We start from the raw sequence: 55,943 nt of genomic DNA on the forward strand, positions 1-55,943 counted from the left end.
CGCTCGACTTGCATGTATTAGGCACGCCGCCAGCGTTCGTCCTGAGCCAGGATCAAACTCTCCATAAAAGTAGTTTGATTGGCTAAATAGTTTAAGGTTTTTCATCTGCCAATCCAGATGAAAAACTAGAATTGACTACAGGCTATTTTGTTTAGTTTTCAAGGTTCAAATGATGTCGCCTCAAAAAAGCGACCTTTATAGAATAACAATTTCTCAATTGTATGTCAACAACTTTTTTGTTGTTTTGAGAAGTTGATTTCTTTGTATGTTCGCGTAGCTTTCCTTAACGCGACGTATAATAATTTATCATGAATTAATCAGATTGACAAGTGCTTTTTTCAAAAAGATTAAATTCAATTTTGCGTGTCGTTGACGCTATCTTTTTAGCGCGACAAGAAATAATATAACACGGTTCAAAAATTAACGTCAATACTTTTTTCAAAAACCACTATAAATAATATGTTAAGTCTATGCATAGCGTTCCTTATTGTTATCATTTTTTATTTAATAAATACATTCAAATGCAAAATAGTAACTTGTTATCATTAATTAACCGTGTTGATCAATTCAAAACCAACACGGTTAATGGTCTACTTCAAAATATATTGTCTATGGAATATACTATCTCCTTTTGTTTCAACTAATTCTGTATCTACAATTTTTCTCTCTACTAAGTAGTCTAATAATATGGATAGATCTAATGTATATGCTTGTGTTTCAGGATGAACCTTAAGTTCTCCAAATGACCAAGGCTCTTCTTTTTCCTTCATTATGTTTAATAAATGTTCTGCTCCTTGTTCCGCTCGAGAGTGGATAGCGAAATCACTTGCTAAGAGCATTAATGATATTTTCTTCTCAAGTGGTTCTTCACTTTCCATTAGTTCTTCATATAATTTGTAAACTTCGGGGTCTATCTTCTTCACTTGATTCCATACTGTTATTTCTGGGTGAAATCCTTTTTCTAATACTGTAACCCTCGCTAAGTAATGTAAGGATCTTACCATTAAACTATTAGCATCCATATAATGTTTACTTGCATATAGATCTTTGCATTCTCGATAAGCTCTAATTAGTTTAGCGAATTCGACTACCTTTTTTAGTTTTCTAGTTTTTTCAGGGAATTGACGCAATGTTTCCTTTAGGTTTGCCATATATTCATTACGATCGAAAACAATCTTACCATTTATGGCCCAGTCAATCACTTTTCTGTAGCCACTTTTATCAATCCACTCATTTAGTAATTGTTCGTCCACAATATGCATAGCAGCTGTCTTTTGCTCAAACTCGTAATGTTTCACATACCAGTCTTCATCTGCATCACGAACAACAATCAATAATATAACATCGAAGTTATCAGTGACTGGACTTTGGTCGTGTAACTTTTCGTATAATAAAACACCTAATGTGTTTGGCTGGCTAGCTCTCTCTTGATATATAGGACGCAATAGATTCTCCATGACATAAATCCTCCCTCGACCATTTCCTCAAATAATTACATTCTACAAATATTCATGATTTTCCTTTTTTCTTCACATACACTAAAATAAATTTGTGCTATACTTCTATCAGACGTTAATCGTACAAAGGTTTCAGACAAGATACCTTTATACATTAATCAAAGCTTTAAGGAATGACAAGGGAGGTGCCCTTAAAATGAAGTTAAAATATAGTAACAAGATTAATAAAATTAGAACGGTAGCATTGGCTTTAGTTTTTGCTGGTATGATCATTATGTATATCGGTCTACTTTTTAAAAACTATGAGTGGGTCATGGTGCTATTTATGTTCTTAGGATTAATAGCTATTATCTTAAGTACGGTGATTTACTTTTGGATTGGAATGTTATCCACCCGGGCAGTACAAGTCGTTTGTCCTGAATGCGAACGGCCGACTAAAGTTTTAGGCAGGGTCGATGCTTGTATGTTTTGTAAACAACCTCTAACTCTTGACCCTAATTTAGAGGGTGAGGAGTTTGATGAGAAGTATAACTCGAAGAAATATTGGAAAGAGCAAGAGAAAAATAGTAATTAGTATGAAGGAGCTATCTTTATTAATAATAGGTAGCTCCTTTTCTTACTACATAAATGAAAAACCACCCCTGCTTCGGAGTGGTCTAATTGAATTAGTGATTGATATGTGATTTGTGCTGGCAGTCTTCGCATTTTCCATAGACTTCCATGCGATGATGACTGACTTCAAAGCCTGTTACTTGCTCCGCTAATTGCTCCACTTCATCAAGTGAAGGGTAGTGGAAGTCCACAATCTTACCACATGATTCGCAAATAACATGATAGTGTTCCGTCGTATTACAATCGAAACGGCTAGATGAATCACCATATGTTAATTCTCTAACTAAACCGATTTCTTGAAATACGCGTAAGTTATTATAAACAGTAGCAACACTCATGTTTGGAAATTTACCTTCAAGTGCTTTATAAATATCATCTGCTGTAGGATGAGTCATCGATTGCATGAGATACTCAAGCACTGCATGACGTTGGGGCGTGATACGTACACCCGAGCTTTTTAGCTGAGATAAGGCTTCTTGTAATCTTTGTTCAGACACCGTCATGCACCTCTCTTTCAACTATAAAATTATTAAATAAGAATTCTTATAAATAGTTTAATTCGTATTCAGCCCTTTTGTCAATTTATATGGTAAAAATGAAGAACTTATACATCGGTATTTAATGGTAACTCTTCTCCACCTAACCCTTTATTCACATAGCGAGCTGCTACAAATAAGAAGTCTGATAGTCGATTGAGATATTGTAATACAAGATCATTTTCCACATCTTCAATGGCAACAGCCATACGTTCAGCACGTCGTACAATTGTACGTGCAACATGTAGGGATGCTGCTGCAGGGTGCCCTGAAGGTAAAATAAAGTTTTTTAACTCATCCAAATCTTGATCCCATTGATCTATTTGTTGTTCTAAAAAGTCGATATGTTCCTGTTTAAGCTTCCACATGACTTCTTTGCCACTAGGCGTTGCGAGTTCAGCCCCTACATGGAACAGTACGGTTTGCACTTTATGTAAGGCTTCAACAACTTGATCTTTCCCTTCCCAACTTTCATTGACTAAATGACTACGAGCCATCCCTACCATTGAGTTGGCTTCATCACAAGTACCATAAGCTTCAACACGAATATCGTTTTTGGGAACACGTTTTCCATAAATTAATGACGTCGTCCCTTTATCACCAGAACGTGTATAAATTCTCATTCTAGTACCCCCTTTTTGGATCGATCACATTAACACTTGGTTCTTCTCCATTTAAAAACTGTTTTAAATTCTTTTCAAAAATATCTAATGCACGTGGCATGTAGCCAGAAGTAACAGCAGAGTTATGTGGGGTTAATGTGACATTCTCCATATCCCATAACGGGCTCTCTTCTGGTAATGGCTCTGTTTCAAAGACATCTAGAATCGCATGACGGATTTCGTTATCTCTTAACGCTTCAATCATTTGTTCTTCATCTACTGTCGTTCCGCGACCCATGTTTAAGAATATCGCATCTTCTTTCATTGTTTTAAAATGATCAGCTTTAAACATTTTTTCTGTATCGGGTGTAGCTGGTAAGACATTAATGACAAAATCCGCTTCTGGTAACTTGTTTAATAGCTCTTCATTTTTATAACATTCATCAAAATGGTCTTTCTTAGCGCCGGTTCTTGAAACCCCGATTGTTTTCATATCGAATGCTTTAGCTTTACGGGCTGTTTCTTGTCCGATTGCGCCTGTACCGACAACAATCATCGTCTTTCCGCTGATTTCTTCGATTTTGACGCGTTTATCATAAACGTGCTTGCGTTGGTTTTCTAAGAATGTTGGTAAATTACGATAAACTTGTAGCAGCATGCCAATAACGTACTCGGACATTTGTATTTTATGAATGCCTCGTGCGTTTGTGACGAGGATATTTTTCTCAATGATTTTCTCAAATGGCATTTCGTCGAGACCTGCCGAAACGACCATGATCCATTTAAGGTTTTTCGCTTGTTCAATATGATCATTGGTTAAGTCTTCACCGAACGTGACGATCACATCGGCTTCAGGTATGTAAGTTTCTGCTTCTGTGATTGGGTATTTGAAGTTGAAAGTCGCCTCTGGGAACTTTTCCATTAGACCTTCTCTTAAGTACGTTTTCATTCGTGCTGTGACGAGTATATTCATGATTGAGACACCTCTTTTATTAATGGTTAGAATTAGTTATTTATGAAGAAAGTAAGCTTGAGTTAATCATAACAAATGTGAAGAGCGAAGGTGGCGACTCCTGTGGGAACAGCACGAGCTGAAAATCCCCTAAAACGAATAAAATGAGTTTTAGGAAGTTGAAGCCGTGCCCATGGAAAGCGTCTACCGAAAGCGATTCACATTTAATTTAATACATAATGGTTTAAAAACTGACCATAGCTTTTTTACTATGGCCAGTCGTGAATTAGCTTAAGTTTTCTTTAATATAGTTTAATGCTTCCTCAACGTGTTCTTTTACACGGACTTTACGCCACTCTTTAACTAGTTGTCCATCTTTATCAATGATAAAAGTCGAACGTTCAATGCCATAATATTCTTTACCGAAGTTTTTCTTTAGCTTCCATACATCATAATCTTCAGCGACTTTGTGATCTTCGTCTGCTAGAAGTAAAAACGGTAGATCATGTTTATTGATGAATTTCTCATGACGATCAACTGGATCAGGACTGACGCCAAGAATGACTGCATCTAATTCCTCGAAACTTTTATGATGATCTCTGAAATCACATGCTTCTGTCGTGCAACCTGGTGTCATATCTTTTGGATAAAAATAAAGGACTACGTGTTTACCTTTAAAGTCTGACAAGCTTACGTTTTCTCCGTTACTTGCAGGTAAAGTGAAATCTGGTGCTTGTTTTCCTACTTCTATTGTCATGACCATTCCTCCTTAAATCTTCTTTATTTTAGATTAACGAAGAATGGCTCAGTTGACAAATTATTTTATCAATTTATATAGGAACGCAGCTGGTAGTAAATAGCCGACAGCAGCCTCTATAAGTGATACAAACCTTGCAACACCAATAGGATAAATATCACCGTATCCAACTGTCATCAGTGTCACACCACTAAAATAAAAAGACCTTAAGAATCGATCCAACGCACTGCCGTATTGTAACGACATGTCCGATAAAACGGTAAAGCCTATTTCAGACATCAAAAAATATATAATTGCAAATCCGACCATTAATATGAAATAAATAACTAAGAATGCGATAAATAATTCACTCGAAAACGAATTACGCATGTTCCGATTGCTTTTTAGAAAAATAAATATGCTCACAATGACGATAACCACGACAAATAAGATTTCTAAATACCCCATCCACACCACCCTTTAAACTCGTCTCTTTAATTGTTATGTAGAAATTGTCCTTCACATGTAAAAAAGAGTGAGTGGATATGATAAAATAAGTCTTGGACTAATTAGTAATGGAGGATTTTTCATGAATAGACATACATCAGAAGAACTTTATAGTGAAGCTCAAGAATATATTGTTGGTGGGGTAAACTCACCGTCACGCGCTTTCAAAGGTGTTGGTGGTGGAACGCCAGTATTTATGGAACAAGCAAAAGGCGCCTACTTTTGGGACGTCGATGGCAACAAATATATCGACTACTTAGGTGCTTATGGCCCAATTATTACTGGACATGCTCACCCTCATATAACGGAAGCGATTACGACGGCTGCTAAAAACGGGGTGTTGTATGGCACACCTACTAAACTAGAAAATAAATTTGCGAAGATGCTCAAGAGTGCGATTCCATCTCTTGAAAAGGTGCGTTTTGTAAACTCTGGTACAGAAGCTGTGATGACAACGATTCGTGTAGCTCGTGCTTATACAAACCGTACGAAAATCATTAAATTTGCCGGTTGTTATCACGGGCACTCTGATTTAGTACTAGTGGCTGCAGGATCAGGTCCTTCAACGTTAGGCACGCCTGATTCAGCTGGGGTCCCTAAAAGCATTGCTCAAGAAGTCATTACGATTCCATTTAACGATGCAGACGCTTTAGAGGTAGCGTTAGAGAAGTATGGTCAGGATGTCGCGGCCGTTTTAGTTGAACCGATTGTAGGTAACTTCGGAATTGTTGAGCCAAAACCAGGGTTTTTAGAAAAAGTTAAAGAACTCACTCACCAGAATGATAGCTTACTTATTTTCGATGAAGTGATCACGGCATTCCGATTCCACTATGGTAGTGCTCAAGAGCTTACAGGTGTGACAGCAGATATGACTGCAATGGGTAAAATCATCGGCGGTGGGCTACCAATCGGAGCTTATGGTGGCCGTGTCGACATTATGGAACAAGTCGCCCCACTAGGTCCTGCTTATCAAGCTGGAACGATGGCTGGAAACCCCGCATCGATGGCAGCTGGAATTGCCTGCTTAGAAGTTTTACAAGAAGATGGCGTGTATGACGAGATGGATCGTCTAGGTGCGAAGTTAGAAGAAGGCATTTTAGAGCGCGCTGAGAAGCATGGCGTCCAGATTACGATTAACCGATTGAAAGGCGCACTTACGGTCTACTTTACAAATGAAGAGATCTCGAATTATGAACAAGCAGAAAATACGGATGGCCAGAAGTTTGCTAAGTTCTTTAAATTAATGCTAGACCAAGGCATCAACCTAGCACCATCTAAATACGAAGCTTGGTTCTTAACCACAGCACATACGGATCAGGATATTGATGATACATTGGAAGCTGTAGATCAAGCATTTGAACAGATGAACTAAAGACTTTTCGCTAAATTGGCGTGAGGTCTCGCCAAAGTGAGGCATTTTTTCGCCAAAGTGAAGCGCGTTCTCGCCAAATTAAGGCAAGATATCGCCAAAGTGAATTCATTAGTAAAAAGGTCAGCTGACCTAGGTTAGCTGACCTTTTTTCTTATTTCACGTGCATTGTGGTCAATTTCATGTGCATTTATCATCGGTTCATGCGCACTCCACCGGGTTTCAAAGACACTTGTCTTGATTTCACATGCACTTGACTTCATTTCAAGTGCACTTCCCACAGCTTTGCGTGCACTCCTCCCGAATTCGTAAGCACTTCGCATTCTACTAATCTCATCAAAAAATTTCAAAAAAGTAGTTGTAATTTTCAAAATATTTGTGTAGAATGTAATTAATTCAGATTTAATGGATTACCCCTTATCAAGGAATTCATGTTATGAAACTCCCTTCCTTTCTGGTTTTTCCAGGTCAAGCCTGTGCTCGGTGCATAGGCTTATTTTTTTGTTCACAAATCATCCATAATATGTTTTTCTAATTACACATAAAGGTATTAGTATAAAAGAGTATGTTCAATTGAAAGAAGGTTTTATATGAAACTCGGAGCTAGAGCATTTAAAACAGGGCTTGCTACTGCCATTGCACTATATGTCGCAAGTGCCTTTGGATTAAAAGCTGGGGTGTTTGCTGCAGCGATTGCAGCTGTCTCCTCCATCCAGCCATCGATTTACCGATCTGTTCAAACGATTATTGAACAGATTCAAGCTAATATCATTGGTTCAACATTAGCTGTTATTCTAGTATTATCAGTTGGCAATGAACCGTTTGTAATTGGGTTCGCTATTATTCTTGTAATCGGTATATGTATGCTTTTCAAAATGAAAGAAGACACAACTTTCATCGCCATTATTGCTGTTATAGCCATTATGGAATCAACTAGCACACCATTTTTAGAGCAAGCGGGCGTAAGGTTCTCAGCTATTTTTATTGGAATTATTGCAGCATTCCTTGTAAACATGGCGTTTTTACCACCAAAATATGAAACACGCCTGTTCGAACAGATTAATAGCACAACAAATGACATATTGCAGTGGATTCGTGTAACCACTCGTCACATTTCGGACCAACCAGCTTTAAAACGTGAAATTCAAAGACTACAAGAAGATATTACGAGATTAGATCAAACATATATGTTGTTCTCTGAAGAACGCACATACACACGAAGAAAAGGGTTTGTTAGAGCAAGGAAACTCGTTCTATTTAGACAATTAATCACGACAACCAAAAAGGCATTTACCGTTTTACAAAACCTGCACAGGATGGATTACGAGATTGAACATTTCAATTCAGATATTAATAAAAGAATCATCGATGAAGTTGACAAAACCCTGCACACGCATGAAAAATTAGTGTTAATGTACTTAGGACGTATACGAAAAAAAGAAACTGATCCACTTGAGAAAATATCTGAACCTGATATTCCCGCTCTTGTTGATCAACTTATGGAAACATACGACGATGAAGAAAGTGACCGAATGACGTTCTTACCATTGGCTTCAAATTTGTTGGATTACCACAATGAGTTAATTCACTTGAAGAAGCTGTTAGTGAGTTATCAAAATAAAGAGTAAAGGAGCTTGGCGCACCCCAAGCTCCTTTTAATTATTTGTCTAGTATTGAGAAAAATCTTCTAGTAAAATCTCGATATTGTCTAGTAAAACTTAAATTTTGTCTAGTAAATTCTCGAAAACGAATTAATCATCCACAGCCTAACCATTCACACAAAAACCGCTGGATTCCCAGCGGTTCTTGTCATCGTATTTCTTCTGTATCTAACTCTTGTACTTGGAAAAGGTCGTAGTAGTAACCTTTGACCTTCATTAATTCTTCATGTGTGCCTTGTTCCATTACCATTCCGTTATTCATTAGAATGATACGGTCAGCGTGGGTAATTGTCGATAGTCTGTGTGCGACGATAAAAGTTGTTCGGTTGTGCGCGAGTTTTTCTAATGCTTCTTGAATTAAGTGTTCACTTTCTAAATCAAGTGCTGAAGTTGCTTCATCAAAGATCAAGATAGGTGGATTTTTCAGGAACACACGTGCAATCGCGATTCGCTGCTTTTGACCTCCGGATAGTTTAACACCTCGTTCTCCGACTTCAGTTTCATAGCCGTTTGGTAATTCCATGATGAAGTCATGTGCATTGGCTGCCTTAGCCGCTTCAACTACTTCTTCATCAGTGGCATCAGGATTACCTATTTTAATATTCATTGCAACTGACTCACTAAATAGGATGTTATCCTGTAAAACCATTCCGATGTTATTACGTAGGGAACGTGCTTTAAAGTCTCGTATGTCAGTACCATCAAGCTTAACTCTACCTTTCGTTACATCGTAAAAGCGAGGAATCAAGCTAACAAGTGTCGACTTCCCTCCCCCACTCATTCCGACAAGGGCAACTGTTTCACCTTTTTTAATACTTAGGTCAATGTCCTTTAAAACCTCTTCTTCCTCATCGTCGTATTTAAACGACACGTTCTCGAAGCTGACATCACCATGAACGGACTTTAGGGGTTTCGCACTTGGCTTGTCGGTTATATCATACTCTTCGTCCATGAACTCAAACACACGATCCATCGAAGCGTGAGATTGCGTAAGCTGTGTCATGGAGTTAATTAGACGACGTAACGGTTGATAGACACGGTCCATATAACCAATAAACGCAACGAGAGTTCCTAATGTGACGTTACCACCGATAACAAAGTAACCACCGAGTGCAACCACTAATAATGGTGCTAAGTCGGTAATCGTATGGGTCACAGCATAAGACTTAGCATTCCAATTAGTAAATTTTAATGCCCGATCAAGATAATGATAATTTCGTTTATCAAATTGTGTTTGCTCATGGTCCTCTAACGCAAAACCACGTGTCACAGGTACACCTTGCACGCGTTCATGCAAGTGACCTTGCACCTCAGCTAATGCTTGTGAACGTTTACGCGTCAACTGACGCAACCTAGAGTAAAAGTATTTAACTGAAAAACCATAGATGGGAAATAATGCTACAGCAACTATTGTTAGCATCGGATCCATGTACCACATAATGCCAACTGCAATAATTATTGTCACCATATCTAACCAAATGTTCATCAGCCCGGTTACGACAAAAGTCTTAGTTTGTTCGACATCATGTATCACCCGGGAAATAATTTCGCCAGATTTCGTCTTTGAATAGAACTTTAAGCTCAGTTTTTGTATATGATCAAATAAACGATCACGTATGTCGTATAAGATCTTACTACTCACTTCCTGAGCTAAATATTGACGATAATACTCGATGGGTGGTCTTAGTATTAAGAAAACAAAGAATGCGATCCCCATTACCCATAACAATCTATTTATTTGTTCATCAAAGGTTAAGTCTGTATCTACAATGTCGTCAATCACATAACGATACAATAATGGTAGTGAAAGTGGAATTGAGAACTTTAATATACCAATAATAATCGTTAAAACAATTTTCCACTTATAAGGTTTTACGAATTGTAAATACCGTTTAATGCTGTCCAAAAAATTCACCTCTCATCATACAGAAGAAAACTCGCCACGTGGCGAGCTTTAACACACAATTTTAATTAGGAAACGTTAGGTAATGCTCGTACCATTTGTCGACAAATTCTGGGGAAAATGGCCCCTTGCGTTGTTGGACCCAACGTTCCAGCGTATGTAATTGTTTATATAATATTTTTGATAATACATCAGGGTAGTTCATTTGCTTACGATGTTGTTCAAATTCATCTTCATCTAAAATAATGTAACTCATATCTGGGAACACTTTGATGTCTAAATCATAATCAATATATTTTAAAGCCTCATCATCAATCACAAATGGCGAACTAATATTACAGTAATAATAGATCCCGTCATTTCTAATCATACAAATGACATTGAACCAATAATTACTCGTAAAATATGTAATAGCCGGCTCTCTCGTACGCCAAAAGCGACCATCGCTTTCTTTTACAAGAACTCGGTCATTTGCTCCAATTAATAAATTTGATTGACTTTTTAGAACCATGGTTTCTTCCCAAATACGATGAATGTTGCCGTCATGTTTGTAACTTTGTATTTCAATCCTTTCTCCGATTTTTGGGACCATTATGAATACTCCTAACCACTTCTTTAGTAAATGTAATTGTAACATAACAGGATTGTAAGTTTCTATGAATAAGCTAATACAGCCTTCTTTCTCTATTAAAGAAGCACCCCTTAATAGGAGTGCTTCAGATGTTAATGCTTAACGTTATTGGTTTTGCTGGTTTTGTTGATTCTGTTGATTCTTCTTTTGTTGAGACTGTTGATTACGGCGTTTTACTTCCTGAGCGTTAGTCTCAGAAGCAAACTCAGTACCATACTGACCTTGTTCAGCTGCTTGGTTTTGCTGTTTTACTTTTTCAACGTTAGAACCTGCTGCTGATGCATTTGGCTGTTGTTGGTTTTTCTTTTTAGCCATCAATATCACCTCCGCACTGATTAATGTAACCAATACGGAATTTTTTATCCTAAATTGGATCGAAAAATATTGTCCATCATTTTGTACTGTACATTTGGAAAAGGAAAATCTTTTAACTCTTCAGCTGTAACAAATTGTCCACTCTTTATTTCTCCACTTTTAATATGTGCGAACACTATTTCAATTTCCCAGATGACATGTGAAAAAACGTGTTTGACTGTTTCACCTTTTGAATTCACCTTAATTTCAGCACCATTATATTCTTTGAACCATTCCTCAATAGATGGTTCTTCTTTCGGCATTAAAGGAAATTCCCACAAATTCGCAAGCAACCCTTCTTCTGGTCGCTTTTGAATTAAAAATTCCCCTTGATTATTTTGTATCACTAGCCCGTAAAATTCTGTCGTCGTTTGTTTCTTTTTCTTTGATTTAATAGGTAAATCTGTTTGGTTTCCATATTCATAAGCAAGACAATGTTCCCTAACCGGACATTCACCACATTTCGGTTTTTGAGGTGTACAAATTAGAGCACCTAACTCCATTAATCCTTGGTTAAACGATGATGGATCATCGTGTGAGATGACTTCTCTTACAACATCATCAAAAATTTTCTTTGTCTTAGGTTTAGCGATATCTTCTTCTATATGTAACACTCTAGACATGACCCGCATAACATTCCCGTCTACGGCTGGTTCTGGTGTGTCAAAAGCAATACTTAAAATAGCACCTAAAGTATATGGCCCAATACCTTTTAGCTTCTTTAGTTCATTTCGCTCACTTGGAACTTGCCCACCATATTCAGCTACAACTTCCTTAACAGCAGTATGAAGATTTCTAGCACGGGAATAATAACCTAAACCTTCCCATGACTTTAAAACCTCTTGTTCATCAGCATTTGCCAAGTCATAAACGGTCGGAAATCGTTCCATAAAACGGTTGAAATAGGGAATCACCGTATCTACTTGAGTTTGTTGTAGCATGATTTCAGATACCCAAACTCGATAAGGATCTTGATTGACACGCCATGGTAAATCTCTTTTGATTTTTGAATACCATGTAATTAGGTCAGCCTGAAACGAATGAACATCGAATAAAACGGGTATAGAAAAAGTAGTTGTATTTTTCACCTAAACACCTACTCTCAATAGATTATAAAAGGAGGAGCATATCTTGGATACTGCAACCCATATTACGATGGGCGTGGCAGTGGGTGGACTCGCCACCATTGACCCTGCTGTACAACAAGACCCTCAATTATTTCAAGCTGTCTTAATCGGGGCCATTGTTGGGTCTCATGCTCCGGATTTCGATACAATATTTAAAATTAAAGATAACGCAACTTATATTAGACACCACAGAGGGGCATCTCATTCTCCAATTGCTGTTTTACTTTGGAGTTTTTTAGTTTCTGGTGCAATGTTTCTGTTTTATCCTGAAGTGAGTTACTTACATTTATGGTTATGGGTTCTGTTCTCCGTATTTTTACATGTCTTTGTTGATATATTTAACGCTTACGGAACACAAGCCTTAAAACCATTCGTCAATAAATGGATTGCTGTTGGGTTCATCAATACGTTCGATCCGCTAATTTTTATATTATATATAGCAGGTATTCTAGCTTGGTTACTTGGCGCAGACCCACGTTACACATTCGGCATCGTATTCTTTGTCGTTTTCTTATATTATATAAAACGTTACATGGACAAACGAGAAATCGTTAAATTAATGCAAGACTATTTTGATGATGTTGAAAATGTTATCACTCAGCCAACGATACGTCATAACATTTGGCGAGTTGCCATTGTAACAAAAGACAAATTCTATGTTGCAAGGTCTGAAAATGGCCATGTAGAAATTAAAGACCAGTTTGACCGAAAACCTTTACCGGACACCACCGAAATGAATGCGGCCTTACAGGATAAAAACGTTAAAGCATTTATTAATTTTTCACCCGTCTATAGATATGAAATCGACCGGTTCGATGATTATACAGAAATCCGGTTTATCGACCTTCGTTATCGTGCTAAAGACCGTTACCCATTTGTCGCAGTCGTGACATTGGATAAATTTTACAACATCATCACCTCTTATACAGGTTGGGTTTATTCAGAAGACAAATTACAAAAAAAATTAGAGCCTTTAACCTAGAAGGCTCTTATTTCACTTGATTCGTCAGTAGCGCAATTGGCAGGGCTTCTTCTTCATTAAGAACCTGGCCTTGTTGTGACTTACGGGTACCCCATGCAAAGACGCCGTTCATATAATCAATATGAAACTGCTCGCCGGGTGCACCATCTATATCGTAAACTTGACCCCTTCTAAAATCTCTTGGATTCATTGTATAAGATTTAGCCATAACAATTTTTCTCTGGTGGACAGCGTACTCATTTACCATGCCCATTTGCTCAGCTTTACGAGCTTTCTCAGTCAATTCTGCGATCTCTTTACGTAATTCTTCTACTGTATAGTCACTATAACGACGTTGCATAATGTGACCCCTTTCTATACTTATGACTTTCATAAGTATATCAAAGTCATTTACAATAGAAAACGCACTCGCATCAACTAGACTAAACATTATGGAGGTAAATTTATGAAACATGTCTTAATCACCGGAGCTGGGACTGGTCTGGGTCAGTCACTAGCCAAACAATATGCAAATAACGGTCACCACATTCTATTAGTCGGCCGCAGACAGGAAAAGTTAGATGACACAAAAGCATTAATAGAACAGGCTGGTGGCTCTGCCGAAACGCACACATGTGATGTTACCAAGTGGGATGAACTTGAATCATTAGCTAAGCAAATTCAACAAGTTGATGTGTTAATTAATAACGCTGGAATCGGCTTCTTCGGAGCATTCGAAGATTTAGAGAAAGACCAAATCGATACAATGTTGAATGTAAATGCGGCTGGACTCATCTATACTACCAAACACTTTATGCCCCATATTCTTATCAGTAAAGGACGGATTCTAAATATTATTTCAACTGCTGGTTTACGTGGAAAGGTCCATGAAGCTGGTTACTGTGCTAGCAAATTTGCTCAGCGCGGATTTACCGAAAGCCTTCAGAAAGAATTTGAAGACAAAGGTATTAGCGTGACTGGAGTTTATATGGGTGGAATGAACACACCATTCTGGGATGAGAGTGATTATGTATCAGATCCTTCAATTTTACCGTCACCTGATCAAATTGCAGAACAGATCGTTGAGCAAGATGACGGAAGAAATGAAATTGTGATTGAAAAATAATCTTGCTAAGACAAAAGGAAAATAGTTTATATAGAAAAAATTTAGCGTAGTCAAAATGCGTAGACTCCTGCAGGAACAGCACGAGCTGAAAATCACCCCAAACGATCAAAAGAGAGTTTGGGGAAGTTGAAGCCGTGCCTGCGGAAAGCGAAGCATTTTGACGAAGAAAAAACGATGCCGAATGTTAGATGTAATTAAACACCTAATATTTGGCTTTTTCTAGTTTGAGAAATATATAATATTGACCCTATTCTCTACCCTTCTTCCTCTTTTTCTTCTAAAAATTGATTAATTAAATCCATCGAAAAACCTTTTTGGTATAATGAACCCATAACTTTTTGTTTTAATTGAAAACCTTCATGTTTACGTGCATGCTTTGACCAAATTTTTTCGCCTTGATAGCGTAAGGCATCCATTTCTTCATCATCATCGACTGATAAATCAACTTCTTGAGACGCTATTTCAATCGCACCTTGTGTAAATCCTTTTTGCATAAGTGATTGTTTAAGTTGCATGAGTTGTTGTTGAAAAGATTTCTTTCGTGAAGTAGAGCTTAACTTTTTCTCTAATGCTTTAACGATCTTTTCTACTTCCTTTTCGACCGTATACTCAGCCATTGCTTCTTCGATATAAACTTCAGGTATTTTCTTAAGAATTAATTCTTGCTTTATTTTGTTTGGACCTTTGCTAGAGGTATTCATCTTTGTGCGTACGTATGCCTGACTAAACTGAAGGTCGTCGACTAATTTTTCTTCTTCAAGTTTATGTATAACTGTTTCAATCGCTTCAGGTGTTGCTTCTTTCCCTTTTAAATAGTCTGCAATTTCAGATTTAGCACGCATACGATAGCTTAAATAATTAATGGTAAGGGTATAGTATTGGTAAATAGCATCTTGCTTTTGTATTTCAGTCACTTCTTCTTCGGTTAATTCTAAACCTTTCCTTAGATGATGCCGAATAAGGAGGTCTTCGTGAACACCAAAGGCAAATACATCGTGACCATTCTTATCTATAAAAATGTTATAACGCTGCTTGTTTTTCTTCTGAGTCGAGACTTTACTAATCTTCATCATTAAAACTCCTATTTCAGTGAATATGTATTGTTTTTATTATAGTATAGATATAAGGGGGACTGCTACTTGAGAATTTTAATTGCAGGTGGAACTGGATTTATTGGAAGTCGGTTAACGGATTTTTTTCAAAAACAAGGTCATGAAATTTACATTCTAACTCGAGATCCACAAAAACATGACTACAAAGAACGGGTCTCGTATATAGAATGGCTTAATCCTCATAGTCAACCTGAGACTGAATTAGAGAATATTGATGTGTGTATTAATTTAGCTGGAACGTCACTAAATAGTGGCCGTTGGACCGATGCTAAAAAACAGCAGATCCTTGAAAGTCGTATGATTACCACCCGAGAATTCATACGTATTATGAATGCCTTACCTGAGACACCTAAAGTCCACATCAACGCTTCTGCTATAGGGTATTACGGAACATCACAGGATGCAACGTTTACTGAAGAGACAATGATCTCTGGTCATGACTTTCTTGCAGAAGTATGTTCAGTTTGGGAACAAGAAGCACAGGAAGCTGAATCCATCGGTGTTCGAACAGTCTTCACTCGCTTTGGTATTATTCTCGATAAACATGAAGGCGCCCTTCCGCAAATTGCTTTACCATACAAATTAATGGCTGGTGGACCATTAGGCAATGGTGAACAATGGATGTCGTGGATTCACATTGATGACGTAATCGGCGCGATTGACCACATCATTCACCATGAAGACATCAGTGGACCTGTAAATCTAACAGCTCCTACACCCCAACGGAATAAAGATTTTGGTAAAACATTAAGCCAAGTCTTAGTAAAACCTCATTGGCTAAAAGCACCTTCGTTCGCGTTAAGAACCATTTTAGGTGAAATGAGTATATTAGTTCTGAAAGGTCAGTACGTCTATCCTCAAAAATTAGAGTCAACTGGATACCAATTTAAGTATCCAACATTACATGAAGCCTTAGAAAAAATTTACACATAAAATTATGCAAAAAACTATTTCCAAATCAAATAAAATGTTGTATGATTTGGATAGAATTAAGGGAAGGCAAATGGTGCGCCACTGCTTGTTTCAAGCAGTTCTAGTGGGTTCGATTCCCACCCCGAATTTTTGTGAGCAATTGATAAAAATTCGAGGGTGGTCGTTACCCAAGGTGTGCCAACATTGAACGACAACACCCTCAGCCAAGGAGGGTGTTTTTTATGTTAAAAAGAAGAGATTTACACGATGCCCCAATACTATTTCCATTACTAAGCGACCATGCAGTTAAACCATATGTGCGTGAAAAGGCTGAGACGATTGAAGAGTATTATTTCTTTTTAAACAAGATGACTAACCAAGAAGAAAATGGTGAGCTCATCTCAAGAACTATCCTAGACGAATGGGATGTACCAATCGGGGCGATCACGCTATACGATATCCAAGAGCAAAAAGGTTTTCTTGCTACATGGCTTGGCAAACCATATTTCGGCAAGGGGTATAATCAATATGCAAAAGACCTGTTTTTGCGTGAGCTTTTTTTGGAAAAAAATATTGAGGTTGTGTTTTTAAAAGTCAATCGACTTAACGAACGTTCATTAAACGCTATGAAGAAAATCGAATACGCTGTTCAAGCCAATGAACATTATCCTGCTATCTATGAACAAATTAATCAAGGTCCCAAAGAGTATGAACTATTTGCAATCTATAAAGATGCATTCATTTTCCACCTACACGAGCAGGAACAAGTATCGTACGACGAACTAGAAGCATAAATAACTCAACAGCTATGATTTTAGCTGTTGAGTTATTTTTTGCCCTTCACGTTCTTTTGAAGAACATTATTAATAATGTTACGAAACGTACCCAGTATAACCAACAATTTCCGAATAATTAGTGTTACGATTATTCCACAAATCTACTAAATTAGGGTGCGAGTAAAGTATGTCTAGTAAAATTGCGACTAATATTCGGTACTTTCGCGAACAAAAGGGTTGGACCCAATTACAATTAGCCAATAGGCTGAATGTGTCCAGGTCTAATATCACTAAGTGGGAGAATGAGTCCACGATTCCGGACTTAAATACCTTAATTAAAATTAGTGACATTTTCTCTATTTCATTGGACCAATTAGTAGGAAAAAGCCTTTCTGATGAATTTCTATTAAAAGAGTTTCAGAGAGTTTATTCATTGGACCATGAGACAAATGATGATCAGCAAGAACTAATTGTCGCGATTGATATGCTTAAGAAAAATAAAGCTTTACTCCATGATTTGAATAGATTATCGGAATTACCCGTTCGCAAACAAAAATCTGCCATTCAGATGTTTAATCAATTGATAAATGAATATGAGAGAATTTAAAAGATCCTAACATTAAACAGAAGTCGGACTTATTCAATAAGTTCGGCTTTTTACTTTTAATTATGAAACTCCCAATCTATAAATATCGTATAATGAATGTATAAATATTAACGAGGTGGTCATAATGGAGATTAACCAAGAGATTATTCTATTAATTTTACCCTTAATCATTTTGCAATTAATTTTACTAGTCATAGCCATAATTGATTTAGTACGTCACGAAACAAATGGTCCAAAGTGGGTATGGGCATTAGTTATTATTTTCATTAATATCATTGGACCGATCATTTACTTTATTTTTGGAAGGAGGCCATAAATGTGGCATTGTTACAAGCCCATCATTTAACCAAAAAGTACAAAGATCACCACGTTATTCAGGACGTTTCATTCACGCTTGAGCATGGTCGATGTGTCGCTTTATTAGGTCCTAATGGCTCTGGTAAAACAACGACATTACGTATGTTGGCAGGGTTCATTAAACCAACGGAAGGTGAAATTCAGTTTAGCGATGAGAGTTTATCAAAAGATTTCCGACAACACGTAGGATATCTACCACAGTTTCCAGTGTTTCATGAATGGATGACAGGAAAAGAGTTTCTAGTATACTCAGGTCAACTAGCACACCTTTCTAAGAAAGAAGCGCGCAATCGTGCAGATGAATTGCTAGAATTAGTTAACCTAAAAGAAGTTCGTAAACTAAGCATCTCAAAATATTCAGGTGGCATGAAGCAACGTTTAGGCATTGCACAAGCACTAATCCATTCACCAAAACTGATCATACTTGACGAACCAGCATCGGCATTAGATCCGATAGGCCGACGAGAAGTTCTGAATTTAATGCGAGAGTTAAAAAAGGATGCTACCATACTATTCTCAACGCATATACTTAATGACGCTGAAGAGGTTAGTGACGAAATTCTACTCTTAAATAATGGTAATGTTATAGAACAAGGTAGCATGCATGAAATCGAATCCGTACAAAATACAGTTACGTTAAAACTATCATTTTCCGATGAACCAAAATTTATAGAAGAACGTTTAAAAGAAATCGAATCTGTCTTTAAGGTTCACAGAGTTCAAGAGGATTTCTTACTAACGGTTCACGATCTACAAACAGCTCGAAAGCAATTATTAGAGGTCGTTCATAATGAAAACTGGCAGTTAACTAAATTTGAAGTGGCCAAAACATCACTTGAAGATTTATTTATGAAGGCGGTGAAAAAATAATGCAATGGTCCGTCATATTTAAAAAAGAATTACTAGAAAATTGGCGTAACCTAAAATGGATTTGGGTACCAATCGTTTTTATTTTATTTGCAATAATGGATCCCCTCACAACATATTATCTACCTAAAATAATGGATGCGGCTGGTGGCATGCCAGATGGTGCAATCATTGATATTCCAATGCCTAATTCAGTTGAAGCCATGATGATGAGTTTTGGCGAGTTAGGACTATTAGGCGTTTTGCTTACTGTAGTCATCGTGATGAGCACGATTTCAGGCGAAATCAAAAGTGGCGTTTACGAAATGATTTTATCAAAACCCGTTAAATTCACGAATTATGTATCAGCAAAATTCTTTTCTATGATGTTACTCGTATTTGTATCTTTGGCATTGTCAATTATTGCTGCATGGTATTACGTGATGATTTTATTTGGAACGATTAATTTCAATCAATTATTAATGAGTATCTTATTCATTACTATATATTTCGCTTTAATCGTCTCAATCGTTATTATGGTCAATACTTGGACGCAGTCTCCAGGGTTAGTCGCTTTTATTTCACTCGCGATTATTATTACATTTAATGTTTTAACTAATATTTATGGGCACATATTTACATGGAGTCCTGCACTGATCTCTGATTATATTGGTCAATATTTAGCGTCTGGAAGCTTGACCAACGATATGTGGTATACGGCTCTAACAGCGTTAATTCTAACTATTATTTGTTTGCAATTTGCGATTGTGACCTTAAGGAGTAAAGTACTACACTAATCACAGGGATGTTCAATCATCCCTGTTTTTTTATGATCAATTTTACTTATTAGGTATTTTTGTTTATTATATAAATTGTCTGATTATTGTGTTTTTTGAAAGAAAGTAGGCTAGATGATGGGATTTAACATGGAAATGATTCTAGGATTGTTTGTCATTCCAATAGGCATTATTTTATTAGGTTTACTAGCATTTCTACACACTAAAAAGGAGAGTGAATAATTATGGAAGCGCATCCATTAACAGTATCAATACTGGTTATTTATCTTGGTCTTTTAATTTTTATTGGTATTATTTCAAAAAATAAAAGCTCTGGCGGACTAACGAACTACTTCCTTGCAGGGCGAAGTTTAAATAAATTCACTGTTGCTTTAAGTGCCGTTAGTTCTGGTAGAAGCTCTTGGCTAATCTTAGAGTAACCGGTACAGCGTTTGCGACTGGTTTAAATGCCGTTTGGGCGATTGCAGGGTACATAACAGTAGAAGTCTTCATGTTCTTCTATGCTGCCCGCAGATTTCGAATTTATAGTGAAAAGACAAACAGTTTAACGGTTCCGGATATTTTAGAAAGTCGTTATCAAGATCGTTTTCGTTTATTAAGAATCACGAGTTCATTTATTATTATTTTCTTTATGGTTGCTTACGTCGCAAGTCAAGTCGTTGGTGGCGGTACAGCGTTCTCTTCAAGTTTAGGTATCTCATCCACAAACGGGATGTGGCTAACAGCTGCGATTATTCTTTTATACACAGTGTTAGGTGGATTCCATGCTGTAAGTAAAACTGATGTACTTCAGGCATTATTTATGTTCTTCTCGTTAATTATTTTACCGATTGTTGCGATTATTCAATTAGGCGGAATCGGACCTATATTAGATGCGATGTATGCAGAGGGTGCTGGTTTCACAAGCATTTGGACATTTGGGTTTGGTGCAATTGTCGGTTTACTAGGAATTGGGTTTGGTAGTCCTGGTAACCTCATATTTTAGTACGTTATATGTCATTGAAAAATGTAAAAGAAATGCGCCAAGCAGCTATGATTGGTACAGTTTGGAACGTCATCATGGGTTGGGGTGCTGTATGGGTAGGTCGGGTCAATAATTTCAAAAAAGTACCCCATTAATTCTTTGACTGTAACAACATTCGGGTTAAATTCCGTTTTAACACATTCAGCGTAGCCATCATACTCGCCATCCAATCTGTGACTTGTACCATTTGCTCTTCCTGCTTCTGTAGTGATGACTCCAGGTAAAGTTTTGATAAAAGCTTGTACTCCCCATAAACAGCCACCAGCAAAATATATGACTTCCATATTGACTCTCCTCTTAAATATTTCTCACTATAACTCTCTCATAACTTTAGATATATAAAAAGTAGTTCAGTGTCATGGGTTGCTCCCCCCCAAAACTGAACTACTAATCAAAATCACTCAAAGCTTTTAGAGTAAACATTAAATTCCATCTGAAAGTTTACTGATTCCTCTCGATTCTGAAAATCAAAACTGCTTATATGAACTAATCGATCATCGGTCTCTAAAAACTCTATAAATCTATTTAAGTTCGTTAGTGAACTACTGCTACCATTGATTTGCATCGTGAGTTGCTCAAGTTCTTCTCCATTAACTTCAACAGTTTCTCTTTCTAAATATTTATAGCTTTGAACAACTGTATTTGTAAGTTCAGATGCTTCGTTTATTAATTGAATGACTCCCTCTTCTTCCATTGACTCTGGAATCTTTTGTTTGATTCCTGACACTGGTAGTTCCTCATCTTCTTGTTCTTTAATTCGCTCTTTTAATAGTTCCTGCTTTTTTTCTGTAAATTGTATAGCTTCTTTTGCATTAGTGAGTTGTTGATTAAGTGGTATGAACACAAAAACAAAGGCCACAGCTGCTAATAATATGATTATTAGCGACCATATATATACCAATCGTTTTCTACTGGTATTCAACTTCATCATTCTATACCTCCTTCATCTTGCTCTTGGAGGTGAATCGTATAATTCGTGACAAACCGATCTTCATTTTCATCAAAGTTAATAGTATGTATAACCACCTCATGGAATAAGCTCATGTCTTGTAAGGATTGATAAAAACGTACCGCTTGTTCATTCTTAGCAGTCGTTACGGTCAGTGTAATTTGACTATCATTAAACTTAGACGCATTCAGCTCGCCATCTCGCGGTAGTTCATTCATGATTTCTGTCATATAGCCAGAAGAATTGGTTGCCAACTGTTGAGATAGTTCATCGATTAATTGAGCCTGCTTCGCCTCTTCGCCACCTTCTAGTTCGCTTTCCAAAGAGTGGTTAATACTCATTTGTTGCATTAACTCTCGATCAAGTTCCTCTAAATCTTGGGCCTGCATCGAATAAATAATTCCACCAGCACCAGAAAGCAATAGAGTAAGTATAATGATGATAGATGCAAACGAAAAATTACTCAGTGGTTTTTTCTCTTTTTCAGGTAAAAGGTTAATGTCTACTAACATTTAGCTTCCATCCTTCATTGCTAAGCCATATACGTTATGAAACTTTCGCTCAATATTCAATCCTTTTGGTCCACTTAATTCATTATCTGTCATGCTCATAATTTCAGTTTCTGTTCGTTCTTTCATTTTTTCAACAATCTCACTTAAATAAGGATGATCTCCAACGACAATAGTTTTATTAAACGATTCATTTCCATCGTTCATCGAGTATTGGTAAAAACGCTCCACTCTCTCAATCTCCGTTCGAATCTCTTCAAACTCCATCATCACATCTTCTTTATTAAAATCATCTTGAGTCATCGTAGGACCAAATTGTTGTTGGTCTTCTTCAGTTGATAATTGAAACTGTTGCAAAAAAATCGGAACATGTTTTTCAAAAGCACAGAAGACAACGGTTTGAGCATTATATTGAACTAAAAGAACATGGTCATCTGTTTCAACTAAATCATTTTGATAAAAGATTCTGTAGTGATTTAATGGAGAAATATCGACTGCGACAATCTTCATTTTTTCATCTTCCAAGCATTTGATAAAAGGATTAACATGCGTCTCACAAGTCGATATAATACTGACCTCATGTTGGTCTTCTCCCTCTTTTAACAGAGCAGTTTCAAAAATTGGTTTTTGAAACGGTAAATGAATGGTATCTCCAAGTTGGAAAAAGATATAACGATTAATGTCTTCTATCTTTACCGAAGATGGAATTGATTGCTTACGAACGATGACAAGTGAATCAGGCATCGTTAACCTGACTTGTTTTCGTTTTAAACTCCACTTTTTCACACAAGTGCGAATCACACTTCTAAATTGTTCCTCATCCTGAATCGTTCCACCTTCAACGACTCCATTGGGCAGAAAATGCTCACCAAATCTCAGAATCTGTGATGGTCGCTTTGGACTCACTTCTGTAAACCTAATCACATAATCTTTTATTTCAATATTAACGATGTTTTTACTCATAGACTGTCATCCTTATAAAAGAACATTTAAATACCAATTAATTAACGTTTCATGATAAAAATAAGCAATGATTGCTCCCGCTGCTATAAACGGTCCGAATGCAAATGGGACGCCCCTTTTTACCTTGCCAAACATCATCAGAATGACACCTATAATGGCGCCTAATAATGATGCAAAGAATAACGTCATCAAGGTACCTTCTAAACCGAGCACTAAACCGATAACACCAAATAGTTTAATGTCGCCTCCACCCATTCCGCCTTTACTTAATAACGCAATTAAAAATAACAACACAAAACCAACGATGGCTCCAAGGAACGCATCATACCAAGGGTCAGTTGGAATAATTATTCTTAGGGGTACTAAAATTGATAGAAAAAATAACAATATTCGGTTAGGAATGAGTTGGTAATGAACATCTGTAATCGTGATGATCACTAGTAAACTAACAAACACCCATGCAACGATGAGTTCTAACTGAAACCCTATATGATAGAAAGATAGTAGAAATAAAATCGCTGTCAGTGCTTCAAAAAAAGGATATAAAGGAGAAATGCGACTCTCACACCGTCGACATTTCCCCTTTTGAAACAAATATGAAAACACAGGCACCAATTCGTAAGCCCGTAATCGTTTCTCACACCACGGGCAGTGAGACGGTGGACTTACGATTGATTCCTTTAATGGTACCCTCAACCCTACGACATTATAAAAAGAGCCGAGGATGAGGGCTAATATTGTGATGTAAAGGTATATAAATAACATAGCGTGTCATTCCATACTAAAATTAAGATTTTTATTATTAATCTATTTTATTATTGTCTTTATCAACATTCGCTTCACTAATATCCGTAACTGTAGCACCTTCTAATACAATCTCGACATCACCATCAGTTATAGTCCCTGATAAATTTATTCCATTATCACTCTCACCAAACCTTGGCCCATCACTCCAAGTAACCCCTTTATTATCATAATAGTCTTCTAAATTACTATCTTCACCTGGCAACTCATCATTCGTCACCTTGTACAACTCCGCAGCTTCAATCGCATTAATAGCCGATGACTTTAGACTATTATACTTAGAATCTTCTATCACCCCAGCAATCGCAGGTACCGCGATCAAAGCGATGATCCCTAAAATAATGATAACGGCTAGTAATTCAACTAGTGTTACACCTTTTTCCTTTTTCAATAATTGACGTGCTGTTTTTAACATGACACTCTCTCCCTTTAAGAATTATTTAGATTTGGTTATATAGATCAAACATTGGAACAACAATGGCTAACACGATTGCTCCAACGATGATGGACATCATAATAATCAATAGTGGTTCTAGTAATGTTTTAAGTTGATCGGCTGATGTGTCTACATCTTCTTCGTAGAAGTTTGCAATCTGGCTCAACATTTCTTCAAGTGACCCTGTCTTCTCCCCGACTGACAACATTTGTGTCACTAAGAATGGAAACGCCCAGTGGTCTTTCATTGGCTTTGAAAATGTGCCACCTTTTTTCAATGATTGCTTAGACTGTTCTAAAACGTGTCGTACAACTCTATTTTTAATCGTTTGTTTGGTCAGATCAATTGAATCAATAATGGGAACCGCATTTTTAAGTAGTGAATTTAATGTTCGTCCCATTGTAGCTAGGTTCGATTTCAGTATTAATTGCCCTATGACTGGCATTTTTAAAAACAATGAATCTAATTTAAATCTAGCATTATCTTTTTTCAATAGAATAATAGCACCAAGCAACCCACCTATTAAAATGAGTAAAATTATCAACCAATGATCAATGAGCGTGTTACTCAACGTTAAGACGACTTTTGTAATCAAAGGTAAATCGGCACCAAGCTGATCGAACATCGAAACAAATTGTGGTACGACGTACATTAAGAGAAACGTTACAACAGCTAAGGCCACAACCATAACCGTAACAGGATAAGCCAGACTTGATTTAACCTTTTGAATGGTTTTGTGCTGTTTCTGATAATAAACAGCTAACTCATCTAGTGTTTCTTCTAATGAACCACTGACTTCGGCACTGTGCACCACGTTAACTAAGATGGTTGGAAACACATGTGGGTGTTTGTCCATGGCCTTAGCTAACGACTTCCCTTGTCTTAAGTCGATTTCTATGTAGTAAAGGGCTTTGCTTAATACTTTGTTTTTCGTTTGTTCTCGTAATATTTTAATCGTATCAACAACGGTTAAGCCTGCTTCTAATAGTGCTGAGAATTGCTGGAGGAAAACGACTAAATCACGATTTTTAACTGGTTTACCTAAGTAAATATCTTTCGTCCAGATCGTCGTTTTAATTTCTTCTATTTGATTAACTTTATAGCCATCATCTTTAAGAATCTTCTTGGCTTGGTCTTCATTATAAGCCTCTATACGACCTTTTTTCTCCTGGCCATAGAAATCATACGCAACATATTTAAAAGCGGCCATTATCTTTTACCTCCACTACTCTGCTGCAACCCTTAGTACCTCTTCTGTTGTCGTTAACCCTTGTGCGACTTTGCGTAACCCGTCTTCAAATAGATAAGTGAACCCTTTTTCTCGAGCTATCTTTTGAATATCAATCGAAGTTTGATTATTTAAGATGGCTGCTTGGATGTCTTCATCAATGGTGAGGACTTCATGAATCGCAGTTCGTCCTCTATAGCCCGTTTGGTTACATGTTGGACAACCTTTACCTCGTTTAACTTGTTTAATATCGACTCCATATTTCGAAAAAATCTCTTGCTCTCTTTTAGTCGGTTCCTCAGCCGTAATACAGTCTTTACAAATCGTTCGAACAAGCCTTTGTGCGACAACGCCATTCAGTGACGTTCCTACTAAAAATCGTTCCACACCAATATTGATCAAACGGTCAATTGCACCAATTGAGTCATTTGTGTGCAAGGTACTTAACACTAAGTGACCTGTAATAGAGGCTCGTACCGCCATGTTGGCTGTGTCTTCATCACGAATCTCACCGACCATGATGATATCAGGGTCTTGTCTTAGCATGGACCTTAAGCCTGAAGCAAACGTTAAGTCCACTTTTGGATTAACTTGAATTTGGTTAATCCCGTTTAACTGATACTCAACCGGGTCTTCAATCGTAATGATATTAACATCTTCTTGGTTTAAACGAGTGAGTGCCCCATACATGGTAGAAGTTTTACCAGAACCAGTTGGCCCTGTTAACAAAACAATGCCATGTGGCTTTTCAATCATTTTTATAAAATCATCTAGGTGTTTTTCTTCAAAACCTAATGTAGCTAAATCGTTTGAAACCGCTTGGACATCTAAAACACGGATCACAACTTTTTCACCAAAAATCGTTGGCAGTGTGCTCACACGCATATCAATTTCTCGGCCTTCGACTTTTCGCTTGATTCGCCCGTCCTGTGGTATTTTCTGCTCGGTGATGTCTAGCCCTGCGATGATTTTAATACGAGTAATCAATGAAGACTGAATGTTTTTTGATAGAGTTTGTTCTGTTCGTAGAGAACCGTCTACTCGCAAACGGATTACAACATGGTGTTCGTGAGGATCTAAGTGAATGTCACTCGCTTTTTCAACAACAGCTTGTTGAATCACTTGATTAAGTAGTTTAACAACGGGTGAAGATTCTTCTTCAAGTGTTAAATCTTGTGAGGTTTCAGGCTCATGTTCTAGGTCAAATTGTTCTGCTAAATCTTCTTTTTCGTAATGTCTTAAGATCTGTTGCCTGATTTCATCTTTAGTCGCAATCGCTGGTTCGATGATAAAACCAGTCGATAGCCTTAAATCATTAAACACAAAATAATCTAATGGATCAGAAACCGCTACAACGAGCTTATTCTGTTCCTTTTTTAATGGTAAAACTAAATTTTCTCTTGCATAGTCTTTCGAAACTAAGTTTAATAGAGTTTTATCAATGTTGTAATTATGTAATCTCACATGGGGAATGCCCAATTGTTGTTGCAACACCTCCATAAGCTGCATTTCAGTAATGTCGCCAGATTCAATTAGTTTGTCGCCTAATTTTTGACCTGGTAGCTTTGTTTCTAAAGCATTATTTAATTGATCTTGTGTTATTAAGCCTTGCTGGGTTAGGATTTCTCCCAGTCTTAGCTTTACTTTTTTCGCCAAGTAGATCTTCCTTTCGTCACGAAAAGACATACATAATCTACTATAATTATGATACATTAGTAGTATAAAATACATTATACTATTTTACTAGAAAAAAATCGAGGAATGTTGAGCATGTTATCCCCATTATCGAACGAAAAAGGTATGACGTTAATCGAATTACTGGGTTCCCTTGTCATTCTATCAATTGTGTTGATAGGCTTCTTCTCTGTGTTCACTCAATCGGCCAAGATGCAAAACACAAATGAAGAACAGATGGTTGCGACGAACTTAGCACGAACAGCCTTGGATGACGTGCGTGAAATGGGTACAGAGGCATTCACCTTAGATACCTATGAACAGTTTAATATGGACGGCTATCCTCAAGTCCCATCTGTCACTCAGTCAGGAAACTTTCACACCCATCCTAATTATTCATTAACACTACAACTCTCTGAAGAATCGAATAGTTCACTTTGGTTAGCTAAAATTATCATTTTTTCTGATGAGAAAGCTTTAACGGAAACTTATACTTATATTGAGGTGGATTCAGAATGACTGAAGAACGTGGGATTACATTAGTTGAGTTACTTGCGACACTTGTTTTAACCTTTATTGTTGGCTCCGTCGTGTTCTCTGTTACGATGTCCGCCATAAATAACTATCAACAATCAGAAGTTCAATCTCAAGTACAATCTGACCTGAATCGGTTTGTGGCACACCTAACAGACATACACCAAACACATCAACAATACTCCATTACTCGAGAAGATGCGTCTACATATATCATCCAACTACCAGATGATCAACAATACACGTTTAATGGTCACGCTGAGAATTATGACTTATACATCGGAAAATCAATTCGTAATCGCGGAAGTTTATTATCCGACACGCGAATAAACATTGGAGAGACCGTTGACGTGAACAATATAGAGAGAGTGAAATTATTCATTGAAGTAACGTCTCCATCCAATAAACGTTTTAAGCCGATGACAGTTTCGACTTCCATTTCACAAATCATCGGATCAAAGGATCGTGATTAAGATGAAAAACAATTTTAATAACGAACGTGGTGCTGCTTTAATTATGGTGTTATTAACCATCGCTTTAATCATGCTGTTTTCTACCGTGATGATGAATAGTATTTTATCAAATGCCAAACAAAATGACGTCATGGATCACCATAATAGGGCGACACACATTGCCGAAATGGGTGCGACGTATGTGAAAGAACAATTCAAGATATTTTTGGAAGAAACTGATGTAAGGTTAAATGAAGATGGTATTAGCACAATGGTGGCTGACACTCAAACCAAAATCGAGCAAGTTGAAATTGACCCTGATCACCCTGACCGTTATTTTGAATTAGATTCTGATTTCACTTACGAAAATACGAGTGAAGGGTCAAAAGTGTCAGTTAATATCATTGGTCATGATGATGAATTTAGTGAAGACATAACGTTAACGTTTAACTTGAAAAAGGGCGAGGTACCTATAGATGATTGGGAATCTGATAGCGAAACACCCCCTTCCCCACCTAGTGACCCTGACTACTATTATGATGAAGATGTTTCTTGGAAAAATAGTTGTCCTATTGATGGCGATAGCACATACGTTATAAAAGGGAACTTCGATACGAAGAACTGTTCAGATGGTGAAATTGAAGACTTATTCCTTGATGGACAACTGACTGTAAAAAGCAGCGACCTAACCGTTAACGGCACGGCTGTTTTAAATGGTGTAGACATTACCACACTGTCAAAACTAATAATCAAAGGAAACGCTTATATTAACTCTGTATTGACAAGTGAAAATAACCCAAACAGTCAATTTTTAGCTTGCGGTCATGCTCGATTTAAAGAAACAGTCGACTATAAAGGGAATTTTGGTGTCAGAGGATATGTTATTGCAGACAAAGAAATGATCTTTAGTAATAATCCTGTCGTGTTTGGAAACGACGCTATATTAAAAGGTGGCCTGATGCTAGATGGTACAGACCTGGAGGTTGATGGAGATTTGACGATTCACTCGGATAGGACGATCGATCATTTACATACTGGATTAGGAGGCGACATATTCGCATCAGGGGACATCACCGTTCATACACCTGACCAAGACAGTCCTTTTAAGAATCCTGATATTCAATCCTTTCACCCTGGCGCTGATGTCACTGCCACGTTCCCTGATTGTCATGATGCCCCGCCATTAGAGCAAACATCCGAGCCCGTAGTAGAAATTGAAGATGGCAGTTATTAGATTTAGTTATATTAAATCAAGGAAATCAAGAGGTCGGAACAAAAGAAAAATAGCTGATAAGAAAACGAAAATTGAGTGTTACTAGCGTAGTCAAAATGCTGAGACTCCTGGTCGGCTAAAAACGGCCACGTCCTGCGCCTGCGATTACTCGGCGCAAACTTAGGCAAAGAAGTAATGCAAGTAGCATTTGTGGCCAACGCCGACACTAGACCGTCCGGGTCGACGCAGAACAGCACGAGCTAAGGGGCCACAGGATGTGGGTCAGTTCGGCGTTGCAACATGGATGTTGCGAACTTAGCCGAACATCCTTAATAAACAAACGTTAGTGAGTTTGGGGAAGTTGAAGCCGTGTCTGCGGTAAGCGAAACATTTTGACTTAGCAAAAAAATAAAGAAGAATATTAGGAGTGATATTCTTCATAATATTCTTCATAATATTCTTCTTTTTCTAGGTTAACAAATGTATTGTCCCAACCTCTTTCTCTTTAATCTTCTATACTTCTCCATAACGTTAGAGCCGCATAGCTTCTATATGGCGACCACTCTTTGGCTTTTTTCTCAACGACATCTTTAGTTGGCTTTTTGTCCATTTGCCACATTTTCTTGAGTGCGTTTTGGATCCCAATATCAGCTGCTGGGAACAAGTCATCTCTTCCTAGCGCAAATAAAAGCCAGTTTTGCACCGTCCATGGGCCTATGCCTCTAACTTTTCCAAGCTTTTTCATAATCTCTTCAGTAGGTAGCTTAGATATTTCATGTAAATCAAGTTCTCCATCAACCATTTGGCGCGAAGTATCAATCACATATTCAGCTTTGCGTTGGCTGAATTGTAATTCTCTTAAATCTTCATAATCTAATTTAGCTACTGTCTCAGGTTCAGGATAAAACCAAGATCCATCTACTTCTTTTCCGTATTTTTGAACAAAACGAGTGGATAATGTAAAAGCAAACTTCATGTTTAGCTGTTGATGGATAATGACTTTCATCAATGAATCATATAAGTTAAAGTCTCTTACGATTGGTGTTCCTTGATACTGGTTAAATAACATAGATAAATCCGTTTGTTGGAAAAATTGATGAACATCATCTAAGTCCTTATCCCATTGAAAAATATTACGGATATGTTCAAAAATTATATCTTGATCTATATCATGATCAGACATCACAGCAAAGACCGGTTTTTCAGTCGTACCTTCAGCTTTAACGCGTACCACTACTTTATTGTTATCTAAACGAACTGGCACGTCAACCCAACGTTCTTTATGATTTGTTCGAATGAGTGGGTCCATGCTTAGACGTCTTAACGAATAGTCGAAATCATATATGCCTTGTGCGTGATAATACTCTTTCCACATAGTTAACTTCCCCTTTTCTTCTACACTAATAACAGTGTACATCTATCTCATTTTATGGCAAAACATTTTGATTGATGAAGTCAAAATTAAACGGCTTACACTAGAAGCCGCTTAATAAATAGGAACGTGCCTCTCCCATAACAAATCTTCGAGAGACCCGAACTCATATCCTCTTTTTCTAAGTTCATCAATTAAGTGACTTAGGGCATCTGCATTATCTTGCGAGACGGTGTGTAGTAAAATAATCGCACCTGGATGAACCTGTTCCATCACTTCATTAAAAGCATGTTTCCACCCATTTTTGCGATCACTGTACCAGTCCACAAATGCCACTGTCCAAAATACATTAACATAGCCGAGCTCGTCAGTTACGGCAAGTGACTTTTCATTGAATTTGCCCTCTGCAGGTCTAAAAAATTGAACTGTGTCTTGTCCTGTGTACTTTTTAATTTTATCATCTAAGTCTTTAAGGTCTTTTTTCATTTGAGCCTCAGACGCTTTTGTATAATCTAAGTGTTTATTTGAATGGTTTCCAATAATGTGCCCTTCCTTTACCATTCGTTTAACTAAGTTCTGCTCATCATCAACATAATGTCCTGTTAAAAAGAACGTCGCAGGAACCTTTTTCTCCTTTAAGATGTCAAGTACTGTTGATGTGTACCCCTCTTCATAACCATTATCAAAGGTTAAGTACACCTTCTTCTGATTAGGGTCGCCCATGTATATGCCATTATATTTTTCAATTAATGGTGCGTAAAAGCCTAAATCAGGTGGTTGTTCATTATATTGTTTTTTATAACCATATCCATAAGTCTCTTCAACTGGTGTGGCTGCTGTTGTAAGCGAGCTACACAACAAGCTGACTAAGACTAGCAAGATTACCTTTTTCATGTCGTCATCCTCCATGCATTTTTTTATATTTTGCGTTGGATACAAAAAATAATACCTAAAGAGTTTAAGGAGGACGATTTTAGGTAATGGTTTAGTAAACGCAATAGATAAAATAAAAACCCTAGTCGAGGCAGGTGAACAAATTGATCCGTACAATTTTAATGATCATTGGTTTAATCGTCGTGATTGGATTTATTCTGTCATTAATATAAGGTAAGTAAAAAAGGCTTTTGCGCACTTGTCGCAAAAGCCTTTTTATTATAATACTAACGATGCTACCCAACCGAAGATAAAGAGTGGAATGTTAAAGTGTAAGAATGTCGGGACAACGGTGTCCCAAATGTGATTGTGCTTACCATCAACATTTAGACCAGCAGTTGGACCTAATGTACTGTCTGACGCTGGGCTCCCGGCATCACCTAGTGCACCTGCTGTACCAATTAATGCTGCTATTGCCAATGGTGAGAATCCAGCTTGAGTTGCGATTGGCACGAATAATACAGCTAAAATCGGAATTGTACCGAAAGACGTTCCAATACCCATTGTAATGATCAAACCAATGACTAAAAGAATAAAGGCTATTAAAGCTTTTTGCCCTTCTAACATTCCTGATGATGCATCCACTAATGCTTCTGCTGAACCTGTTTCTTGTAAAATTCCACCGTAACCAGAAGCAGCTAACATAATAAAGGCGATCATCCCCATCATGCCAATACCTTTAGACATGATTTCTTCACTCTGCTTATATGGTACGGCAACTAAGATAAACATTAATAGTAAACCAGTTAAAGCACCTAAGACCATTTCTCCAGTTTCAATCTGAACGACTACTGCAACGACAATAGCGATCAGAGTCATAAGGTGTTTCTTTTCAAACTTAAATGCTTCATCATCTACATCTTCAAATTCAGTTGGCTGTCCCTCGGGTTCAATTTGACTATAATCACGTTTTTTACGGTACGTAATGAAAATTGCAACTAATAAACCTACAACCATCCCAAGTCCTGGAATAATCATGGAAGAAGCAATTTCACCTACAGACAATTCAACTCCACTATTTGCCATACTATCTTGAATCGTTTGATGGAAGATTAACCCAAAACCAACAGGTAACATAACATAAGGTGCTTTTAAACCAAATGTTAATGACGTGGCTACTGCACGACGGTCCAATTGCATTTTATCGAATAAAGCAATTAATGGTGGAATTAAAATTGGGATAAACGCAATGTGAACAGGTACTAAGTTTTGTGAGAATGATGCAATGATCGCAATCGCAATTAGCATTACACCACGCTTCCCTTTCACCGCTTTTCTTAAAAATTGTACGATCCCCTTTGTAATTCCTGTGTATGAGATAGCAGCTGCAAAGCCACCTAATAATATATAACTTATGGCAGTATTAGCATTACCACCCATGTTAGACACAAACATGCCTACAGTGTCTGTAAAGCTTAAATCAGATAATAATCCAGCTGAAAAAGCTGAAATGATAATAGCTACTAATACATTCACTTTAAATAAGCTTAAAACCGTTAAGATTATGACAGATATAATAACTGCTGAAGCCATTCAGAACTCTCCCTTTTTCATCTTGTTATCGCGTTAACACTTTATCATGATAAAGGTAGGGATTTAAAAAATCAACCCCTTTTTGAAAATTTTATGGGGTTGATCTCGTTGTTATGCTTCTTCTATTTCAACTGTCTCGACTACTTCAATTGATCCAATAACCGATTGAACCATTGAGCAGTTCTTACTTGCAATTTCTAAGCTCTTTTGTAGCTTTTTCTCATTTAAATTTTTACCTTTAACTTTGAATGTCAGTGTTATTTTTTCAATTTTATTAACGTCATCACCAGTACGCTCTACATCAGCATTAATCGTCATTTCATCAAATTCAACTTTTTGTTTCGCTAAAATTTTCCTATAAACAGAAGCACTGCAACCTGCTAATGATGCCACCATTAATTGAAAAGGTCGAAAACCTACTTCATCGTTTGGTGAGATATCTAGAGTACCATAGTTTGTCTGCGTTTTAATTTCGTCTTGTGTTACGTGGAATTTCATGAACGTCACTCCTAATCAGTAATTCGTTTTGATTTCATTTTAACACGGATGTAGGGTAAAATGTCATTGACTTTGCTCAGGAGGGAGTTGAGAATTTGGTAGGACCTAAAGCACGTTTTGCGATTCTCGTTACAATAGTTGGGATATCAGGCTTATCTCAAGGTATGTTATTACCTGTTATTGCTGTTTTGCTTGAACAAAACGGTATATCGTCATCCATAAATGGCCTTCATGCCACGGCCTTATACATAGGAATATTAGTAATCTCACCATTTTTAGAAAAACCTTTAAGAACTTATGGGTATAAGCCACTAATTCTAATAGGTGGGGCTTTAGTGTTTTTATCATTATTCTTCTTTACAATTTGGGAATCTCTTTGGTTCTGGTTTGTTCTTAGAATGATGATTGGAATTGGTGATAACATTTTACACTTTGGTACTCAGACATGGATCACAACGACAACAGATGAAAAGAATCGTGGTCGAAACATCGCAGTATACGGGTTAATGTTCGCTTTAGGATTTGCTATTGGTCCATTAATGACTTCGTTAATACAATTTAGTCCGACTTTACCGTTTGTGGTGAGCGGAGTTATGTGTTTAATTGTTTGGTCATTGATGTTCTTCGTTCGTAACGAACTGCCTGTTCAAGATGATGGTATGCAAGTAACGTCAACTCGTTCACTCGGACGTTTCATAGGTACTATTAAATATGCTTGGGTCGCATTCTTAGCTCCTTTTGCGTACGGTTTTTTAGAAGCATCATTGCACGGGAATTTCCCAGTATACGCAATGCGAATAGGTCATGATGTATCGATGATTTCATTGATTATACCTTGTTTCGCAGCTGCAAGTATCATTTCATCTATTCCTTTAGGGATCTTAAGTGATAAAATAGGCCGTCGAAAGGTCCTAGCCTTCGTTCTAACTGGGGGGATGTTAATTTTTGCGGTTGCTGTAATGGTAGAACATTCTGTCGTCGGTTTATTTATTGTCTTTGCTTTATCCGGATTACTGGTGGGTTCGTTATTTTCGTTAGGTATGTCTTTTATGACAGATTTACTGCCAAAGAGTTTACTCCCTGCGGGTAATATATTATGTGGTGTGTTCTTTAGCCTTGGTAGTATTTCAGGTCCTGCGTTAAGTGGTGTTTATATAGAATTATTTCCTGGCTACTCCTTCTTCTATGTCATTACAGCCTTTCTAGGCATTGTTCTCATACTAATTCTCATGTTTGCACAGAAGCCCCAATTAGAAAAGCACGCGTAATCACGCGTGCTTTCATGCTTTAAATAATCTTGCCTTATGTCGATGTAATATTGCATTGATTTCTCCACCAATAACTAACATCATCCCTGATAAGAAAAACCAAATCATTAATACGATAATACTTCCAAGACTTCCGTACGTATATGAAAAGTTTCCTAGGTTCTCTACATAATATGCAAACCCCAATGAAGTTAATTGCCACCCAATAGTCGCAATGACTGCACCAGGCAATGCATGTTTTAAAGAGATTTTTTGGCTTGGTCCTAACATATACAAGACTGTTAACACCAAAATAATAATAAAGAAAGAAATAACCCAACGAAATGAATCCCAAAATTGAATAAAGTTCTCAGAATAACCTAGGAAATCAAATATATAATTGCCGATTGCTCTGCCGAAAACAGGTAAGGCTAATGCAATAGAAATAACTAAGACCATTGCAACCGTTAATGCAATCGATATCAACCTAGTGATAATAAATGAACGAGTCTCTTCTGTTTCATAGGCACGATTAAATACTCTCATTAACGCATTTATCCCGTTTGATGCAGACCAAATCGTTAAGATAATACCAAGTGATAACAGCCCGCCGTTTCGATCTTCCATCAATTGATTCACATTATTAATAATCAAATTCATCGACTCACCTGGCACATAACGATGGATAATATTAAACACACTATCTTTATCAATTGGCAAGAAACCTATTAATGTCAATAAAAAGATAAGAAAAGGAAATAAAGACAATAAAAAGAAATACGCTAACTGTGCGGACATCCCGACAACATCATCATCTACAAAATGATGATATAAATCTTTCCAAAAATGGGCTGTAAAAATCACAATTCATTCACCTACTGTTTATCTTGACCTTGATCTACCTTATCTATAAGTCGTTCAACTTGATCAATCTGTTCCAATAATTTATCTGTGCCTTTGCTAACTTGATCTAGCTTCAGCCGTAGTTGTCTAATTGAATCAGAAGGGTGACTATAAATATGTTTTATTTGGTTATATGTCTTTTTAGAACCACTTTTAAAATTCTCCCGTTCTTCTCGATTAAACATTGATACAGCTAATCCAATTGCGGCTCCAATCAACACACTCGACTGCCATGATTTTAATTTCATTTTATTCCTCCTGTCTAAATGTCATGATTTATTCTGATATCATGCAATAAATTTTGACAAGCTTCTGTCACAAGGTCGTATGTTTCATTGAAATCTCCTGTGAAATAAGGATCTGGAACATTCCTTGTATCGTGGTGGTCAACATAATCTAATAATTTTTTAAGAGACGCAGTTGATTCAGCAGGCTTCAAATCATTTAAAGCTTTTATATTATCGTCATCCATAGCAAAAATATAATCAAAATGCTCAAAATCAGAAGGTTCCACCTGTCTTGCAGTCAAACCAGATCCATTAATATTGTTTTCTTTAAGTTTTTTTAATGTACCTTCATGAGGCGGTGAACCTATATGATAATTAGAAACTCCAGCTGAATCGACGACAAAATGATCGTCTAAATTTTTTTGAGTCACCAAATTCGAGAAGACTGCTTCTGCCATCGGCGACCGACAAATATTTCCTAAACAAACAAATAACACTTTTACCAACTAACATCACCTTCACTATAATATAGTCGCTATATTTTATATTCCCTTTAACCACTATCATAAACAAAATTAGCCCACAATAAAAGAAGTTAAAATTGAAAAAAATCCCTAATCGATATTTTCTCTAATAATTTACATCACAAAGGTAAAAATAACGTTAAATGTTTATGACGTGAAGGGAGGTTTACTAAAATGGAAAAAATAAACTTAAATAGTAATGAAATTAGTGTAATGTGGACACAGTATATTCAGAACTCACTTTATGTACAAATTTTAAAATACTTCTTCGAAACAGTTGAAGATCAAGAAACTAAGGACATTGTTGAGAAGGCTTTAGCTCTATCAGAACGAATAGAACAAGAGGTTAAAACTATATTCAAACGTGAAAACCTCCCTATCCCGTATGGTTTCAGTAGTAAAGATGTTAATTTGAATGCTGAAAAATTATTCTTAGATCCATTTATGATTCAGTTTTTAGAACACACTTTAAAAGCTGGTATCTTAGCACATGGATCAACATTAATGGTCAGTACACGAAAAGATATTCGTGACTTATTTTCAGATACGACGCAAGAATCGGTAAAGTTATTTAATGAATGTATAGACTTATCACTGAAAAAAGGGCTTCTTGTTCGCCCCCCTAGTATTGAAGTTCAACCAGAAGTCGAATTCATAAATCATAAGAGGTATATGAGTTTTTTCAGTAATCGACCACTCAACACAGTCGAACTTACGCATTTATTTGAAATTATAAAAACAAATACAGTTGGGGTTATGATTACCATGGCTTCAGCCCAGACAACTGATCATCAAGAAGTAAAGGATTATATGATTCGTGGTATGAACATATCTCAAAAACACGTTAAGGTTTTCAAAAAAATTATTGAAGAATCTTATATTGATGCACCAATGGGTTCTAACAGCTATATAACCAACTCACATGAACGAGTGTTTTCAGATAAGTTGATGATGCATTTTATGTCTGTTCTGAGTGCTGCTGGACAAGGAAATTATTCAACTGCATCAACAGCTAGTATGAGAAGCGATATCACGCTAAACTACCAACGTTTATCTGCTGAGATTGCAATGTATGCAAAAGATGGAGCAGATATTATGATTAAAAACGGCTGGCTTGAAGAGCCCCCACAAGTACCTAACCGAGAAAAACTAATTAAGAGTTAAAAGAGGCGGGAAAATGAGGAATAAAAAACTTGAAGTACTTTTTTGGAGCATTGCCTTTCCCGGTTTTGGACAACTACTTAACCACCAACTTGTAAAAGGAATAGCTTTAATCATTCTTGAGGTATTGATTAACGTCATGAGTAAATTTAATCAAGCCATCCTCTATAGTTTTATTGGAGAGATTGAGAAGGCTGTTCATGTAGTTGATTATCAATGGCTGATGTTCTATCCATGTATATATTTCTTCGGAATATGGGATGCATATAAGCATGCAGAAGGCGAAAATCCATCGTATGAATTTCTACCTTTTGTCTTTTCAGCATTCTTTGTGACAGTTGGCCTAATGTATTCATACCGTACAGAAGTGCTCGGGGTTATTGTAGGTCCGGTATGGTTACCGATTATTTTCTTAATACCAGGAATATGTATTGGCCTATTTATCCGTAAATTAATTTTACATTATACAGCAAAAACATATTGAAGAGGATCCCCTTTAATTACATAGGAAACCCTCTTTTTTAATCTGTTAAGCTTGTAATACAATGTTCATCGTCATTTCTTGGATTATTGACGTGCTGACTTACGGGGTAGGCCTCTAAACTTTCTGTAGGCAAGCTCAAAACAAACTCTTTCATTTCAGTAGCATCTTTAAGATTAAAATCTAGCCACTCATTTTCATGGTCTTTTGGCAATATGACTGGCATACGATGATGAATATCATTCATAAAATCATCTGCTTCTTTAGTTAGAATCGTACAGGTCACAAGCTCTTGTTCATCACGTTTCCAACGATCCCAGAGACCAGCAAATGCGAATAAGTTTCTGTCAGACACCTTAATTCTCATAGGTTGCTTTCCTTGCTCTGTCTTTTTCCATTCATAGAAACTATCTGCTAATATTAAGCATCTTCTTCTTTCCATTAACCTTTTAAAGCTCGGTTTCTCATCAGCTGTTTCAGCTCTTGCGTTAATCATCTTATGACCAATTTTTTGATCTTTAGCCCAAAAAGGAACTAAGCCCCACTTCATGTTTCCAGCACGATTTTGCTCGCCATCATGAATAATTGTTAACACATCTTGACTAGGTGCAACATTATAACGTATCGAAAAATTAGGAGGCTGGTGCAACTCATATTCTTCTGCTACCTCGTCGGGATTCGCTACAAAGGTAAACCGACCACACATAGAATCACCCTGCTTTCACATCATTTAAAGCACATTGAATTCGATTTTGCGTTTCTTTTGCTAATTCATCAAGTGTCATATTTTCAACCTGCTCAACCGATATCGGCTCACAAATTGTCATATAGACTGTTGCTTTTTTAATTCTGTTCTTATTCTCTTCCATAATTTTGTATGTACCCTCAATCATGACAGGTAACACCGGAACTTTTGCCTTTTTCGCTAACGCAAAACTACCGCTTTTAAACGGTAACATCTCACTTCCCATTGACCTTGTACCCTCAGGATAAATAACAAGTGGATGACCATCTTTTAACAATTCTATACCTTTTTTAAAGGTTTTAACCGATTCACGGCGATTTTTACGATCTAAGAACAAACAATCCATGACTTCCATCCAAGGCTTAACGATTGGAATCTTGCTCACTTCAATTTTTGAAATAAATCCAAAAGGCTCTTTGAAATAACCTAAATATGCAAAAATATCGTAGTTTGCTTGATGGTTCCCTACGATTAAGTAAGGAGGTTCAATAATATTCTCCTCCCCTTTTATGATTACCTTTGACCCAGATTGTTTAAAAAATTGGCGCCCAAATTGTTTAGGAACTTTATGTACCATCCGGTTATACTCGGCTCGTGAATAGTCCTCACGGTTTAACTTTTTCAGCCGTTTTAAAACAAGTCCTGTGTAAAGCACATAAATAACCCCATATACTAAACTCCATATCGTTCGCATGCTGATTCTCTCCCTTATGTCCATTAACAATATTTTATCAAAATAGGTTGAAAAAAGTAGGTGCTTTCAGAAATTTGTCTATCTAATATGTTAAAATACTTTAAAAGAGATAAAGGAAGGGATATAGGATATGTATAAAACGTTATTAGAACAAGCTGATGTCGCAATTTTTGATTTAGATGGTACATTATATGAAGGCACCGATCATTTTAATCTTCATGTAGACAATCTAAAACAACAACTTGAAGATGAGAAAAAAGAGCAATTCCAAGATATATACAATAAAATCTTACGAGGTGAACACCCTGTTCAAATCGGGAAGATCTATGACGGTTTAAGAGATATCGTGTGGAGCTGGGACCCCTTCACTGAGGAATTAACTGAGGCACGCAATTGGAACAATGAAGTTGTTACAGTTAAAGATGCACCTAACAAAATCGCTGCTCATGAATTTGACTTTAAAAACTGGGTACCAATTGGTGATGGTTGGTGGCCACCATATGCGATTGCGAGACACTTTGGAATAAGTATTGATGCCATTCAAGCTTCTTATAATAAAACAAAAGAACAAATGGCAGAGTTAGACGGTTACCTTAGACAGACACCTGGCCTAAAAGAATATCTAAAAGAATTAAAACAAAACACGCGTTTAGTTGTTTGCACGAATAGTGATGAAGTAGATGCTAAACGATTACTAAAGTTTTTAGAGATTGATGAACACTTTGAAGAGCTTATTCCTTCAGCCATGAAGCCTGTGCAAACGAAGAAGCATTTCAAATATGTATTAGATCATTTCGATGTAAAACCTGAACAAGTTGTATCTGTGGGCGATAACTTCATGAATGAAGTCGCGCCAGCATTGCAACTAGGCATGAAAGCCGTTTGGTTAACAGACGCTAAAGAGAAACCTGTTGAAAATAATCAATACGTTTTAACTGATACACTTGCGCAATAAGGGATGTTTTTAAGTTAGTGGAAAGCTTTCGCCAAAGTGAGACTAGCTTTCGCCTAAGCAGAGAATCACTTACCATATTGAGCCAAAAATGAACTTAAGCCGAATGTCAGGTAGATTATTCAACACCTAACATTCGGCCTCTTTTAGGCCTTATTAAGAATTTTCAATCCATTCTTTTAAGAAAACGGGTAAATAATGATATTGATAAATATCTGATGGATAATCCATGAACTGCGGTTGCTTTTCTTCGTACATGACCTGGGCTCCTGCATTTAACGCACCCATGTAATCTTCATATAAAAACTCGAAGCTCACCGTTTCTTCAGGTACATATTTTTCATAACATATATCGGGATCCATGTAATTTACATAAGTTCGACAAGGTAATGGTCTTGATTCATATGCCATACACGCATTCGTTTCAGTGTTTAGCAACGGGCATGGGAGCTGTTTTTTAATATAATCATATTTGATATCTTTCTCTTCAAAATTGAGTGACGTTGCCTCATCTATCAATGATTCATACTGTTTATAATAACTCTCTAAATGGCTCTTAATTTCTTCACGCCTACTTTCAGGCATTGCCTCAATGGATGCAATAATCATCTTAGCTTCTAGTCTTGAGATAATAATCGGAAAGTAACAACAGAACGCACAACCTAATTGACAGTTCGGCGTCATCCCCATATGATCATCCATCTCATTCATCTTCTGCGAAACTTCTTGTTGTAGCCGTTGATAAACTGCCACCATTTGGTCAAGTGGTTGCCCCGGTTCATCTAATTTCTGTTCCGCAGCATCATAAAAATCATCTTCATTTAATTCAAATGTATTTAAACGCTTAAGTCGTTCTTTTACTTCTTCAAGCGTGCGATTTTTCATAACTTAACAACCCTTTCTAAGTCATTCCTATATTATCATAATGTGCAACCTTTACACATACAAAAACTTACAACAGTTTTTACTTCTCATAGCCTGACTTAAATGTTACAATGACATCTGCATGATTTGATAAATGGAACTTTTCAAGAAAGAGGTGTTATAGATGTATATCGGTACAAAAGGTTGGTTCGTAAGCGAATTAAAGAAAATCGGTGTAAGCTATTATGAGGGTCGTAAAATCGAGTCATATGACGCTTCAACACTTGCTAATTTATTAGAATCTAAGAAAAAATAACCATTATTATTACAGAGGATTAATTCCTCTGTAATTTTTTTGTTAAATATTCTTAACGCCATTCGACAATTTTCCATGTTAAAATTAAACGTACAGGTTAAAAGACTTATTCAGATATGGAGGCATCTTAATGTTTTCGAACGCAGAAATTGGAATCGACTTAGGAACAGCAAACCTTTTAATATATAGTAAAAATAAAGGCATTGTATACAATGAACCATCAGTTGTAGCTATTGATACTCATACTCGTAAAGTGTTAGCTGTTGGTAATGAAGCAAAAGAAATGATCGGTAAGACACCAGCAAATATTACATCTATTCGCCCATTGAAAGATGGTGTCATTGCTGACTACGAAGTAACATCACAAATGTTAAATGTAATGTTGAAAAAAGTAAGTAAACGTTTAGGCATGTCAATGCGTAAACCAAATGTAATTGTGTGTGCGCCAACAGGTTCAACATCAGTTGAGCGTCGTGCAATTGATAATGCCATTAAAGATTATGGCGCGAAACAAGTACACATTATTGAGGAGCCTGTTGCTGCAGCAGTAGGTGCTGGACTTCCAGTAGACGAGCCTATATCTAACGTTGTTGTAGATATTGGTGGCGGAACAAGTGAAGTTGCTATTATCTCATTTGGTGGTGTTGTATCAGCTAATTCCATCCGTACCGGCGGGGATCACATGGATATTGCAATCATTCAACATGTTCGTAAACACTACAATGTATTAATTGGTGAACGCACAGCTGAAAACATTAAGATCGAAATCGGTTATGCATTGATCGATCATGATGTAAAAGAAATGGAAATCCGTGGCCGTGATTTAGTCACAGGTTTACCTAAGACCATCACATTAAACTCTAAGGAAATCCAAGATGCTCTTAGAGAACCATTAGAATCCATCTTAGAAGCTGTCCGTACGACACTTGAAAACTGCCCACCTGAACTAAGTGGTGATATCGTAGACCACGGAATAATGCTTACTGGTGGCGGGGCATTATTACAAGGCATGAAAGATTGGTTAGCATCAGAAATTGATGTTCCTGTTCATGTTGCTGAAAATCCACTTGAGTGTGTGGCAATCGGTACAGGTAAATCATTACACTTAATTCATAAATTACAAAAAGCAGCGAAGTAATTAGAAAAGCGCATGCGCCCGATTAACCACGCAGTGCGCCGACTAACTTCGGCAGAGTCCTGCGGCCAACGCCGGCACTAGAACGTCCAGTTCGTCGCTGACCGACTAAACTGAGATAAAGGAAACACGACAAGCGAAGCGAGTCGATGTTGACTTATCGTAGGTTTAGACGGGAAATCACCCAGTGGTTGGGCGCTATGCGCTAGACAACGCTACACAAACTTAATATAACAAAGCTTATAATTAATTCCTAGCTTTATAAGTAAAAGGTTTGGACGAACATCAGTTAATCGTCCAAACCTTTTTATTTCACTTTAATATTTCCCAATCCCCATATGCTGATAGCGTCCTCGAGCAAATTGATAAATTCCATATAGAAATAGCCCAAGCGCTGAGGCTCCTAATAATGCTTGTCCAAATGGTTCTTGCGCAACTTCTTTCAGGGCACCATCTAATCCTTTTGCTTGATCAGAATCAGACGTATAAGCTGTTTGGATAAAAAACCAACCTACTAACGCAAGGAAAAAACCTCTTGCCAAAAGCCCCAAACGACCTGATTGACGTGCAACTTTGCGCTCGTGGCTTGACATATTTTCTACATGAAATCGATTCATGAATTTAGTTGTTAAACCTGTGTATGCTTCATTAAGTCCATATATGATAATGACGCCACCAACAATTCCGATGATCCATTGTCCAAATGGTTGTTGTAGAAGTTGGGCAGAAATTGTCTGCTCAGAATTCCCACTACTGCCTCCATTACCAGCGTTCATAGCCAATTTTAATGCACTGTAAGTCAGACTCATATAAGCAAGCGCAATGACGAAACTGGCTCCACGTGAGACTAGCCCTTTATTTAATGGGTCTTTCATGACTTTTACAATCAACCAAGATATATAAAAGATAAGACCCACACCAATTAACCACAACAGCACTTCACCAAACGGTATCGATGCAAGTGATTGTAACATTCCTTGTGTTCCATCAGTGTTACCACCCATTCCGAGTGCTGCTAAAAGGGATAGTAAACCTACCACGACAAAGACAATTCCTTTGGCCACATAACCAACACGAGCAAGTCGCCTTAGCCAAGGTTTAATATCTTGCTTCGTTTTTAACTTTGAATTATTACCTCCCATTGCCAAGCCCCTTTCGATCGTGGAGAAATAATGTTTATTCCCTGAACGATTTAATAAGAAACTTGTAAGTGAAGAAGCTTTTAGTAAAGTTTTTCTTTCAGAGGTACCTCCAGCAGAAACACTTACAATTTCAAATGAGAATTCAGATTAATTAGAAAAATATGTAAAATAAATATAGGAATATAAAAGGTTGTGAACAATTGTACTTAAGCCAACATGCTTTCATTATATATATCATTCTGATTAATTCTATTGATGACTCTCCGCGTTTCTTATAAGTAAAATATTTATTTACGAAAAAGCGTACTTAATATTTGAGGCGTTAGTTGAAGAAGAAAATCCATGCTAAAGAGGCTGGGACAAAAGAAAAGTAGCTTAACAAAAAACGAATATTGAGTTTTATTAGCGTAGTCAAAATGCGCAGACTTCTGGTCGGCTAAAAACGGCCACGTCCTATGGCCAACGCCGACACTAGACCGTCCAGGTCGTCGCAGAACAGCACGAGCTGAGGGGCCACAGGATGTGGGTCAGTTCGGCGTTGCAACATGGATGTTGCGTATTTAGCCGAACATCCTTAAACTCCGAACGAAAGTGAGTTTGGGGAAGTTGAAGCCGTGCCTGCGGAAAGCGAAGCATTTTGACGTAGCTAAAAATTGAAGACGAATATTAGGAGTAACTTGACCCCTAATATTCGTCTTCTCTAAGGATAAGATATCTTTTGTCCCAGCCTCCGTTTTGTCTGATTTCTAATCTGAATTTATTTTCTTGGTGATTATAACTGCGATATAACGTTTGAACCTTTAGGTCATTTTTCTTTTCTTAAAATTCACGTTTACCATAATCACACCCACAACAACCAATACTCCACCTAGAATTTGAGCTGATACGACTTCTTCATTTAAGAATATAATCGCCCCGATCGTTGTGAAAAACGGTAATAAATTCAAAAACACACTCGATAATGATGGGCCTAAATCTGATACCGCTTGATTCCATAACACTAAGGCTATAAAAGATGGAAAAATACCTAAATATAATAGTCCAGACCAGTTACTTGTTTGTGTAATCTGTGCAGGAAATCCTAACACGAACCACTCAACCAACACAGCTGGTACTAAAATAACAACTCCAAGTCCGACCATAGCTAGCGTCCCACCAAAGATTGGAAACTTATGGTTATGCTGTTTAACAATTAAGGTATAGAACGCCCAAATGATGACAGCTAGTAACATCGTTAAATCACCAATGTTAAAGTTCAATTGAAGCAATCGCTCTATTGAACCAGACGTTAACACCCATAACGCTCCAATAAATGATACAACTGTCCCAATGATATGCTTCGGTTTTAAGTTTTCCTTTAATATTAAATACGATAATACCATTGCAAAGGCAGGTGTCGTCGCCTCAACAATTCCGGCGTTAGTAGATGTCGTAAAGTTCAGTGATAAATACACCAGAACATTAAAAGTTGTAATCCCCGTTAACGCAATCCCAACAAGTGGCCAGAAATTCTCACGCCAAATCTTATAATAGTAACGAAACTGTTTAATTCCAAATGGCAGAACGACTAAGAATGCGATTAGAGTTCTAAAAAAAGCAATTGTTATAGGTGGTAATTCATTTATAGCTTTTCCTACAATTAAGTTACCTGAGAAGATCATAACAGTGATGAGTAAAAATATGTATGAACGAATCACGTCTTACCACCTCCGCCTACCACTATACTACTTTTTCACGCAAAAACAAAAGCGACCTAAATTGGTCGCTTATAACTTTTGAACCGTTTCAAAAATATGGTCAGATTTAGTGATTGCAGAAATAACGGATACACCGTCAGCTCCTGCATTCATGACTTCGATGGAATTGGATTCGTTAATACCACCAATTCCAACAATCGGCAGGTTAGGATATTCATTTCTAAGATACTGAATCCACTTTACACTAACTGGTTTTTTCGCATCTTCTTTAGTTACAGTACCAAATATAGGTCCTGCCCCTACATAATCTATTAGATGAATGGGACTCTTTTTGAGTTCATCGATATTTGAAACAGAGAGCCCTATTATTTTATAAGGAAATTTCTTTCGAACCTTTTTAACCGTTTCATCATCTTGACCTACATGTATGCCATCCGCATCAAGTAGATCAACTAACTCAACGTCATCATTAACGATAAACGGCACACTATATTTTCTACATATTTGTCTCAAGTCTTGACCGAGCTTAATTTTTTCTCTGCCGGATAAAGATCCTTCCCCCTTTTCACGATACTGAAGCATCGTAATGCCTGCTTCAATGGCTTCTAATAAAATTTCTCTAGGATCCCGGTGGCAATTTTGACTTCCCATAATAAAATACTTTCTTAGAAGCTCGCGATTCATCATGAACCCCTTTCTAATCGACTTATATCGTAAGACAGCGCATCTATAAAATGAGATAAAAATGTTCCAGGCCCTGTGACTTCTGAAAGTCGACTAGTATATTCAGCAGCTAAGCCATAAAAATGAACAGCAGAATATAGTTGTTCATCAAGATCTCCCTCTACCGTAATACATGCTGTAATGATAGATCCTAACAAACATCCTGCGCCCGTTATTTTTGCTAAAAACTCACTTCCCGTATCATTGATTTGCGTCCCTTTTGAAGTGACTATAACATCTTGTTGACCAGTCAATACGATTGGACAGCCGTATTTTTCAAATGCTCCCTGCGCAACGTCAACCACATTCCCTGATCCAGTAGCATCTACTCCTTTTGCTTCCCAATTAACTTCAGCAAAATAAGCAATCTCAGCAGCATTACCTTTTATAACAGTAGGTGTTACTTCCTTTAACAATTGGCGAATGTATTCTCTTCGAAACTCGCTTACTCCCACTCCTACAGGATCCAATACAATTGGAAAACCTTTTTCATTTGCTCTTTTACCCGCTGTTAACATGGATTTATAATCATTCTCCACAGCTGTTCCAATATTGAGTAATAACCCATCTGCCACATCTACTATTTCACTAACTTCTTTAGATTCTTTCGCCATAATCGGCGTTCCACCAAAGGCTAGTAACCCATTTGCGCTAAAATTCATCACAACTTGGTTCGTAATATGATGAATAAGTGGACCTTTCTTACGAACAGAATCAATGACGCTCGAGATCATACGACCCCTCCCTAATTCCCCAATGGTTTGTTGGTCCGTTGCCATGTCCTAACGGGAATGAATATTTTAAAGCCGCCGTCACAAATTGTTTCGCAGACTCAATTGAAGTCAATAATAGCTTTCCTTGTGCCAAAAGAGCAGTAATGGCAGCAGAATAGGTACATCCAGTCCCATGTGTGCTCGTTGTATTAATTCTATTAGAAGTAAACTTATAAAACTCTTCACCATTGTATAGCCAATCTGTTGGCTCACCCTCTAAATGACCACCTTTGATTAGAGCGGCTGAGGCCCCTAATTCGTGAACAAATATTTTAGCAGCCACTTTCATATCGTCCATACTAGTAATACTAGTTTCTGTTAGATATTCAGCCTCAGGGATATTCGGTGTAATAACGGTTGACAAAGGAATTAAATAGTCTCTAAGATATTCTCTAGCATTTTCATCTATTAAAACATCCCCACTCGTGGCTACCATGACTGGATCTAGAACATAGTAGATCTCTTGGCTTTTCAAACGATGGTAAATAATTCTCATCATCTCTTCTGTTGCAATCATCCCTGTTTTAAAAGCATCAACGGGTATGTCTGTTAAAACAGAATCTAGTTGTTCTTCGATAAAATCAACGGGCAAGTGATGGACACTTTGAACGCCTGTCGTATTTTGAGCAACAACTGATGTAATAACCGACATCCCATAAGTTTGTAACTCTTGAAAGGTTTTTAAGTCAGCTTGTATGCCTGCTCCTCCAGAAGGGTCTGTTCCTGCAATGGTTAATACAGTCGATACTTGTTTCATACTGACACCTCACTTGATTCAGACCAGTTTTCACACGTATAAGACATTTCCCAAAACTTTAATTCTAGTTCACAACTTTTACGAAACGCTTCTTTGATTAATACTTTTTCATCTTCATCAGCTAATTCAGCTAATGAGTCTAAGCGGTTTCTTAAATTTTGAATTAAATCCTTAAGATCTTCTCGATCATAGAAGCTAATCCATTCATAAAAAGGGTGGTCCTCATTAATGTCAACTTTTTGTTTTAAATCTAATGCGATTTCATAATACGTCCACGGACAAGGTAATAGTGCCGAATAAATTTCAGCCAATGACCCGTTTTGTGCATGGAACAACATGTGCTTTATATAGTGATCTGCAGTTGGAGGTAACGGATAATTTTGTAACGACTCATATTCTACATTCGCATAGTTACAGAAGTTATGATGTGGATGCGTTTCATCATTTAAAATAAAATTTATTTGATCATTAAAAAACTGAAAATCACTCCGACGTTTTGATTTAACCATTGCCAAAGCGTAAACTTTAATAAATGAATTTAAATACTCATAATCCGCTTTAATATAATGCTTCACTGCTTCAACTGGGACATCACCGTTTCCAATTCCTTTTACAAAAGGATGGTTAAATATCCCCTTAAATAAATCATCATTTTCATGCCTTAATTGTTCTGTAAAGCTCATTAAGCTGCCTCCTCATGTTTTTCGTTTACAACCCTTTTGATCTGGCCGTTAAGTCTTGTAATTAACACAAGCCCAATAATAGCTCCAGGAACACAACTGACTAAGAATACTGGTATGAAAAACAAAGCACCTGATGCACTGTCCATCAAGAAATTAGCAATAGGAAACGATAATAAAGCACCTATCACACCAGTACCTACAATCTCACCAATAGCTGCCCATCCTTTTTTCTTAAATCGGTTATATAGAATTCCTGCCAAAAAGGCTCCGATCATCCCACCTGGAAATGCTAGTAACGTACCTAGTCCTAGTAGATTTCGGATTAATGCCATAAGAAAAGCTATTAAAACAGCCGGGCCAGTTCCGAGAGAGATGGCTGCCATAACATTAATGGCATGTTGCACTGGATAAGCTCTGGCGACTCCTGCTGGAAACCAGATAAATTGTGAGCCAACGATTCCAATGGCTATAAAAGCAGCCATGACAGTTAACTTACGAGTGTTGTTCATCTATTTCACCTCCCTAGCGATGCTACTAAGGGCATAATGGACATAAAAAACGCCAGGGCCATAATATAGGACCTGACGTTAGACGACATACTAAGTCATACGTATCTACTTCCCTACGCTGGTATTAACCAGATCAGGTCCTTAAGAGTTAGAAGCATGCGTGCTTCCTCTCAGCCCACGAACATTGGGCACCCCTAGTAGTGCATCATTTTCAATTTTTATAATTTTACTTTAACAAAGAACATTTTATCTGTCACGTTTAATTTTAATATTGACTCAATAGTCCTTTTTCCATCGCTAATTTCTCTGCTCTAAGATAAATAAATATACCTAATATCAAATAGAAAACAGAGTTTAAAATTAGCGCTGTGTAATCCAAAGCTGTAAAATCTACCCACGTGTAGCCGTGAATCATGACATGTCGGACCATATCAATGCCTTTAACAAACGGTGCAAACACTAAATATGGCGCGACTGAAATTGGCACGAACGCTAATCCCATCAAGATAAACTGAAGGATATTTAAGAAGGACTGGATCTGTTTAATAATAATTGCAAGGCCCGCGAGCATAAAGCCAACACCAATCATTCCCAAGGTTGTCACAATGAAGATTGGAAGAACCACATCCAACCTAAAAATGAGCCACTCATCTGCTGTCCACATAGAAAGTACTAATAAGACAGACACAATGATCCCGTAGATGACTAAATTAGATACAATGCGCGCTAATAAAACCTTCCACATGCCTAAAGGTGACATATACAATTGCTCTAATGTTCCTCTTTGAGCTTCCATTAGTATGACATACCCTAAATCTTGCATAATCGTTAACATGAAGAACCAAATGACGTAGTTTACGATGACATATTGAACATTTGTTTCAATTTGTTGAGGATCTCCAATGACGTGAATTCCTAACAACATAGCTAAGAAGATAAAATAAAAGGTAAAAATCATAGATATTGTATTAGGGTAATAACGTTTTAGTTCAATATATTCCTTTGCTAGATTCGCTCTAGTGAGATGCCACAGCTGAGTCATGGTTATTACCCTCCTTTATTAACTGCATAAACACTTGCTCAAAATCAACAGTTGTGCGGTCAATTTTTTCGATTTTCGTTTGTTCACTTTTTAAAATATCCATAATTAAATATAGGTCGTCTTCTTTTTCTAACGTCACGTTGATTTCATTCTCAATAATATTAACAATTAGGAAATGATTTTCGATTGCCATGATTTGTTGGTTAGTTAATTCATCTTCCACCGTAAAACAATACGCTCTAGTCTCAAATAATTTAATCAGTCCTTCAACCTTTTCATCCGCAATGACTTTACCACCATTGATAATGACCGCTCGATCGCAGATTTCCTGTACAATCGGCATGTCGTGAGTGCTAATAATAATTGTTTTGCCTTGCTCATTCACAATTTTTTTAAGCAATTCTCTAACTTCATAGCTCGTTTCGACATCTAGACCTAACGTCGGTTCGTCTAATAAAATCACATCAGTACCCGGAAGTAATGCAATCGCAATCGCGAGCTTTTGTTGCATGCCTCGTGAAAGACTACTCACAAGTTCGTTCTCTTTCCCTTTTAGATTAAAAAACTCCAGTAATTCTTCAATTTTTCCTTGAATCGCTTTTTTGGAAATGCCTCGATTCCCAGCAAAATACTCCATGTTTTCACGAACCGTCAGTCGCCAATAAATATTGCGGTTCCCTTCTAATACCGCTGTAATATAATTGACAGCTTTTAATCGCTCTTTGTTTGAATCAAATCCATTTATATGTACGCTTCCTCCATTCGGTTTTAACAGGCCACAAATCGACTTGATGGTTGTCGTTTTACCAGCTCCATTTGGACCTAACAAACCTAGGATTTCACCTCGATAAACATCAAAACTGACACCATCTACAGCTTTCACTATCTCTTTTGTTTTTTTCTTTTTATAAATCTTTTCTAAACCATTAACCTCAATAATTTTCTCCATCCTCATCCCCCTTTTGTCTTATTTCATTGTCATTATATAACAAATTTTCTGAAAAAGGTAACCTACTAGGGAATGTTTTGATATCAGACTTGAGGCTGAGGTGAAGTAATAGTTTCATCATGTAGTAGTAGATAAGTATATATGGTACAATATTATTAACAGAAAAATTGAAAGTGGGCGGTTAAATGTTCAACTTCTCAAAAATGAATTTAGCTGATACATTATTTCAATTGTTTAGTATTGCTTTAGTAATACTTTTTATTGTTTTAATTATTCTGTTGTTTAGATTTTTACTTAAATCATCATCTAGAACAAATAAAAAGGAATAGTTAAATAAATAATAAAAGCATACTATTCGAACCAATAAAAAATGTGCATAGATTAGTCTCTATACACATTAAGCACCCGAATACTCTCGGACTAGAGCTTTTTTATCAATTTTTCCTACGTGCGTCTTGGGCAACTCATCCATTACATAAAACTTTTTAGGAATCTTGTAACGACTCAGTTTCTTTTCACAAAAGGATTGCAATTCCTTTTCATTCAAAGAATCGCCTTTAAACGACACAAACGCCGCTACCATTTCTCCCCATTTAGAATGCGGCAAGCCAACCACCGCCACTTCATAGACATCCTCATGAGATTGTAGCCAATGTTCAATTTCAAGCGGGTAAACATTTTCCCCACCGGAAATAATCATTTCTTTTTTTCTACCGGCAATATACACAAATCCATCCTCGTCTTTTCTAGCTAGGTCGCCTGTTTTAAACCATTCGTCATGGAAAGCTTTTTTCGTTTCCTCGTCATTTTTCCAATAAAACTCAAACAAATGCTTTCCTTTGAGCCATAGTTCACCTATTTCATTTGTCGCAGCTTCTTGACCTTCCGAATTCACGATTTTAATTTGGTTCAACACCATTTCTTTACCTACAGATCCTTGCTTGTCCTTCGCCTCTGCTGGATCAATAAAGAAGTTATTGGGTCCTGCTTCCGTAAGGCCATAACCTTCTTTAAAGTCAAGCCCCTTCTCATGGAAGGCTTTATAAACTGAGATTGGGCACGGAGCCCCTCCTGATAGAAAAACTTTCATGTGTGAGAATTTAGTACGTTTGAACACTTCTGTTTGGATTATCATATGGTACATGGTCGGAATAAACAATACAATTGAACATTGGTATTTTATTAAATCATTCACTGATTCTTCTGGATTAAAATTCGACCTTATGACAACTGATCCACCTGCTAATAAAACAGGTATGGTTAGAGCATTAATTCCACCTGTATGAAACATAGGGATGGTCGTTAATGTGCAATCACTTTTTGTAAGATTCCAGCTAATAACCGTGTTCATCGCATTCTAGAACACAGACTGATGACTTAATACCGCTCCTTTTGGCTTTCCTGTAGTTCCCCCTGTATAAATCATCGCTAGAGGGTCTCTCTCACTAATCGGTACGCTAGAAAAATCACCGTCTCCTTCTATATATTCATTAGACACTATCACTAATGATGGTTTTAACCATTCATGTGTATTTATAAATTCTTTGTGAACCGCGATAAACTTAGGTGTCGAATCATGAATAACATACTCTAATTCCTTTTGAGATAACCTCCAGTTTAGAGGGGTAAAAATGGCTCCTATTTTCATACAAGCAAATAGAAAATCTAAATAACTTATGTGATTAGGGGCTAACAGCGCAACTCGATCACCTTTGTTGACTTCGTGTTGTTTTAGTGTAAATGCTAATTGGTTTGCACGGTTATTCAGTTCTTTATACGTCCATTTTTGTTCTGTATCTGATCAATAATGGCTGTATCATTTTCAAAAAGTTTTGCTCTTTTACTGAGCCAGTCGATTTCAGGCTGCACACTCACCAACCCCTTCCTCTAAAACTAATAACTTTATGTTATAAGAAAGAGTTACAGATGAGTTACAAGAATTTGTTCAGCTCTTTCAATTAACATTCAGAACGTTTCTATCGTTAATTTTCCTGTCTTAATCGACAATCTGCTCATCCCTATCAACAATTCACTCTTCCCAATCGACAGTCAGCTCATCCCTATCAACAATTCGCCCTTCCCAATCGACAGTCAGCTCATCCCTATCAACAATTCACTCTTCCCAATCGACAGTCAGCTCATCCCTATCAACAATTCACTCTTCCCAATCGACAGTCAGCTCATCCCTATCAACAATTCGCCCTTCCCAATCGACAGTCAGCTCATCCCTATCAACAATTCGCCCTTCCCAATCGACAGTCAGCTCATCCCTATCAACAATTCGCCCTCTTCAATCAACTTTTTCACATTTTTAAGTAAAAATTTTTCTCCTTAAATAACAAAAGGCACTAATCAAAATTGATCAGTGCCTTTCCTTACATCATAATCCCGCCATCAACATGTAACACGTGTCCATTAACATAGTCTGAATCATCTGATGCTAAATATAGATAGGCTTTCGCTATATCGCTTGGTTCGCCTAATCTTCCCATTGGTACCTGTTTGACCAGTGCTTCGATTACATGGTCTGGCACTGTTTCAACCATCGCTGTATTCGTAAACCCCGGCGCAACAGCATTCACATTAACATTCTTACGCCCTAATTCCTTAGCCCAGGTTTTCGTTAATCCAATTAGGCCTGCCTTAGCTGCTGCGTAATTTGACTGTCCCATATTTCCGTAAGTTCCTGAGACAGAGGACGTATTAATGACCTTACCTTTACCTCTTTCAATTAATTGAGGTAGCACCGCTTGGGTACAGTGAAAGACACCCGTCAAGTTCACATCAATCACTTGTTTAAATTGGTCAACCGTCATCTTAGAGAGCATGGCATCGCGTGTTATGCCAGCGTTATTAACTAAAATATCAATGCCTCCAAAACGATTCACGGCTTGTTCGACTAAATGGTCCACACTTTCTCGATTGGCGACATTGACTTGTTCGAAGACAACGTCATAACCTTGACTTGTTAATTCTTGTTCACTTTTCTTACCCGCTTCAACATCAAAATCTGCTAATACAACCTTGGCACCTTCTTTAACAAATGTCACGGCTGCTTCTAAACCTATCCCATTAGCAGCTCCTGTAATGATAGCTACTTTGTCTTGTAAACGTCCCATTCAAACTCACCTTTCTAAGTAATCTTCAATTGTATGTTTAAGTTGATCTAAATCGTCAATGAGAGGTGAGTGGCCACAACCCTCTAAGTTCTTGTAAGTTGCCCTGTCACCTAAATCTTCTACAATTTCATCTGTCATTGGTTTCGTGACAACTAAGTCGTTTTCGCCATGCATAAATCAATCACCTTATTCTGAAAATTCCTCATAGTTCATACTATTTACATTTTAAAAATCTAAGTTTTTAAGGCTTTTACTAAGAAATTTAACCCGTAATTTGATAATATAAATATATAAATAGAATTAATAAAGGGGAACTGTCATGCAATTTGGTTCGTTTGATAATGATGTTATTGTACTTATAATTGCTTTTCTTTTAATTAGTGGTGTCATTGCCGCGAAATTCTCAAGCCGTATCGGGCTTCCTTCCCTTGTGCTTTTTATCCTAGTTGGTATGTTAATAGGCAGTGATGGTTTTGGTTGGATTTATTTTGACAATGCTGAAATTGCCCAAATGGCAGGTATTTTAGCCTTAATCATTATACTATTTGAAGGTGGTCTACAAACAAAGTGGAAAACGGTACGTGCTGTTGCTGTGCCCTCTATTTCATTAGCCACTGCTGGGGTATTAATCACTTCACTGATTACAGGCTTTGCCGTTCATTATATATTACAAGTTAGTTGGTATGAAGCTTTATTGTTCGGTGCTATTGTTGGTTCCACAGATGCCGCTGCAGTTTTTGCAGCCTTAAAAGAGCGTAATATTAAGGCGAAAATGGGTGCAACACTTGAAGCTGAATCTGGGACGAATGATCCCATGGCTGTATTTTTGACAATCATTTTTATAGAATTGGTTCTTCACCCCGAGACCAGTATGTGGATTATGGTACCATCGTTTTTCTGGCAGATGGGTATGGGGTTATTGCTAGGACTAGGTATTGGTAAGCTAGCCTCGTTCTCCATAAATCGCATTAACTTGGAATCATCTGGGTTATATCCTATATTTACGCTTTCTTTTGGATTATTGACATATAGTATCGCATCTGCGATAGAAGCTAGTGGGTTTTTAGCCGTATACGTAGCAGCGCTTGTCATAGGTAATTCAGAATTAACTTACCGCTATTCCATTTCTCAATTTAATGAAGGTTTCGCTTGGATGGCTCAGATCTTAATGTTCGTGATACTAGGGCTTCTAGCATTCCCTGAGCATGTCTTCTCATTAGACATTATTGGCCAAGGC

Annotated in this window: 64 protein-coding genes, 1 rRNA gene, 2 pseudogenes and 1 riboswitch (1 of these 68 running past the window's edge); of the genes and pseudogenes, 23 read left to right on the forward strand and 44 right to left on the reverse strand. The window is 37.2% G+C overall.

Going from position 1 to position 55,943, the window contains the following annotated elements:
• Both ACTWQB_RS03905 and ACTWQB_RS03910 read right to left on the reverse strand, forming a co-directional pair.
• Positions 1–68: ribosomal RNA gene (locus ACTWQB_RS03905) — 16S ribosomal RNA — on the reverse strand; the annotation flags it as partial.
• A gap of 522 nt (positions 69–590) precedes the next feature.
• Positions 591–1,457 carry a nucleotidyltransferase-like protein gene (locus tag ACTWQB_RS03910; protein WP_443137877.1) on the reverse strand — a complete coding sequence of 289 codons (867 nt, stop codon included), beginning with the start codon at positions 1,455–1,457 and terminating at the stop codon, positions 591–593.
• Between the two features lie 196 nt (positions 1,458–1,653).
• On the opposite strand from ACTWQB_RS03910, the gene ACTWQB_RS03915 reads away from it, so the two are divergent.
• Positions 1,654–2,031, forward strand: coding sequence for a YgzB family protein (locus tag ACTWQB_RS03915; RefSeq protein ID WP_443137878.1), 378 nt, complete (start codon positions 1,654–1,656; stop codon positions 2,029–2,031).
• 91 nt (positions 2,032–2,122) lie between these two features.
• Here the strand turns inward: ACTWQB_RS03915 and perR are convergent, their stop codons facing one another.
• The 5 genes from perR to ACTWQB_RS03940 form a co-directional block, all read right to left on the reverse strand.
• On the reverse strand, positions 2,123–2,566 hold the full coding sequence (gene perR, locus ACTWQB_RS03920; protein WP_443137879.1) for a peroxide-responsive transcriptional repressor PerR: 444 nt from the start codon (positions 2,564–2,566) through the stop codon (positions 2,123–2,125).
• A gap of 107 nt (positions 2,567–2,673) precedes the next feature.
• Positions 2,674–3,228: a cob(I)yrinic acid a,c-diamide adenosyltransferase gene (locus ACTWQB_RS03925; protein WP_277673895.1), complete on the reverse strand. Its 555-nt coding sequence runs from the start codon at positions 3,226–3,228 to the stop codon at positions 2,674–2,676.
• A 1-nt stretch (position 3,229) separates the two neighbouring features.
• Entirely contained in the window at positions 3,230–4,180 is a 951-nt protein-coding gene (locus tag ACTWQB_RS03930; protein ID WP_443137880.1) for a D-2-hydroxyacid dehydrogenase, read from the reverse strand.
• 265 nt (positions 4,181–4,445) lie between these two features.
• Positions 4,446–4,916 carry a thioredoxin-dependent thiol peroxidase gene (gene bcp, locus ACTWQB_RS03935; protein ID WP_443137881.1) on the reverse strand — a complete coding sequence of 157 codons (471 nt, stop codon included), beginning with the start codon at positions 4,914–4,916 and terminating at the stop codon, positions 4,446–4,448.
• 60 nt (positions 4,917–4,976) lie between these two features.
• Positions 4,977–5,363, reverse strand: a complete 387-nt coding sequence (locus ACTWQB_RS03940; RefSeq protein ID WP_443137882.1) for an ion channel — start codon at positions 5,361–5,363, stop codon at positions 4,977–4,979.
• Positions 5,364–5,484: 121 nt separating this feature from the next.
• Here ACTWQB_RS03940 and ACTWQB_RS03945 point away from each other — a divergent pair, with 121 nt between their 5' ends.
• A complete protein-coding gene (locus ACTWQB_RS03945; protein WP_443137883.1) occupies positions 5,485–6,774 on the forward strand; it encodes a glutamate-1-semialdehyde 2,1-aminomutase in 1,290 nt (429 codons plus the stop codon).
• A gap of 587 nt (positions 6,775–7,361) precedes the next feature.
• Positions 7,362–8,399: an FUSC family protein gene (locus ACTWQB_RS03950; protein WP_443137884.1), complete on the forward strand. Its 1,038-nt coding sequence runs from the start codon at positions 7,362–7,364 to the stop codon at positions 8,397–8,399.
• A gap of 181 nt (positions 8,400–8,580) precedes the next feature.
• On the opposite strand, the gene ACTWQB_RS03955 is transcribed toward ACTWQB_RS03950, so the two are convergent.
• From ACTWQB_RS03955 to mutY, 4 genes are all read right to left on the reverse strand, one after another.
• Positions 8,581–10,338: an ABC transporter ATP-binding protein gene (locus ACTWQB_RS03955; RefSeq protein ID WP_443137885.1), complete on the reverse strand. Its 1,758-nt coding sequence runs from the start codon at positions 10,336–10,338 to the stop codon at positions 8,581–8,583.
• A 61-nt stretch (positions 10,339–10,399) separates the two neighbouring features.
• The gene (ntdP, locus tag ACTWQB_RS03960) at positions 10,400–10,927 is read right to left on the reverse strand and encodes a nucleoside tri-diphosphate phosphatase (RefSeq protein WP_443137886.1); all 528 of its coding nucleotides are present in this window, start codon (positions 10,925–10,927) and stop codon (positions 10,400–10,402) included.
• Positions 10,928–11,071: 144 nt separating this feature from the next.
• Entirely contained in the window at positions 11,072–11,281 is a 210-nt protein-coding gene (locus ACTWQB_RS03965) for a gamma-type small acid-soluble spore protein (RefSeq protein WP_443137887.1), read from the reverse strand.
• Between the two features lie 44 nt (positions 11,282–11,325).
• Entirely contained in the window at positions 11,326–12,408 is a 1,083-nt protein-coding gene (mutY, locus tag ACTWQB_RS03970) for an A/G-specific adenine glycosylase (RefSeq protein ID WP_443137888.1), read from the reverse strand.
• Between the two features lie 43 nt (positions 12,409–12,451).
• Here mutY and ACTWQB_RS03975 point away from each other — a divergent pair, with 43 nt between their 5' ends.
• On the forward strand, positions 12,452–13,429 hold the full coding sequence (locus ACTWQB_RS03975; RefSeq protein WP_443137889.1) for a metal-dependent hydrolase: 978 nt from the start codon (positions 12,452–12,454) through the stop codon (positions 13,427–13,429).
• 7 nt (positions 13,430–13,436) lie between these two features.
• On the opposite strand, the gene ACTWQB_RS03980 is transcribed toward ACTWQB_RS03975, so the two are convergent.
• On the reverse strand, positions 13,437–13,769 hold the full coding sequence (locus ACTWQB_RS03980; protein WP_443137890.1) for a YfhH family protein: 333 nt from the start codon (positions 13,767–13,769) through the stop codon (positions 13,437–13,439).
• Between the two features lie 105 nt (positions 13,770–13,874).
• On the opposite strand from ACTWQB_RS03980, the gene ACTWQB_RS03985 reads away from it, so the two are divergent.
• The gene (locus ACTWQB_RS03985; RefSeq protein ID WP_443137891.1) at positions 13,875–14,534 is read left to right on the forward strand and encodes an SDR family NAD(P)-dependent oxidoreductase; all 660 of its coding nucleotides are present in this window, start codon (positions 13,875–13,877) and stop codon (positions 14,532–14,534) included.
• Positions 14,535–14,788: 254 nt separating this feature from the next.
• On the opposite strand, the gene recX is transcribed toward ACTWQB_RS03985, so the two are convergent.
• Positions 14,789–15,604 carry a recombination regulator RecX gene (recX, locus tag ACTWQB_RS03990; RefSeq protein WP_443137892.1) on the reverse strand — a complete coding sequence of 272 codons (816 nt, stop codon included), beginning with the start codon at positions 15,602–15,604 and terminating at the stop codon, positions 14,789–14,791.
• A gap of 69 nt (positions 15,605–15,673) precedes the next feature.
• Between recX and ACTWQB_RS03995 the strand changes: the two genes are divergently transcribed.
• The 8 genes from ACTWQB_RS03995 to ACTWQB_RS04030 all read left to right on the forward strand — a co-directional run bounded on the left by ACTWQB_RS03995 (position 15,674) and on the right by ACTWQB_RS04030 (position 20,926).
• Positions 15,674–16,579, forward strand: coding sequence for a TIGR01777 family oxidoreductase (locus ACTWQB_RS03995; RefSeq protein WP_443137893.1), 906 nt, complete (start codon positions 15,674–15,676; stop codon positions 16,577–16,579).
• A 221-nt stretch (positions 16,580–16,800) separates the two neighbouring features.
• Positions 16,801–17,352: a GNAT family N-acetyltransferase gene (locus ACTWQB_RS04000; protein WP_443137894.1), complete on the forward strand. Its 552-nt coding sequence runs from the start codon at positions 16,801–16,803 to the stop codon at positions 17,350–17,352.
• A 169-nt stretch (positions 17,353–17,521) separates the two neighbouring features.
• Entirely contained in the window at positions 17,522–17,941 is a 420-nt protein-coding gene (locus tag ACTWQB_RS04005; RefSeq protein ID WP_443137895.1) for a helix-turn-helix domain-containing protein, read from the forward strand.
• 124 nt (positions 17,942–18,065) lie between these two features.
• A complete protein-coding gene (locus ACTWQB_RS04010; protein ID WP_443137896.1) occupies positions 18,066–18,257 on the forward strand; it encodes a PLDc N-terminal domain-containing protein in 192 nt (63 codons plus the stop codon).
• 2 nt (positions 18,258–18,259) lie between these two features.
• The gene (locus ACTWQB_RS04015) at positions 18,260–19,168 is read left to right on the forward strand and encodes an ATP-binding cassette domain-containing protein (RefSeq protein ID WP_443137897.1); all 909 of its coding nucleotides are present in this window, start codon (positions 18,260–18,262) and stop codon (positions 19,166–19,168) included.
• The gene (locus tag ACTWQB_RS04020; RefSeq protein WP_443137898.1) at positions 19,168–19,941 is read left to right on the forward strand and encodes an ABC transporter permease; all 774 of its coding nucleotides are present in this window, start codon (positions 19,168–19,170) and stop codon (positions 19,939–19,941) included. Before ACTWQB_RS04015 ends, ACTWQB_RS04020 begins: the two co-directional genes overlap by 1 nt.
• A gap of 224 nt (positions 19,942–20,165) precedes the next feature.
• Complete coding sequence (locus ACTWQB_RS04025; RefSeq protein ID WP_443137899.1) at positions 20,166–20,360, forward strand: hypothetical protein; 195 nt, start codon at positions 20,166–20,168, stop codon at positions 20,358–20,360.
• Entirely contained in the window at positions 20,342–20,926 is a 585-nt protein-coding gene (locus tag ACTWQB_RS04030) for a sodium:solute symporter family transporter (RefSeq protein ID WP_443137900.1), read from the forward strand. Before ACTWQB_RS04025 ends, ACTWQB_RS04030 begins: the two co-directional genes overlap by 19 nt.
• 101 nt (positions 20,927–21,027) lie before the next feature.
• Here ACTWQB_RS04030 and ACTWQB_RS04035 read toward each other — a convergent pair.
• The 8 genes and pseudogenes from ACTWQB_RS04035 to ACTWQB_RS04070 form a co-directional block, all read right to left on the reverse strand.
• Positions 21,028–21,249: pseudogene (locus ACTWQB_RS04035) on the reverse strand (peptide-methionine (S)-S-oxide reductase); the annotation flags it as partial.
• A 113-nt stretch (positions 21,250–21,362) separates the two neighbouring features.
• On the reverse strand, positions 21,363–21,896 hold the full coding sequence (locus ACTWQB_RS04040) for a hypothetical protein (RefSeq protein ID WP_443137901.1): 534 nt from the start codon (positions 21,894–21,896) through the stop codon (positions 21,363–21,365).
• Complete coding sequence (locus ACTWQB_RS04045; protein ID WP_443137902.1) at positions 21,893–22,426, reverse strand: hypothetical protein; 534 nt, start codon at positions 22,424–22,426, stop codon at positions 21,893–21,895. The genes ACTWQB_RS04040 and ACTWQB_RS04045 overlap by 4 nt, the downstream gene beginning before the upstream one ends.
• Entirely contained in the window at positions 22,427–23,386 is a 960-nt protein-coding gene (pilM, locus tag ACTWQB_RS04050) for a type IV pilus biogenesis protein PilM (RefSeq protein WP_443137903.1), read from the reverse strand.
• A 12-nt stretch (positions 23,387–23,398) separates the two neighbouring features.
• Positions 23,399–24,151, reverse strand: a complete 753-nt coding sequence (locus tag ACTWQB_RS04055; RefSeq protein ID WP_443137904.1) for a prepilin peptidase — start codon at positions 24,149–24,151, stop codon at positions 23,399–23,401.
• Between the two features lie 37 nt (positions 24,152–24,188).
• Positions 24,189–24,605 carry a prepilin-type N-terminal cleavage/methylation domain-containing protein gene (locus tag ACTWQB_RS04060; protein WP_443137905.1) on the reverse strand — a complete coding sequence of 139 codons (417 nt, stop codon included), beginning with the start codon at positions 24,603–24,605 and terminating at the stop codon, positions 24,189–24,191.
• Between the two features lie 25 nt (positions 24,606–24,630).
• Positions 24,631–25,836: a type II secretion system F family protein gene (locus ACTWQB_RS04065; RefSeq protein WP_443137906.1), complete on the reverse strand. Its 1,206-nt coding sequence runs from the start codon at positions 25,834–25,836 to the stop codon at positions 24,631–24,633.
• Between the two features lie 15 nt (positions 25,837–25,851).
• Positions 25,852–27,510 carry a GspE/PulE family protein gene (locus ACTWQB_RS04070; RefSeq protein ID WP_443137907.1) on the reverse strand — a complete coding sequence of 553 codons (1,659 nt, stop codon included), beginning with the start codon at positions 27,508–27,510 and terminating at the stop codon, positions 25,852–25,854.
• Between the two features lie 114 nt (positions 27,511–27,624).
• Here ACTWQB_RS04070 and ACTWQB_RS04075 point away from each other — a divergent pair, with 114 nt between their 5' ends.
• The 3 genes from ACTWQB_RS04075 to ACTWQB_RS04085 are packed head-to-tail and all read left to right on the forward strand — an operon-like array spanning position 27,625 to position 29,748.
• The gene (locus ACTWQB_RS04075) at positions 27,625–28,047 is read left to right on the forward strand and encodes a type IV pilus modification PilV family protein (RefSeq protein ID WP_443137908.1); all 423 of its coding nucleotides are present in this window, start codon (positions 27,625–27,627) and stop codon (positions 28,045–28,047) included.
• Complete coding sequence (locus tag ACTWQB_RS04080; protein ID WP_443137909.1) at positions 28,044–28,535, forward strand: hypothetical protein; 492 nt, start codon at positions 28,044–28,046, stop codon at positions 28,533–28,535. Before ACTWQB_RS04075 ends, ACTWQB_RS04080 begins: the two co-directional genes overlap by 4 nt.
• Position 28,536: 1 nt before the next feature.
• Positions 28,537–29,748, forward strand: coding sequence for a hypothetical protein (locus ACTWQB_RS04085; protein WP_443137910.1), 1,212 nt, complete (start codon positions 28,537–28,539; stop codon positions 29,746–29,748).
• A 484-nt stretch (positions 29,749–30,232) separates the two neighbouring features.
• Here the strand turns inward: ACTWQB_RS04085 and ACTWQB_RS04090 are convergent, their stop codons facing one another.
• The 4 genes from ACTWQB_RS04090 to ACTWQB_RS04105 all read right to left on the reverse strand — a co-directional run bounded on the left by ACTWQB_RS04090 (position 30,233) and on the right by ACTWQB_RS04105 (position 34,063).
• A complete protein-coding gene (locus ACTWQB_RS04090; RefSeq protein ID WP_443137911.1) occupies positions 30,233–31,102 on the reverse strand; it encodes a DNA-3-methyladenine glycosylase family protein in 870 nt (289 codons plus the stop codon).
• A gap of 111 nt (positions 31,103–31,213) precedes the next feature.
• Positions 31,214–31,993, reverse strand: coding sequence for a delta-lactam-biosynthetic de-N-acetylase (gene pdaA / locus ACTWQB_RS04095; RefSeq protein WP_443137912.1), 780 nt, complete (start codon positions 31,991–31,993; stop codon positions 31,214–31,216).
• Positions 31,994–32,251: 258 nt separating this feature from the next.
• Positions 32,252–33,565, reverse strand: coding sequence for a Na+/H+ antiporter family protein (locus ACTWQB_RS04100; protein WP_443137913.1), 1,314 nt, complete (start codon positions 33,563–33,565; stop codon positions 32,252–32,254).
• 111 nt (positions 33,566–33,676) lie between these two features.
• A complete protein-coding gene (locus ACTWQB_RS04105) occupies positions 33,677–34,063 on the reverse strand; it encodes an OsmC family protein (protein ID WP_443137914.1) in 387 nt (128 codons plus the stop codon).
• Positions 34,064–34,158: 95 nt separating this feature from the next.
• On the opposite strand from ACTWQB_RS04105, the gene ACTWQB_RS04110 reads away from it, so the two are divergent.
• On the forward strand, positions 34,159–35,331 hold the full coding sequence (locus tag ACTWQB_RS04110; RefSeq protein WP_443137915.1) for an MFS transporter: 1,173 nt from the start codon (positions 34,159–34,161) through the stop codon (positions 35,329–35,331).
• A gap of 12 nt (positions 35,332–35,343) precedes the next feature.
• Here ACTWQB_RS04110 and ACTWQB_RS04115 read toward each other — a convergent pair whose 3' ends face one another.
• From ACTWQB_RS04115 to ACTWQB_RS04125, 3 genes are read right to left on the reverse strand one after another with little or no spacing between them, the layout of a single operon-like run.
• The gene (locus ACTWQB_RS04115; protein WP_443137916.1) at positions 35,344–36,174 is read right to left on the reverse strand and encodes a YihY/virulence factor BrkB family protein; all 831 of its coding nucleotides are present in this window, start codon (positions 36,172–36,174) and stop codon (positions 35,344–35,346) included.
• An 11-nt stretch (positions 36,175–36,185) separates the two neighbouring features.
• Positions 36,186–36,461: a YtxH domain-containing protein gene (locus ACTWQB_RS04120; protein ID WP_443137917.1), complete on the reverse strand. Its 276-nt coding sequence runs from the start codon at positions 36,459–36,461 to the stop codon at positions 36,186–36,188.
• A gap of 14 nt (positions 36,462–36,475) precedes the next feature.
• On the reverse strand, positions 36,476–36,937 hold the full coding sequence (locus ACTWQB_RS04125; protein ID WP_443138026.1) for a low molecular weight protein-tyrosine-phosphatase: 462 nt from the start codon (positions 36,935–36,937) through the stop codon (positions 36,476–36,478).
• A 201-nt stretch (positions 36,938–37,138) separates the two neighbouring features.
• Here ACTWQB_RS04125 and ACTWQB_RS04130 point away from each other — a divergent pair, with 201 nt between their 5' ends.
• Together ACTWQB_RS04130 and ACTWQB_RS04135 are read left to right on the forward strand one after the other, a co-directional pair.
• Positions 37,139–38,128 carry a DUF3231 family protein gene (locus ACTWQB_RS04130; protein WP_443137918.1) on the forward strand — a complete coding sequence of 330 codons (990 nt, stop codon included), beginning with the start codon at positions 37,139–37,141 and terminating at the stop codon, positions 38,126–38,128.
• Between the two features lie 13 nt (positions 38,129–38,141).
• On the forward strand, positions 38,142–38,609 hold the full coding sequence (locus ACTWQB_RS04135; protein WP_443137919.1) for a hypothetical protein: 468 nt from the start codon (positions 38,142–38,144) through the stop codon (positions 38,607–38,609).
• A gap of 37 nt (positions 38,610–38,646) precedes the next feature.
• Here the strand turns inward: ACTWQB_RS04135 and ACTWQB_RS04140 are convergent, their stop codons facing one another.
• Positions 38,647–39,312, reverse strand: coding sequence for an SOS response-associated peptidase (locus tag ACTWQB_RS04140; protein WP_443137920.1), 666 nt, complete (start codon positions 39,310–39,312; stop codon positions 38,647–38,649).
• Positions 39,313–39,316: 4 nt separating this feature from the next.
• Positions 39,317–40,045: a lysophospholipid acyltransferase family protein gene (locus tag ACTWQB_RS04145; RefSeq protein ID WP_443137921.1), complete on the reverse strand. Its 729-nt coding sequence runs from the start codon at positions 40,043–40,045 to the stop codon at positions 39,317–39,319.
• A gap of 130 nt (positions 40,046–40,175) precedes the next feature.
• Here ACTWQB_RS04145 and ACTWQB_RS04150 point away from each other — a divergent pair, with 130 nt between their 5' ends.
• Positions 40,176–41,000 (forward strand): HAD family hydrolase, encoded by an 825-nt coding sequence (locus ACTWQB_RS04150; RefSeq protein WP_443137922.1) that lies wholly within the window; start codon positions 40,176–40,178, stop codon positions 40,998–41,000.
• 153 nt (positions 41,001–41,153) lie between these two features.
• Here the strand turns inward: ACTWQB_RS04150 and ACTWQB_RS04155 are convergent, their stop codons facing one another.
• Entirely contained in the window at positions 41,154–41,882 is a 729-nt protein-coding gene (locus ACTWQB_RS04155) for a YkgJ family cysteine cluster protein (protein WP_443137923.1), read from the reverse strand.
• 163 nt (positions 41,883–42,045) lie between these two features.
• On the opposite strand from ACTWQB_RS04155, the gene ACTWQB_RS04160 reads away from it, so the two are divergent.
• Positions 42,046–42,177 carry a DUF2639 domain-containing protein gene (locus ACTWQB_RS04160; protein ID WP_443137924.1) on the forward strand — a complete coding sequence of 44 codons (132 nt, stop codon included), beginning with the start codon at positions 42,046–42,048 and terminating at the stop codon, positions 42,175–42,177.
• A gap of 130 nt (positions 42,178–42,307) precedes the next feature.
• On the forward strand, positions 42,308–43,315 hold the full coding sequence (gene mreBH / locus ACTWQB_RS04165) for a rod-share determining protein MreBH (protein WP_443137925.1): 1,008 nt from the start codon (positions 42,308–42,310) through the stop codon (positions 43,313–43,315).
• A 314-nt stretch (positions 43,316–43,629) separates the two neighbouring features.
• On the opposite strand, the gene ACTWQB_RS04170 is transcribed toward mreBH, so the two are convergent.
• The 13 genes and pseudogenes from ACTWQB_RS04170 to ACTWQB_RS04230 all read right to left on the reverse strand — a co-directional run bounded on the left by ACTWQB_RS04170 (position 43,630) and on the right by ACTWQB_RS04230 (position 54,880).
• Positions 43,630–44,454 (reverse strand): DUF1206 domain-containing protein, encoded by an 825-nt coding sequence (locus ACTWQB_RS04170; RefSeq protein ID WP_443137926.1) that lies wholly within the window; start codon positions 44,452–44,454, stop codon positions 43,630–43,632.
• 800 nt (positions 44,455–45,254) lie between these two features.
• Positions 45,255–46,151, reverse strand: coding sequence for a DMT family transporter (locus tag ACTWQB_RS04175; protein WP_443137927.1), 897 nt, complete (start codon positions 46,149–46,151; stop codon positions 45,255–45,257).
• A gap of 69 nt (positions 46,152–46,220) precedes the next feature.
• Positions 46,221–46,838 (reverse strand): thiamine phosphate synthase, encoded by a 618-nt coding sequence (gene thiE, locus ACTWQB_RS04180; RefSeq protein WP_443137928.1) that lies wholly within the window; start codon positions 46,836–46,838, stop codon positions 46,221–46,223.
• Positions 46,835–47,608, reverse strand: coding sequence for a hydroxyethylthiazole kinase (gene thiM, locus ACTWQB_RS04185; protein ID WP_443137929.1), 774 nt, complete (start codon positions 47,606–47,608; stop codon positions 46,835–46,837). Before thiM ends, thiE begins: the two co-directional genes overlap by 4 nt.
• On the reverse strand, positions 47,589–48,404 hold the full coding sequence (thiD, locus tag ACTWQB_RS04190) for a bifunctional hydroxymethylpyrimidine kinase/phosphomethylpyrimidine kinase (protein WP_443137930.1): 816 nt from the start codon (positions 48,402–48,404) through the stop codon (positions 47,589–47,591). Before thiD ends, thiM begins: the two co-directional genes overlap by 20 nt.
• Entirely contained in the window at positions 48,401–49,087 is a 687-nt protein-coding gene (tenA, locus tag ACTWQB_RS04195; RefSeq protein WP_443137931.1) for a thiaminase II, read from the reverse strand. The genes thiD and tenA overlap by 4 nt, the downstream gene beginning before the upstream one ends.
• Positions 49,087–49,596 carry an energy coupling factor transporter S component ThiW gene (gene thiW / locus ACTWQB_RS04200; protein WP_443137932.1) on the reverse strand — a complete coding sequence of 170 codons (510 nt, stop codon included), beginning with the start codon at positions 49,594–49,596 and terminating at the stop codon, positions 49,087–49,089. The genes tenA and thiW overlap by 1 nt, the downstream gene beginning before the upstream one ends.
• A gap of 93 nt (positions 49,597–49,689) precedes the next feature.
• Positions 49,690–49,802, reverse strand: a riboswitch (TPP riboswitch).
• A 59-nt stretch (positions 49,803–49,861) separates the two neighbouring features.
• Complete coding sequence (locus ACTWQB_RS04205; RefSeq protein ID WP_443137933.1) at positions 49,862–50,638, reverse strand: ABC transporter permease; 777 nt, start codon at positions 50,636–50,638, stop codon at positions 49,862–49,864.
• Positions 50,613–51,587, reverse strand: coding sequence for an ABC transporter ATP-binding protein (locus ACTWQB_RS04210; RefSeq protein ID WP_443137934.1), 975 nt, complete (start codon positions 51,585–51,587; stop codon positions 50,613–50,615). The genes ACTWQB_RS04205 and ACTWQB_RS04210 overlap by 26 nt, the downstream gene beginning before the upstream one ends.
• A gap of 397 nt (positions 51,588–51,984) precedes the next feature.
• Positions 51,985–52,287, reverse strand: coding sequence for an AMP-binding enzyme (locus tag ACTWQB_RS04215; protein ID WP_443138027.1), 303 nt, complete (start codon positions 52,285–52,287; stop codon positions 51,985–51,987).
• Positions 52,288–52,458: 171 nt separating this feature from the next.
• Positions 52,459–53,355, reverse strand: a pseudogene (locus tag ACTWQB_RS04220) (AMP-binding protein); the annotation flags it as partial.
• Between the two features lie 607 nt (positions 53,356–53,962).
• Positions 53,963–54,706, reverse strand: coding sequence for a 3-oxoacyl-ACP reductase FabG (fabG, locus tag ACTWQB_RS04225; protein ID WP_443137935.1), 744 nt, complete (start codon positions 54,704–54,706; stop codon positions 53,963–53,965).
• 6 nt (positions 54,707–54,712) lie between these two features.
• Entirely contained in the window at positions 54,713–54,880 is a 168-nt protein-coding gene (locus ACTWQB_RS04230; RefSeq protein ID WP_443137936.1) for an alpha/beta fold hydrolase, read from the reverse strand.
• A 145-nt stretch (positions 54,881–55,025) separates the two neighbouring features.
• On the opposite strand from ACTWQB_RS04230, the gene ACTWQB_RS04235 reads away from it, so the two are divergent.
• Positions 55,026–55,943, forward strand: partial view of a potassium/proton antiporter gene (locus ACTWQB_RS04235; RefSeq protein ID WP_443137937.1) — the 5' portion only. Its footprint extends 582 nt past the window's final position; only the first 918 of its 1,500 coding nucleotides appear in the window; its start codon is at positions 55,026–55,028; its stop codon lies beyond the right edge, outside the window.

Origin of the sequence: Piscibacillus sp. B03, from assembly GCF_052246295.1 — a bacterium.
Taxonomy (GTDB): domain Bacteria; phylum Bacillota; class Bacilli; order Bacillales; family Alkalibacillaceae; genus Piscibacillus.

Excerpts from the sequence above, each read along its gene's own strand:
- ACTWQB_RS04000 (WP_443137894.1), top strand. The coding sequence starts at position 16,801 with ATGTTAAAAAGAAGAGATTTACACGATGCCCCAATACTATTTCCATTA.
- ACTWQB_RS04090 (WP_443137911.1), bottom strand. The coding sequence starts at position 31,102 with ATGTGGAAAGAGTATTATCACGCACAAGGCATATATGATTTCGACTAT.
- ACTWQB_RS04025 (WP_443137899.1), top strand. The coding sequence starts at position 20,166 with ATGGAAGCGCATCCATTAACAGTATCAATACTGGTTATTTATCTTGGT.
- ACTWQB_RS03945 (WP_443137883.1), top strand. The coding sequence starts at position 5,485 with ATGAATAGACATACATCAGAAGAACTTTATAGTGAAGCTCAAGAATAT.
- thiD (WP_443137930.1), bottom strand. The coding sequence starts at position 48,404 with ATGAAACAAGTATCGACTGTATTAACCATTGCAGGAACAGACCCTTCT.
- ACTWQB_RS04065 (WP_443137906.1), bottom strand. The coding sequence starts at position 25,836 with ATGGCCGCTTTTAAATATGTTGCGTATGATTTCTATGGCCAGGAGAAA.
- ACTWQB_RS04080 (WP_443137909.1), top strand. The coding sequence starts at position 28,044 with ATGACTGAAGAACGTGGGATTACATTAGTTGAGTTACTTGCGACACTT.
- ACTWQB_RS04020 (WP_443137898.1), top strand. The coding sequence starts at position 19,168 with ATGCAATGGTCCGTCATATTTAAAAAAGAATTACTAGAAAATTGGCGT.
- bcp (WP_443137881.1), bottom strand. The coding sequence starts at position 4,916 with ATGACAATAGAAGTAGGAAAACAAGCACCAGATTTCACTTTACCTGCA.
- ACTWQB_RS03910 (WP_443137877.1), bottom strand. The coding sequence starts at position 1,457 with ATGGAGAATCTATTGCGTCCTATATATCAAGAGAGAGCTAGCCAGCCA.
- ACTWQB_RS04155 (WP_443137923.1), bottom strand. The coding sequence starts at position 41,882 with ATGAAAAATCGCACGCTTGAAGAAGTAAAAGAACGACTTAAGCGTTTA.
- ACTWQB_RS04055 (WP_443137904.1), bottom strand. The coding sequence starts at position 24,151 with ATGTTATTTATATACCTTTACATCACAATATTAGCCCTCATCCTCGGC.
- ACTWQB_RS03965 (WP_443137887.1), bottom strand. The coding sequence starts at position 11,281 with ATGGCTAAAAAGAAAAACCAACAACAGCCAAATGCATCAGCAGCAGGT.
- ACTWQB_RS04230 (WP_443137936.1), bottom strand. The coding sequence starts at position 54,880 with ATGCATGGCGAAAACGACTTAGTTGTCACGAAACCAATGACAGATGAA.
- ntdP (WP_443137886.1), bottom strand. The coding sequence starts at position 10,927 with ATGGTCCCAAAAATCGGAGAAAGGATTGAAATACAAAGTTACAAACAT.
- pilM (WP_443137903.1), bottom strand. The coding sequence starts at position 23,386 with ATGAGTAAAAACATCGTTAATATTGAAATAAAAGATTATGTGATTAGG.
- ACTWQB_RS04130 (WP_443137918.1), top strand. The coding sequence starts at position 37,139 with ATGGAAAAAATAAACTTAAATAGTAATGAAATTAGTGTAATGTGGACA.
- ACTWQB_RS04005 (WP_443137895.1), top strand. The coding sequence starts at position 17,522 with ATGTCTAGTAAAATTGCGACTAATATTCGGTACTTTCGCGAACAAAAG.
- thiW (WP_443137932.1), bottom strand. The coding sequence starts at position 49,596 with ATGAACAACACTCGTAAGTTAACTGTCATGGCTGCTTTTATAGCCATT.
- ACTWQB_RS03940 (WP_443137882.1), bottom strand. The coding sequence starts at position 5,363 with ATGGGGTATTTAGAAATCTTATTTGTCGTGGTTATCGTCATTGTGAGC.
- ACTWQB_RS03930 (WP_443137880.1), bottom strand. The coding sequence starts at position 4,180 with ATGAATATACTCGTCACAGCACGAATGAAAACGTACTTAAGAGAAGGT.
- thiM (WP_443137929.1), bottom strand. The coding sequence starts at position 47,608 with ATGATCTCGAGCGTCATTGATTCTGTTCGTAAGAAAGGTCCACTTATT.
- thiE (WP_443137928.1), bottom strand. The coding sequence starts at position 46,838 with ATGATGAATCGCGAGCTTCTAAGAAAGTATTTTATTATGGGAAGTCAA.
- ACTWQB_RS03985 (WP_443137891.1), top strand. The coding sequence starts at position 13,875 with ATGAAACATGTCTTAATCACCGGAGCTGGGACTGGTCTGGGTCAGTCA.
- ACTWQB_RS04160 (WP_443137924.1), top strand. The coding sequence starts at position 42,046 with ATGTATATCGGTACAAAAGGTTGGTTCGTAAGCGAATTAAAGAAAATC.
- ACTWQB_RS04100 (WP_443137913.1), bottom strand. The coding sequence starts at position 33,565 with ATGGCTTCAGCAGTTATTATATCTGTCATAATCTTAACGGTTTTAAGC.
- ACTWQB_RS04215 (WP_443138027.1), bottom strand. The coding sequence starts at position 52,287 with ATGATTATTTCCGGTGGGGAAAATGTTTACCCGCTTGAAATTGAACAT.
- ACTWQB_RS04045 (WP_443137902.1), bottom strand. The coding sequence starts at position 22,426 with ATGTTAGTAGACATTAACCTTTTACCTGAAAAAGAGAAAAAACCACTG.
- ACTWQB_RS03925 (WP_277673895.1), bottom strand. The coding sequence starts at position 3,228 with ATGAGAATTTATACACGTTCTGGTGATAAAGGGACGACGTCATTAATT.
- ACTWQB_RS04040 (WP_443137901.1), bottom strand. The coding sequence starts at position 21,896 with ATGATGAAGTTGAATACCAGTAGAAAACGATTGGTATATATATGGTCG.
- ACTWQB_RS04145 (WP_443137921.1), bottom strand. The coding sequence starts at position 40,045 with ATGCGAACGATATGGAGTTTAGTATATGGGGTTATTTATGTGCTTTAC.
- recX (WP_443137892.1), bottom strand. The coding sequence starts at position 15,604 with ATGAAGATTAGTAAAGTCTCGACTCAGAAGAAAAACAAGCAGCGTTAT.
- tenA (WP_443137931.1), bottom strand. The coding sequence starts at position 49,087 with ATGAGCTTTACAGAACAATTAAGGCATGAAAATGATGATTTATTTAAG.
- ACTWQB_RS04105 (WP_443137914.1), bottom strand. The coding sequence starts at position 34,063 with ATGAAATTCCACGTAACACAAGACGAAATTAAAACGCAGACAAACTAT.
- ACTWQB_RS04210 (WP_443137934.1), bottom strand. The coding sequence starts at position 51,587 with ATGGAGAAAATTATTGAGGTTAATGGTTTAGAAAAGATTTATAAAAAG.
- ACTWQB_RS04170 (WP_443137926.1), bottom strand. The coding sequence starts at position 44,454 with ATGGGAGGTAATAATTCAAAGTTAAAAACGAAGCAAGATATTAAACCT.
- ACTWQB_RS04010 (WP_443137896.1), top strand. The coding sequence starts at position 18,066 with ATGGAGATTAACCAAGAGATTATTCTATTAATTTTACCCTTAATCATT.
- ACTWQB_RS04205 (WP_443137933.1), bottom strand. The coding sequence starts at position 50,638 with ATGACTCAGCTGTGGCATCTCACTAGAGCGAATCTAGCAAAGGAATAT.
- pdaA (WP_443137912.1), bottom strand. The coding sequence starts at position 31,993 with ATGAAAAAGGTAATCTTGCTAGTCTTAGTCAGCTTGTTGTGTAGCTCG.
- ACTWQB_RS03915 (WP_443137878.1), top strand. The coding sequence starts at position 1,654 with ATGAAGTTAAAATATAGTAACAAGATTAATAAAATTAGAACGGTAGCA.
- ACTWQB_RS04135 (WP_443137919.1), top strand. The coding sequence starts at position 38,142 with ATGAGGAATAAAAAACTTGAAGTACTTTTTTGGAGCATTGCCTTTCCC.
- ACTWQB_RS03980 (WP_443137890.1), bottom strand. The coding sequence starts at position 13,769 with ATGCAACGTCGTTATAGTGACTATACAGTAGAAGAATTACGTAAAGAG.
- ACTWQB_RS03950 (WP_443137884.1), top strand. The coding sequence starts at position 7,362 with ATGAAACTCGGAGCTAGAGCATTTAAAACAGGGCTTGCTACTGCCATT.
- ACTWQB_RS04085 (WP_443137910.1), top strand. The coding sequence starts at position 28,537 with ATGAAAAACAATTTTAATAACGAACGTGGTGCTGCTTTAATTATGGTG.
- ACTWQB_RS04150 (WP_443137922.1), top strand. The coding sequence starts at position 40,176 with ATGTATAAAACGTTATTAGAACAAGCTGATGTCGCAATTTTTGATTTA.
- mreBH (WP_443137925.1), top strand. The coding sequence starts at position 42,308 with ATGTTTTCGAACGCAGAAATTGGAATCGACTTAGGAACAGCAAACCTT.
- ACTWQB_RS04140 (WP_443137920.1), bottom strand. The coding sequence starts at position 39,312 with ATGTGTGGTCGGTTTACCTTTGTAGCGAATCCCGACGAGGTAGCAGAA.
- ACTWQB_RS04060 (WP_443137905.1), bottom strand. The coding sequence starts at position 24,605 with ATGTTAAAAACAGCACGTCAATTATTGAAAAAGGAAAAAGGTGTAACA.
- fabG (WP_443137935.1), bottom strand. The coding sequence starts at position 54,706 with ATGGGACGTTTACAAGACAAAGTAGCTATCATTACAGGAGCTGCTAAT.
- ACTWQB_RS04120 (WP_443137917.1), bottom strand. The coding sequence starts at position 36,461 with ATGAAATTAAAATCATGGCAGTCGAGTGTGTTGATTGGAGCCGCAATT.
- ACTWQB_RS04075 (WP_443137908.1), top strand. The coding sequence starts at position 27,625 with ATGTTATCCCCATTATCGAACGAAAAAGGTATGACGTTAATCGAATTA.